Consider the following 54483-nt stretch of genomic DNA (forward strand, 5'->3'; position numbering starts at 1 on the left):
CGAACGCGGTCGGCGCGGTCGCCAGCGCGCCGGCGCCCAGGGCCGTGACGGCGAGGACCGCGGTGATGGACGTGGCGAGACGCGTACCGGTGGAACGGAACTGCAAGGTGAACCCCCACGAGAAGATCGGACACGGCGATGCCGTGCCCGATCAGACCCATGATCGATTCGAATGGTTGTACGCGATCTTCGGCGGACCCTCGGACCCTCAGGAGGCCCACCGCACGAAAAAGCCCCCTTCCCGCCGGAATCCGGCAGGGAGGGGGCTCCTTCGTGCGTGGGCTACTTCTTGCCCTGGTTCTTGACCGCCTCGATCGCCGCGGCCGCCGCCTCCGGGTCGAGGTACGTGCCGCCCGGCTTCAGGGGCTTGAAGTTCTCGTCCAGCTCGTAGACCAGCGGGATGCCCGTCGGGATGTTCAGGCCCGCGATGGCCTCGTCCGAGATGCCGTCCAGGTGCTTGACCAGGGCGCGGAGGCTGTTGCCGTGGGCCGCGACCAGGACCGTGTGGCCGTCCAGGAGGTCCGGGACGATGCCGTCGTACCAGTACGGGAGCATCCGGTCGACGACGTCCTTCAGGCACTCCGTGCGGGGGCGGAGCTCCGGCGGGATCGTCGCGTAGCGCGGGTCCGCGGACTGGGAGAACTCCGTGCCGTCCTCGAGCGCCGGCGGCGGGGTGTCGTACGAGCGGCGCCAGAGCATGAACTGCTCCTCGCCGAACTCCGCGAGCGTCTGCGCCTTGTCCTTGCCCTGGAGCGCACCATAGTGCCGCTCGTTCAGGCGCCAGGAGCGGTGGACCGGGATCCAGTGGCGGTCGGCGGACTCCAGCGCCAGCTGCGCCGTGCGGATGGCGCGCTTCTGGAGGGAGGTGTGCAGTACGTCGGGCAGCAGGCCGGCGTCCTTGAGCAGCTCACCGCCGCGGACCGCCTCCTTCTCGCCCTTCTCGGTGAGGTTGACGTCCACCCAGCCGGTGAACAGGTTCTTCGCGTTCCACTCGCTCTCGCCGTGGCGGAGGAGGATCAGCTTGTACGGTGCGTCGGCCATGCGTCCGAGCCTAAACGACGGCAGGGGCCCCACGCGCACCGTGGACAGTCCGTGGACGGTTGACGGTCGCCGTCAATTCACTGGCGTCCGGGAAGGCCCGACTCGTAAGTTACGTGTCTGCACAGCGACACTTACAGGCACGGGGAGCCCGCCACACATGTCCTTCGACTCGTTCCGACGATCAGCCCGCGCCACCGTCTCCGGTCTCCCGCGCGGTTTCTGGTGGCTCTGGCTCTCCACCCTCGTCAACCGGACCGGCGCCTTCGTCCTGACCTTCCTGTCGCTGTACCTGACCCAGGAACTCGGCCACTCCGCCTGGTTCGCCGGGCTCGTCGTCGCCCTGCACGGCCTCGGCGGCGTCGCCGGTTCGCCGCTCGGCGGCACCCTCACCGACAAGTGGGGCCGCCGGCCCACGATGGTCACCATGCACCTGGTGACGGCCACCTGCGCCGCCGCCCTCGCCCTGGTCACCACCGCCTGGGGCGTCGCCGCCGTCGTCCTGCTCATGGGCATCTCCATGCAGGCCGTCCGGCCGTCCATCCAGGCGACCATCACCGACATGGTCCCCGAGCACGACCGCCGCCGGGCCTTCGCCCTCAACTACTGGGCCCTCAACCTCGGCTTCGCCGTCGCCGCCTTCGGCGGTGGCGCCGCGATCTTCCTCGGCTACCGCACCCTCTTCGTCATCGAGGCCGTCGCGGTCACCCTCTGCGCCCTGATCGTCTTCCTGCGCCTCCCCGAGACCCGCCCCGAGGCCCGCCGCAACCCGGCCGGCGAGCTCGTCGAGAAGGACCGCGTCAGCGTCCTCGACGTCCTGCGCGACGCCCCGTTCCGTACGCTCGTCCTCCTCAACCTCCTCATCTGCCTCGTCTTCACCGCCCCCTGGGTCGGCCTGCCGCTCTCCATGGCGGCCACGGGGCTCGAACCCTCCGCGTACGGCGCCGTCATCGCCGTCAACGGAGTCGTGATCGTCGCCTTCCAGCTGCTCGTCAACAAGGTGACCGACAAGCGCTCCCCGGCGATGCTGCTCACCGTCTCCTCGCTGCTCTTCGCCGTCGGTACGGGCGCCACCGCCCTGGCCGGCACCCCGCTCGTCTTCGCCGTCACGGTCGTCGTGTGGACCATCGGCGAGATGGTCCACGTCCCGACGAACGCCGCCGCCACCGCCAAGCTCGCCCCCGAACACGCCCGCGGCCGCTACCAGGGCGTCATGGGCATGTCCTGGGCGCTGTCCGGCTTCCTCGCGCCGATCCTCGCCGGCTGGGTCGTCGACGGGCCGGGACCGGACTTCCTCTGGATGGGTACGGGCGTCATCGGAACCCTCGCCGCGATCGGGTACATGACCCGGCTCCGCAAGGTCCTCGACGAGGACGACGCACCGGTCGCGGTCGCGGCCGACAGTCCGGCAGACAGTCCGGCCGACCACACTGCCGACGGTCCGGCCGGCAACACCGCCGGCAGTCCGGTCGACGCTCTGGCCGAAGTGAAGACCAGTACCGTCTCCCCCTCCGTCAGCGCCTGAGCTCCCGCTGCGCCTCGTACAGGTTCCGGGGGCGGACCGTCCCCGGAGTCCCGTACGCCTCCACGCGCGCGTGGAGCTCCCCCGTGAAGTCCGGTACGTCGATCTGGTCGAACTCCGTGACCTCGCTGATCCCCACCGTCGCGCTGTACGGCGCGATCGTGTCGATCCTGACCAGGCCCGCCCGGCCGTTGGTCACCGTCACGTTCCAGTGCGTGAACCGGGCGCCGTACAGCGGGCCCGCCGAGGCGTCGCCGCCGTGCCGGCCGTTGTTCTCGACCGTGATCTCCGTCCGTACGTTGGCGAACGGCATGCCCCGGTGCGTGTCGAAGGTGCCCATCTCCATCACCCCGCGCGACCAGACGTTGTAGCTGGAGAGCCCCTCCACGTTGATGCCGTGGAGCTGCGTCCCCGCCGGCGCCGGGACCGTACGGGCCGCGATGCGGAAGTCCTCGATCAGGTTGTCGTGCGCGCCCTCGCGGCAGAAGTACGGGTGGTGGGAGCCGCGCCCCTCGACCCGGGTGCGGCGCAGGGTGCAGGCGGAGGCGGCGACGAGACCGAAGCCGTTGTCCACGTGCCGTACGACGATGTCGTCGGCCCAGCAGTCGTACGCGCACTGGAAAGTGACGCCGTTGTAGCCCTTGTCCAGGAGGTGCGCCGACTGCGGGGTCTCGACCGCCTCCAGGGTGAGGCCCTCGACGCCCGATCCGGTCAGGGGTTCCGCGAGCGTCGTCAGGCGCGGGTCCCACTCCGGGCGCACGTCGAGCGGGAGCGGGCGCTCCAGGGTGACCTTGCGGCCCCGTACGGAGACCACGCGGACGGGCCACTCGTGCGGCACGTACGAGGTCAGCTTGGTCTTGTCGTCCCAGTGGTACGACTCGGGGCCTGCGCCGCCGCCCGCCATGTGCTCCAGGAGCGTGTGGCCGGCGTCGTCGGCGAGGCGGAGGAGAACGACCTGGCCCCGGCGTACGGCTGACGGGTCGTCGACGGTGATCGTCCAGTCGCCGCGCCGTGCCGGGCGCACGGTCGTCAGGGTCTCCCACTCGTCGCGCTTGTTGCCGGTCCAGCCCTCGAAGGGCCAGGCCTTGGCGCGGATCGCCGCGACGAGGGAGGCGTGCCGGGCGTGCGGGGCGAGCCAGATCAGGCCACCGGCCCAGGACCAGGACGACTTGTCGCCTCCGTAGCGCGAACCGTACGGACCGATCAGCTCGGTCAGGTTCTTCGTCGCGAGGAGCTTCGTCCGGCCCGAGCCGGCGCCGCGCAGGACCACGTCGCTGTGGCCGATGTGGAGGAAGTCGTCGATGCGGTACGTCCCCGGTGGGATCAGCACCGTGCCGCCCCCGCGCTCGCCCACCTCGGTGAGCGCCCGGTTGATGGCGGCGGCCGAGTCGGCGGAGCCGTCGGGGACGGCCCCGTAGGTGAGGGCGTTCGCGACGACCGGCGGCCGGCCGAGTCGGGTGGCGCCCCTGCGGGCGCCCGCGCGGCCCACGTAGGGGATCTGGGGGTGGGTGTAGGGGGCGTCGGCGTACTCGCGCCAGAGGGCGGCGGGGCGTGCGGGGGCGGGGCGTACGACGGCGGCGGGGCGCGACGGGGTGAATCCCGTCGTCGTCGCGGCCACCCCGACGGCCACGGCGCCGCCCACGAACTGTCTCCTGCTGATTCCCATGAGCCCACCCTCACGATTCATGTATCTGAACAATGTTCAGATCTGCGTTGGCGGTGAGCATGGCACGGCCCGGGGTGGGTACGGAAGGGGTCGTGCGGGCCCTGGGCTAGCCCTGGGCCACTCAGGACTTCTTGGTCAGGTGGGTGAACGCGTCGAGGTTCCGGGTCGACTCGCCGCGCGAGACCCGCCACTCGTACTCACGCCGGATCGCGCTCGCGAAACCCAGCTCCAGAAGGGTGTTGAAGGAGCCGTCCGCCGCTTCGAGGACCGAGCCGAGCAGCCGGTCCAGCTCCTCCGGGGTGACGGCGGCCAGCGGCAGCTTGCCGGTCAGATAGATGTCGCCGAGGCCGTCGACCGCGTAACTCACGCCGTACAGCTTGAGGTTCCGCTCCAGGAGCCAGCGGTGGACGGCCGGCTCGTTCTCGTCGGGGTGACGGATGACGAAGGCGTTCAGCGAGAGGGAGTGCTGGCCCACCCGGAGGGAGAGCGTCGTGAAGAGCTTGCGCGTGCCGGGGAGTTTGACGACGTACGAGCCCGGCTCGGGCGACTCCCACTCCAGCTCCGCGTCCTTGAACGTGTCCTCGATGACCCGTCGTGCGCCCTCGCCCTGCTCAGCCCGCTCAGCCATGGTGCGAGCGTACGCGACGGCGGTGATCGTGCATCGCCGCCGTGTACACGTCCGCCGTGCCCGAGGCCGCCGTGTCCCAGCCGAAGGACTCGGCGTGCCGGGCGGCCGCCGCGCCCATCCGGTCGGTCAGCGCCGGGTCGGCGAGGAAGCGGCCGAGCGCGCGGGCGTAGTCGGCCGGGTCGTGGCCCTGGACCAGGAAGCCGGTGACGTCGTCCCGTACGGCGACCGGAAGGCCGCCGACCGCCGCCGCGACGACCGGGGTCCCGGCCGCCTGCGCCTCGATGGCCACCAGGCCGAAGGACTCGCTGTACGAGGGCATGACCAGCACCGACGCCGCCCGGAACCAGTCCGCGAGGCGGTCCTGGCCGACCGGCGGGTGGAAGCGGACGACGTCCGCGATGCCGAGCCGGGCGGCGAGCTTCTGCAGCCCCTCCGGCTTGGCGAGGCCGCTGCCGCTGGGCCCGCCGACGATCGGCACGACCATGCGCGAGCGCAGCGAGGGATCGCGGTCCAGGAGCCGGGCCGCGGCCCGCAGCAGGATGTCGGGGGCCTTCAGGGGCTGGATCCGGCCCGCGAACACCGGGATGAAGGCGTCGGGGGGCAGCCCGAGGCGGGCGCGGGCGGCGGCCCGGCCGTCCGCCGGGCGGAAGTGGTCCAGGTTCACGCCGGGGTGGACGACGGCGACCTTCGCCGGGTCCGCGTCGTAGAAGCGGACGAGCTCGTCGGCCTCCTCGGCGGTGTTGGCGATCAGCCGGTCGGCGGCGTCGACGATCTGCGTCTCGCCGATCACCCGGGCCGAGGGCTCGGGCGTGTCGCCCTCCGCGAGCGCCGCGTTCTTGACCTTGGCCATGGTGTGCATGGCGTGGACGAGCGGGACGCCCCAGCGCTCGGCGGCGAGCCAGCCGACGTGGCCGGAGAGCCAGTAGTGGGAGTGGACCAGGTCGTAGTGGCCGGGGCGGTGGCCCGCCCAGGCCTGCATGACGCCGTGCGTGAAGGCGCAGAGCTGGGCCGGCAGCTCCTCCTTGGCGAGGCCCTCGTACGGCCCCGCGTCCACATGGCGTACGAGAACACCCGGCGCGAGCTCGACGACCGGGGCGAGGCCGCCGGTGGTGGCCCGGGTGAAGATCTCGACCTCGATGTTGATCGCGGCGAGGCGCCTGGCCAGCTCCACGATGTACACGTTCATACCACCGGCGTCGCCGGTGCCCGGCTGGTGGAGGGGCGAGGTGTGGACGCTGAGCATGGCCACCCGGCGGGGGCTCCGGTGACGTCCGGGGAGCCGGAGCCGGGGCGGCGTCGCCAGGGAGCCGGCGAGCCGGGACACGTACTGGCTCACGTCGACGGTCCTTCCACTGAGTGGGCACGACAAGGGGGGCGCGCGCGGCACCTTCCACGGGCGACAACGCCGGAATCACGCCATCCATTTCCTCTTTGCCAATTCATTGCCCTGCCGGACGGCGTGGCACCGCCGCGGTGCCGTCCTCGCGGGCTCGCCCGCCACCGGCCCGCGTGGCACCCCCGCCCGCCACCGGCCTCGTGGCACCGCCCCCGGGCACCGGCCCGCGTGGCACCCCCGCCCTCCACCGGCCCGCGTGGCACCCCCGCCCAGCACCGGGCCCGTACTCTCGTTCCATGGCCCCGCGCACCACCCGCCCCGCCGCAGCCCGCCCCGTCGGCACGGCCACCCGCGGGACCACCAACCCGAACCGGCTGCGCCGCATGGACCGCTGGATCGCCGCCACACACGGCCCGGCCCTGCGCCGCTCCGCCGAGCCCCCCGTCGCCGTCGACCTGGGATACGGGGCCGCCCCCTGGACCGCCGTGGAGCTCCTGGCGCGGCTGCGGACGGCCGATCCGCGGACCGAGGTCGTCGGCATCGAGATCGAGCCGGCCCGGGTCGCCGCCGCCCAGCCGTACGAGCGCCCGGGCCTCACCTTCCTGCACGGCGGCTTCGAGGTCCCGGTGCCGGGCGAGGTCGCGCTGATCCGGGCCGCGAACGTGCTGCGGCAGTACGACGAGGACGAGGTCGCCGCGGTGTGGGCGCGGCTGTGCGCGCGGCTCGCGCCCGGCGGGCTGCTCGTCGAGGGGACCTGCGACGAGATCGGGCGCCGTCATGTGTGGGTGGCGCTCGACCGGTCCGGGCCGAGGACGGTCACCTTCGCGACCCGGCTCGGCTCGCTCGACCGCCCCTCGGACCTCGCGGAACGGCTGCCGAAGGCGCTGATCCACCGGAACGTGCCGGGCGAGCCGGTCCACGCGTTCCTGCGGGACTTCGACCGGGCGTGGGCGGCCGCCGCCCCGTACGCCTCGCTGGGCGCGCGGCAGCGCTGGATCCGGGCCGCGCGCGACCTGGCGGCGGACTGGCCCCTGACCGACGGGCACCGGCGGTGGCGCCAGGGCGAGGTGACGGTCCGCTGGGAGGCACTGGCGCCCCGCTGAAGGACCAATTGCCGGTGAATTCCTGGTCGATCGGGAACGCAACTCCCTTCCCACCCGTCCCGTCTGGGGGAGAGTGACCCGACAGGGCCCGGTATCCCCTGTCGCTTTGAGGTCACGCGTGGCACTATCGCCAAGGTCGCCACCAAGTTACTGACGGTAAATCAGATACCGGCTGCGCGATGTACGACATACGAGTTACGGGTGCGGGCCGTACGAGGGGGAGCTTGTGAACCGACGCCGCTGTGTGAACGCCGCGATCACCGTGGTCTGCACCCTGACGGTGCTCGTCTCACCCGCGCTGACGGTCGGAGCCTCGGCGGCTCCGCTGCCTCCAGGAACGCCCACCGCGCCCGCCGCGCCGAAGAAGACCCTCGAAGAGGTGCGCAAGGAGATCGAGGGCCTGTACCGGCAGGCGGCCGCCGCCACCGACGCGTACAACCTCGCCGAGGAGCAGACCAAGGAACAGTCCGCCGAGATCGTGCGGCTGGCCCAGATGATCGTGGCCGGCAACGAGAAGGTCGACGCGCTCAAGGCCCAGGCGGGCGCCGCGGCCCGCGCCCAGTACCGCAACGGCGGTCTGCCCGACGGCGCCCAGTTCGTCCTCACCGACGACCCGCAGCTCTTCCTGGACAACGCCGGCCGGTTCAAGGAGGGCCAGAAGGCCACCAAGGACCTGCTGGCCGAAATGGTCCGGACCCAGGCCCAGTTGACCGTGTACGCCAAGGACGCGGGCACCAACTGGACCAAGCTGGAGGCCAACCGCGTCAAGCAGGCGGCGGCCAAGAAGGACATCAACGACAAAATAGCCGCGGCGAAGAAGCTGGAGTCCACGCTGGCGGCCGAGGAGCTGGAACGGCTGCGGCGCCTGGAGGAGCAGGAGCAGTACCGCCAGCAGACCGCGTGGGTGAACACCGGCGTCCTCAAGGGCCTGAACACCACGGCGACACCACAGGGCAAGCGGGCGGTGGAGTTCGCGACGTCGCAGATCGGCAAGCCGTACGTCTGGGGGGCCGAGGGCCCGGACTCGTACGACTGCTCGGGCCTGACCCAGCGCGCCTGGGGCACGGCCGGCCGGAACATTCCGCGCACTTCGCAGGAGCAGTGGCGGTTGCTGCCCAAGGTGGACATCAAGGACATGCGCCCCGGTGACCTGATCGTCTACTTCAAGGACGCCAGCCACATCGGCATGTACGTCGGAAACGGCGCGATGGTGCACGCCCCGCGCCCGGGCCGGGACGTCACACTCGCGGGCGCGGGCTCGATGGAGATCCTGGGCGTGGTCCGGCCGGAGTGAGGCGCTCGGGGTGACGGGCGCTCGGGGTGACGGGCGCTCGGGGTGACGGGCGCGAAGTCACCCGCCCGGAGTGCCGCGCTCCGAGTGACCGCGCTCACCTCGGTGGCGTGATGTTCGTCATGACCCGGAGGGCAACATCCTCCCCATGCGCGGCATATGCCAACGGCTCTTCGGCGCTCGTACCCTGATCACCATTCCGCTCCCCCGTGCGCTACCGCTATGGTCCCCGTCTGGCGGGACGTCGTTCGTCGCCCCGCCGCGCCCTCGGGGGGAGGGAAGGAAACCGCGACCGATGCCCGTACCCGTACCGCGCCAGAGAAACGTCTCTGCGGCGGCGCCCGGCGCTGTTGCCACCGCTGCGACCACGGCGACCGGCACCGGCTCCGGCACCGATCTCACCCTGCTGGTCGTCGAGGACGACCCGGCGGGCGCCCTCGCCGTGCCCGAGATGCTCGACGACCGGGACGGGACCCGCGTCCGCATCCGTACCGCCCGCAACCTGACCGAGGCCGAGCGGCTGCTCACCGACGACGTCCACTGCGTCCTGGTCGACCTGGCCCTGCCCGGCCCCCGTGCTTCCGGTGACGACCCGCTCGCACCCCTGCGCCAGATCCTGCGGCTCGCCCCGCGCCACGCCGTCCTGGCCCTCGCGGCCTCGGCCGACGCGGAGCTGGCGGCGGAGGCGGTACGGGTCGGGGCGCAGGACCACCTCTTCCGTGAGGAGCTCGACGGCCGGCTGCTGAGCCGGGCGATCCGGTACGCGGTCGAGCGCAAGCGCGCCGACGCGGTCCAGGTGAAGCTGACCGAGTCGCGGCTGCGGGCCCAGGAGAACGCCCGCCTGGAGCGCGGGCTGCTGCCCACCCCGCTCCTGGAGGGCTCCGACCTGCGCTTCGCCGCACGCTACCGGCCCGGCCGCTCCCGCGCCCTGCTCGGCGGCGACTTCTACGACACCGTCCGTACGCCGGACGGCACGGTCCACGCGATGATCGGCGACGTCTGCGGGCACGGCCCGGACGAGGCCGCGCTCGGCGTGGAGCTGCGCATCGCGTGGCGGGCGCTGACGTTCGCGGGGCTGTGCGGGGACGAGCTGCTCTCGACGCTTCAGCAGGTCCTGGAGCACGAGCGGGAGAACGAGGAGATCTTCGCGACGCTCTGCACGGTCGACATCGCCCCGGACGGCCGCCGGGCGGGCCTCTGCCTGGCCGGCCACCCCGCGCCGCTGATCGCCCGCAGGGGCCGCCCGGCGCGGCTGCTGCCGTACGAGGACGGCGGCCCGGCGCTCGGCCTGCTGCCGCGCGCCCGCTGGCCGCGCCGCCAGGTGGAGCTGGGCGGGGCGTGGAGCCTGCTGATGTACACGGACGGCCTGATCGAGGGCCGCTCGGCGGGCCCGGGCTCGCCGCGCCTCGGGCAGGACGGGATGGTCGAGATGATCAACCGGCAGCTGGCGGAGGGCCTGCGGGGCGAGGACCTGCTGGAGGCGGCGGTGACCGAGGTGCGGTCGCTGAACGGCGGCGAGCTGACGGACGACGTGGCGGTCCTGGCACTGGAAAGGGCCCGGGGATAACCCCGGACCCTTTGGTTCCGCTTGACTCGGCGTTCCGTTCCTGACTGCTACCGGCCGCCGTTGTACGGCCCGTAGGGCCCGTCACTGCTGGACCCGCCACGGCGTCCGCCGCCTCCACCGGAGACCTGCTTGAGGGCCGGCCGGACGTCGACCATGAAGACGATCGCGGCGATGACACCGGCGATCTGAAGGAAGAGCATGTCCAGAACCAGGTTCAGGACCAGGTTGATGCCGAGGATGATCAGCCAGAACTTCTTGGTCTGCTTGTCGGCCGCGCGGTAGGCGTCCTCGCGTGCCATCGCGGCGAAGACGAAGGTGACGACGGCGAAGACGAGGAAGAACAGCCCGACCACCAGCGTGATACCCAGGTCGAATCCGTCGCGCAACATATCTGAACCGCCTCGTCAGTGGATGAACCGCCTCGCGGCCAAGGTACCCGGTACAACGCACCGGACACCTTGTTTGGTGCCCCGGCCTACTTCTCCGTGGCGCCGGCGGTCTTCTTGGCGGCCGGCTTGCGGACGGAGGTCTTCCGGGCGGGGGCCTTCTTGGCGGCGGCGTCCTGGGCCGGCACCTCGGCCTTCGTCTCCGGCTCGGCCTTCGTCTCGGCCTTCGTCTCGGGCTCGGGCTCGACGACGACGGCGATCTCGGTGATCTCCTCGGCCACCTCACCGCGCCAGGCCTTGACGGCCTCCTCGCCGTGCTCGGCGATCTCCTCGTACTTCTCGCGCGCCTTGACCGCGTACTCGGCGGCGACGCCGACGCCCCGCAGGGCGAGGTCCTGGGCGGTCTCGCCGAGCTTCTTCAGGTCGGTGTCGAGGTTGCCGACGACCTCGGCGAACTTCGACTGGACGGTGGCCTGGGCCTCCTTGGCCCGGTCGGTCACCTTCTCCTGCACGACCTTGGGGTCGGTGTTGCGCACCGCGTCGATGCGAGCGGGCGCCTCGGCGGCGATCTGCTCGATCAGGCCGGGGACCTTCTTGGCCTGCTGGACGGCGAGGTCGGCGGTGCCGGCGGCGAAGTAGAGGGGGGTACGCAGTTCTTCGATGATGGCCATGGTGGGTGGTCCTCCGGAATGTGTACGTACTAACTCGCGGTGGGTTTGGCATCGGCACCGGCGTCGGAACCGGCGTCACCCCCTGAGGCCACCTGGTCGGCGACCGCCTGATCGGTGGCCGCCTCCGCGGCCTCCGCCGCCTCTGCGGCGTTCTCCTTGCGGAAGGAGTCGTAGATCTGGAGCAGCACCTGCTTCTGCCGCTCGTTGATCGAGGGATCGGCCAGGATGACGGCGCGCGTCTCCAGCTCGTCCCGCTCCTTCTCGTCGAGGATCCCGGCCCGCACGTACAGCGTCTCGGCGGAGATCCGCAGCGCCTTGGCGACCTGCTGCAACACCTCGGCGCTCGGCTTGCGCAGGCCGCGCTCGATCTGGCTCAGATAGGGATTGGACACCCCGGCGGCCTCCGCGAGCTGCCGCAACGACAGCTGCGCGGTGCGCCGCTGCTCACGGAGGTACTCGCCAAGATTGCCGACGTTGAGTGATGCCATGCTGCGAAGATGCCACCCCGCGCTAACTATTGCAAGCACCCGCTTGCAATAGTGTCGCGCTTCATACGCCCCCGTCGGGCTCGACGAGGGACGCGTCGGAGGCCAAGGCGCGGGCCGCGGTGGCGAAGTACTGTTCGTCCGCGCCGGCGGCGAGGCCGAGGAGGACGCCCTGACTGAGGCCGACGAACAGGGCCCTGAGGGCGGTGGCCAGGAGGTGGGCCTGGCGGGGCGTCACGACGCCGCCGTTGTGCGGGCGCCCGGCGAACAGTGCGGCCAGGTGGCTCTCCTGAGCGCGGACGGACGTGGCGAGTTGTGCGCCCAGGTCCGGGTCGTGCAGGGCCATGTCCAGCAGGGTGATCTGCAGTGACAGGCGAGGCAGCGCGTCGGGGGCGTCACAGCCGCGCCGGTAGTGCCGGGCGAAGGCGTCGACCGCTTCGAGCAGGTCCGCTTCCGCCGGGACCAGCTGCTCGATCTCTTCGTAGTACGGCCCCAGGTGGTCGGCCACCAGGGCGACCACCAGGCCGTTCTTGCTCCCGAAGAGGGAGTAGACGGCACCCGTGGTCAGGCCCGCGCGTTCGACGATCTCTTCGAGTTTGGCCCGGTAGCCGTCCCGCGAAACGACCTGGAAGGCAGCGTCCAGCAGGGCGCGGCGGTTGCGTTCCCTGGTCTCCGCTCTCGTCATTCTCATAATTTGATTATTACCGTAATCTCGTTACGGAATCAGTCGGACGAGCGCGCTTCAGGGAGGACACTCATGACCCAGGCCCTGGCACCAGCAGTGACCCGCAGCATGGCAGGCGTCATCGCCGACGGCGTCTTCAAGGTGGTGCTCGCCGTCGCCTTCCTCGCCGGCGCCGCCCCGCTCGGCCGGCTGCTCGGCGCGTCCACGTGGCTGATGGTGGCCGCCGGTGTCGCCCTGCTGATCGGCGGGGGCATCGAGATCGCGTACATGCGTAGACGATCCATGCGCACTTACACCCGGCTGATGGTCGCCTACGACAGCGGTTGGGTCCTCGCGGCCCTCGTCGGCGTTCTGATCGCGTGGCAGGGCGGGAGCGGCGGGGGCGAGGTCTGGGTCGGGTACCAGGCGGCCGCACCCGTCGCGTTCGCCGCCCTGCTGGTCGCGGCCGGTCCGGGCCGGGTAGCCGTCTCGGACTGAGCGAGACGGCGCCCCGGCCGCCGGGTAGCCGTCAGCCGGTGCTCTCCGCGCCGAACCAGCGGTGCAGGGCCGCCCGGAGGTCCTCCGGGTTGTCGCCCGCCCAGGCCACGTGGCCGTCCGGGCGGAGGAGGACCGCGGGGGCGGTCAACTCCTCGCCGGTGTCCACGACGTGGTCGACGCGGTCCGTCCAGCCGGTCGCCGAGAGGGTGCCGGTCTGGTCGAGGAGCAGGCCGCGGCCGGTGCGGGTGAGTTCGTACAGGCGGCCGTTCTTCAGCTGGAGGTCGCGCAGGCGGCTGCCCAGCAGCTCGTGGCCCTCGCCGAAGTCGTAACGGACGCCGAGGGCGGTGATCTTCTCGATCAGGTGCCGGTTGACCTCCTCGATGTCCATCAGCTCCGCGAGCAGCCGCCGCACCGACTGGGGGCCCGGCTCCACGCGCATCAGCTCCATCTGCGCGCGGGTGTTGTCCAGGACGTCGGCGGCGACCGGGTGCCGCTCGGCCTCGTAGCTGTCGAGGAGGCCCTCCGGCGCCCAGCCGTTGATGTCGGCCGCCAGCTTCCAGCCGAGGTTGAAGGCGTCCTGGACACCGAGGTTGAGCCCCTGCCCGCCGGTCGGCGGGTGGATGTGCGCCGCGTCGCCCGCGAGGAACACGCGGCCGACCCGGTACCGCTCGGCCTGCCGGGTCGCGTCGCCGAAGCGGGAGAGCCAGCGCGGCGAGTGCACGCCGAAGTCGGTGCCGGCCACCGCCCGCAGCCGCTCCTTGAACTCCTCGAAGGTCGGCGGGACCGTACGGTCCTCGCGCACCCCGTCGGCGGGCACGATGACACGGTAGAGCCCCTCCCCCAGCGGCCCGGCGCCGAACCGCTTCTGCGTCCGGCGGACCTCGGCCATCACCGCGGCCACCTCGTCCGGGTCCGCGGTCAGCTCCATCTCGCCGAGCAGCGTGTCGACCCGGCTGGGCTCGCCGGGGAACCCGACGCCGATCAGCTTGCGTACGGTGCTGCGACCGCCGTCGCAGCCGACGAGGTGGCGCGCGCGCAGCCGGGTGCCTCCCCCGCCGGCTACGCCCCCATGGGCGGGGGCGCCCCCACTGGCCAGCTCGGCGGTCACCCCCTCCTCGTCCTGGTCCAGCGCCACCAGCAGCGAGCCGCGCCGGATGTCCGCGCCCAGTTCGACGGCGCGCTCGGCGAGGAGGCGGTCGACGACGGGCTGCGGGATGCCGAGGACGTACGGGTGGGCCGTGTCGAGGCGCGGCGCGGGCTTGGTGATACCGGCGAAGAACCCGCCGCCGACCGGGTACTGCTTGCCGAGCGGGAGGAACCGTTCCAGCAGGCCGCGCTGGTCCATCACCTCGACGCTTCGCGCGTGCAGGCCGAGCGCGCGGACCACCTTGGTCGGCTCCGCGTCCCGTTCGAGCACGACCACCCGCACATCCTGCAGGCGCAACTCGGCGGCGAGCATCAGACCGGTCGGTCCGCCACCGACCACGATCACGTCAACGTCGTACATGGGTCCCCCAGAGTGCTGTCGAACAGAGCAGGAAATACGGACAATTAGGAATCTTCCTGCTCAGGTCGACGATTCTGCACCACACCGGGGGCCTTGCCGCAAGGCCCCCGGTGCGCTATATCTTGAGAGTGGCAAGGGGCTGGTCCTCCTTGCCTTTTCTGTTTTCCGGGGGCTTTCAGTCGCTCCCGTACGCACCTCCCCCACGTAGCCACTTTTTTGTGGGTACTTGGCGACGAGCGGCCGGGCGGCGAACCTGGTGAGGCCGACGGAGAGGAGGTGGCGGTGCGAAGAGGTCAGGACGCGGCCGGGCGGATCCCGGCGGACCGGGCGTGCTCCGTGAGCTTCTCCAGGCGGCGGTGGCCCCAGTCGGAGAGGGGCGCGAGCGCCGTCGCCAGCTCCGCCCCGAACTCCGTCAGCGAGTACTCGGTCTTCAGCGGAAGCGTGTCGTACACCTGCCGGTGCACCAGCCCGTCGGTCTCCATCTCGCGGAGCGACTGAGTCAGCACCTTCTCGCTGAGGCCGGGCAGGAGGCGGCGCAGCTCGCCCGGGCGGCGCGGACCCGACTCCAGCAGCCACAGCAGGGTCGTCTTCCACTTGCCGTCGATGACCGCGATCGCCGCGGTCACTCCACAGACGTCCGTGTCCTGGGCCCGACCGCGCGTCACCCTCGCCCCCTTTGTCACTGATCACCACTGTACGTACGGGAGTTGAAGCATGCCCTCAGCCATCGAGCAGTCCGCCAACACCGCCACCGTCACCGTACTCGGCCTCGGGCCGATGGGCCGGGCCCTCGCGGGCGCCTTCCTGGACGCCGGGGTACGCACCACCGTCTGGAACCGGACACCGGGCCGCGAGCGGGAGCTGGTCGCGCGGGGCGCGAGCGGCGCCGGCTCCGTCGAGGAAGCGGTCGCGGCGAGTGAGCTGACCGTGGTCTGCGTCGTGAACTACGACGCGGTGGACGCCATCCTGCGGCCCGGGGCGGTCACCGGCGCGCTCAAGGGGCGGACGGTGGTCAACCTGACCGCCGACACCCCGGACCGGGCCCGGTCCACCGCCGCCTGGGCGGCCGAGCACGGCATCCGCTACCTGGACGGCGCGATCATGACCCCGACGTCCACCATCGGGACCCCTGACGCGGTGTTCCTGCACAGCGGCCCGGCGGAGCTGTACCGCGCACACCGTCCCGTACTGGACACCCTCGGTGGCACCCACACCCATCTCGGCGAGGAGCCCGGCCGGGCGGCGGCGTACGACATCGCGCTGCTCGACATCTTCTGGACCGCCATGGCCGGGTACGCCCACGCCCTCGCGGTCGCGCGGGCGGAGGGGATCAGCGCGCGGGACCTGGCGCCGTTCGCGAAGGGCATCGGCACGATCCTCCCGCCGATCTTCGAGGAGAGCGCCGAGGAGGTGGACGGCGGGATCTTCTCGGGCGCGGACAACCCGCTCACCTCGGCGGCCTCGTCCATGACCCACATCGTGCACGCGTCGGAGGCGCACGGCATCGACGCCGGCGTGATGCGCGCGGCCGAGGGCCTCGCCCGGCGCGCCATCGCGGAGGGCCACGGCGGCGACGGCTTCCTCCGGATCAGCGAGCTCCTGAGCCGAGGCCAGGGCGAAAGCCGAGGGTCCGCCTCGTCCGCTTCCTGATAATCCACGACGGATCGACTTCACCTACCCTGGCTGACATGACAGCCATGGCACCCACCCGCACCGAGCCCGATCTCTCCTTCCTCCTCGACCACACCAGCCACGTCCTGCGGACGCGGATGAGCGCCGAGCTCGGGGAGATCGGGCTCACCCCGCGCATGCACTGCGTCCTCGTGCACGCCCTGGAGCAGGAGCGCACGCAGGCGCAGCTGGCCGAGATCGGGGACATGGACAAGACCACGATGGTCGTCACCGTCGACGCCCTGGAGGCGGCCGGGCTCGCCGAGCGCCGGCCGTCGAGCACCGACCGGCGGGCCCGCATCATCGCGGTCACCGAGGCGGGGGCGAAGGTCGCCGCGAAGAGCCAGAAGATCGTCGACGGGGTCCACGAGAACGCCCTGGCCTCGCTCCCCGACGAGGAGCGCGAGGCGCTGGTGCGCGCCCTGAACCGCCTGGTCACAGGGCATCTGGAGACCCCCGTGGAGAGCGCGCGACCGGCCCGGCGCGCTCGCCAGAAGGGCTGAGAGCCACCGATCACCCGAACCCTCGATCCGTAAAAGATAGTCTGCAACGGAACTATCTGTTACGGTCTTTCTTGTTGCCCTCCCTCGCACAGGAGAGACCCCATGACCGCCGTTGCCACCCGCCCCCGCTCCCACTCCCTCGCCCTCGGCGTCCTCGCCACCGGCATGCTGATGACCGTCCTCGACGGAAGCATCGTCACCGTCGCCATGCCCGCCATCCAGAGCGACCTCGGCTTCACCCCGGCCGGCCTCAGCTGGGTCGTCAACGCCTACCTGATCGCGTTCGGCTCACTGCTCCTCCTCGCCGGCCGCCTCGGCGATCTGATCGGCCGCAGACGGATGTTCCTCGCGGGTACGGGCGTGTTCACCGCCGCCTCCCTGCTCGCCGGTGTCGCCGCCTCCCCGGAGGTCCTGATCGCCGCCCGCTTCCTCCAGGGCGTCGGCAGCGCGATGGCCTCCGCCGTGAGCCTCGGCATCCTCGTCACGCTCTTCACCGAACCCCGCGAACGCGCCCGAGCCATCGCCGTGTTCAGCTTCACCGGCGCGGCAGGCGCCTCCATCGGACAGGTCCTCGGCGGGATCCTGACCGACGCGCTCACCTGGAACTGGATCTTCTTCATCAACCTCCCCATCGGCGCCGCGACCCTCCTCGTCGCCCTCCGCGCCCTGCCCGGCGACCCGGGCCGCAGCCGCGGCGGCGTGGACCTTCTCGGCGCACCGCTCATCACCGCCGGCCTGATGACCGGCATCTACGCGGTCGTCACGATCGAGGAGTACGGCGCGACCTCCGCCCACACCCTCGGCCTCGGCGCGCTCTCCCTCGCCCTGCTCGCCGGCTTCGTCCTCCGCCAGGCCCGCGCGGCCGACCCGCTCATGCCGCTGCGGATCCTCCGCTCGCGCAGCGTCTCGGGCGCCAACCTCGTCCAGATGCTGATGGTCGCCGCGCTCTTCTCCTTCCAGGTCCTCGTCGCGCTCCACCTGCAGAAGGTCCTCGGGTACGGCGCCGCCGAGACCGGTCTCGCGATGCTGCCGGCCGCCGCGATCATCGGCGCGGTGTCCCTGGGCGTCTCGGCCCGCCTCATCGCCCGCTTCGGCGAGCGCTCCGTCCTCCTCACCGGGCTCGGGCTGCTCGTGGTCATGCTCGGCCTGCTCACCCGGGTCCCCGTGCACGCCTCGTACGTCACCGATCTGCTGCCCGTCATGCTGCTGGCCGCCGGTTTCGGCCTCGCGCTGCCCGCCCTCACCTCGCTGGGCATGTCCGGCGCGAAGGAGGAGGACGCGGGCCTCGCCTCGGGGCTCTTCAACACCACCCAGCAGATCGGCATGGCCCTCGGCATCGCGGTCCTCTCCACCCTGGCCGCCGCCCGCACCGAGGCCCTGACCGAGGCGGGCCGCCCCGTCGCCGAGGCCCTGACGGGCGGCTACCACCTGGCCTTCGGCGTAGGCGCCGGTCTCCTCGTCGCCGCCTTCGCGGTCGCCCTCACGGTCCTGCGACAGCCGAAGAACGGTCGGCGGGCCGAGGAGGCAGCGGAGGCGCGGGTCGCCGCCCCCGTCGCGTAAGCGCCACCCCGGCCAGGACGACCGCCATCCCCGCCACCACCCGTACCGTCAACGGCTCGTCGAGCACGAGGGCCCCGAGCGCCACCGACACCACCGGCAGCAGATAGCCGACGGTCGCGGCGCTCGTCGGGCCCTCCTCGGCGATCATGCGGTAGTTGAGGTGGAAGGTGAGCCCGGTCGCGAAGACCCCGAGGACGACGACCGCCCCGACCCCCGCCCAGGTCACGGTCCCCGTGCCCCCGGCGGCAACGGCCAGCGGCGCCGGTGCGCTCAGGGCCGTCGCCGCGAGCAGCTGCGCCGCCGACAGCGCCATCGGCGCGGTGCCCCCGCCGGCCAACTTGCGGGCCATGTACGCGAAGGCCACCGCGTAACTCGCCGAAGCGCCGAGCAGTGCGAGCGCTCCGACGCCCATCAGGCCCGAATCCTCGCTCCAGGGCGCGAAGATCAGCAGAATGCCCGCGAAGCCGAGGACCAGTCCTGCGACCTTCGCCGCCCCGAAGCCACGCTCCGTGCCCAGTGCCACGCCGATGAGCAGGGACCAGAGCGGGGTGGTGGCGTTCAGGACGCCCGCGACACCGCTGTCGACGGTCTGCTGCCCGATGCCGAAGAGCAGGAACGGCAGGGCGTTGCAGAAGAAGGCCGCGACGGCCAACCGCCCCCAGGTGCGCCGGTCCCGGGGCAGCCGCTGCCCGGCCGCGTACGCGAGAGCGAGCAGCACGCCCGCCCCGAGCAGGCACCGCACGAAGGTGATCCACCCCGGGGTGAGGCCGTGGTCGAGAGCCAGCTCGATCCAGAGGAAGGCCGAGCCCCAGAGCAGGGCCAGCACACCCATACGTACGCCCATACGTACGCCCATGCGTCCGCCCATACGTCCGCCCGTAGTTACGCCCGTACGCGTCGCCGAAGTCATGGGCTCCACGGTCCCCGCCCCCACTCGACAGGACAAGCGAAGAATCATGCATCCAGCGTTAAGCTGTACTACATGCTCGATGTGAGACGCATGCAGGTGCTCCGGGCCGTCGTCACCAGCGGTTCCGTCACCGCCGCCGCCGCGAACCTCGGCTACACCCCCTCCGCCGTGAGCCAGCAGATCGGTGTCCTGGAGAAGGAGGCCGGCATCGCGCTGCTCGAACGGTTCGGCCGGGGCGTCCGACCCACCGCCGCCGGGCTCCTGCTCACCGAGCACGCGGACGTGATCGGCCGCCAGGTCGCCGAGGCCGAGACCGCCCTCGCCGATCTGCGGGCCGGGCGCACCGGCCAGGTCGCCGTGCGGTACTTCGCCACGGCGGGCGCCGACCTCGTCGCCCCGGCGCTCGCCCGCTTCCGCCGCGAACATCCGGGCGTACGGGTGGACTTGAGGATCGCCGAAGGCGCCGGGCCCGACCCGGAGGCGGACGTCACCCTGGTCGTACGCCCCCGAGACGCGCACCGGGACGGCGCGGGCACCGAGGGCGGCCTCCGTCTCGTCCACCTCGCCGACGACCCGTACCGCGCCGTGCTCCCCAAGGGCCACCGGTTCGCCGACCGCCGCGTCGTCGACCTGGCCGAACTCGCCGACGAGCCGTGGGTCGGCAGCGAGCGCGCCGGCCCCTGCCTCGACGCCGTCCTCGAGGCGTGCGCGGCGGCCGGGTTCACGCCGGACATCGCGGTGGAGTGCGAGGAGTACGCGACCGCCCAGGGCTTCGTCGCGGCGGGGCTCGGGATCAGCCTGGTCCCGCTGATGGGCCTGGGCAGTCGCCACCCGAACGTGGTCGTCCGCCGGCTCCGGGGGCCGGAGCCGGTCCGCTCGATCCACGCGGCGGTACGGGAGTCCTCGCTCGCCCTGCCCGCCGTACGAGGCCTCCTGACGGCGCTTCAGGAGGCCTGGTCGCCCACGGCTACGCGGCGCCCTGCCCCGGCTCGCGCCACATCGCCCACAGCGTAGGCCCGCCCCCGGGAAGCTCCAGCTCCTTCCGCACGGTGAAGCCGAAGTGCTGGTAGAAGGCCAGGTTGTCGGGCTTGGAGGACTCCAGGTAGGCGGGCATCCCCGCCGCGTCGGCCTTGGCCAGGCCCGAGCGGAGCAGGGCCGCGCCGTGCCCCTGGCCCTGGGCGGCCGGGTCGGCGCCGATGAGCGCGAGGTACCAGTGCGGCTCCTGGGGCGTGTGCTTCCCGGCCTCCTGGACGGCCGCCCCGAAGGCCGGCGCGCGGTCGCCGAGGATGCCGGTGAGTTCCTGGATGGTCTCCTCGTCCGGAACGGCCTTGGCCGCCGCCTCCGGCGGCACCCAGAACGAGGCCGCCGCGCCGGTGCGTTCGCACACCGCGTGACGGACGTACTGCCGGGTGAAGAGCGTGGTGAAGTAGCGGCCGAGCGAGTCCTCGCGCGAGGCGTCGTCGGGGAAGAACCAGCGCATCATCGGGTCGTCGTCGAAGGCGCGGGTGAGGGTGCGACCGATCAGCGGTGCGTCGTCGATCGTCGCCGTTCGGGGGGTGTTCGTTATCGACATACGGGTCATTCTGCACCTTGATGATCTTGAGACTCGGGCGGGGTCCGATCAACCCAAAAGCCCCGTCCTCTCAGGCGGCCTGAGTGCCCGTCAGGCAGCCAGGCGGTTATGCAGTCAGGCAGGCCGGCAGTGGCTCGCCGTGGACGACATCGAGGCGCGAGACGGCCCGGGTCAGGACGACGTACAGCCGGTGCAGGCCGCGCGGCTCGGCCGCCACGATCGCGGCGGGCTCGGCGACGACGACATGGTCGTACTCCAGACCCTTGGCCATCCGCGAAGGCAGCACCGTCAACCGATCACCCACGCCTCCCGGACCGCTCACGAACCCGGACGCGTCCAGCGCCGCCGTCAGCGCCCCGACGTGCTCCTCCGCCGCGATCACCCCCACCGAACCCTCCCGGGTCAGCGCCGCCCGGACCGCCTCGACGACACCGGCCACGACGTCCGCGACCCGGCCGACCTTCACCTCGCCGTCCCGGCGCAGCGAGACCCCCGCCGGCACGTCCGCGCCGAGGCCGAGCTCCGGCAGCAGCCGGTTGGCGAGGTCGACGATCGCCGCCGGGACCCGGTAGCCGGTCGTCAGGGGCACGATCTCCGCCTCCGGCTTTCCCAGGTGGGCCAGTTGCTCGCGCCAGTCGCGCGCCGCCCACGGGGTGGTCCCCTGCGCCAGGTCGCCGAGGACGGTCAGGGCGCCGAAGTCCGCGCGCCGGGAGATGGCACGGCACTGCATGGGCGACAGGTCCTGGGCCTCGTCCACGACGACATGGCCGTAGCCCTCGGGGCGTTCGATCAGCCCGGCCAGCTCGTCGAGGAGCACGAGGTCGGCCGCGCTCCACTTCGCCGAGCGGAAGGAACGGGGCGGCTTCGCCCACCGGATCGCCGCCCGTTCGGCCACCGTGAGCGCCGGGTCGCGCGGGTCGGTGAGGACGGCGGCGAGCACCTCCTCGGGGGTCGTGCGCGGCCAGCACGCGTCCACGAACGCCGAGACCGGACGCGCCCGTTCGACCCGGCGCACCCACGTGTTGCCCAGGGGTCCGGCGCGCCGCTCGGCGCGGAGCTGGAGTTCGCGGACGACCCGGGCGCGGACGCGTTCGCGGCCCGTGGCGTAGGGCGGCGCCTCCTCCCGTACCGCCGCGACGATCCGGGCGAGCGCCTCCGCCGGGATCCGCAGCCGCAGCGAGCCGTCGGCGAGGGCCAACTCCCCCTCCGGCAGGGCCACGCGCGCGTGGAGCGCCCGCCGCAGCACCTCCGCCATCCGTACGTCGTGCTTGACCGTCGCCGCCGCCTCGCCGTCGACAGCCCGCACCTCGTGCCGGGCGATCTCCTCGTCGAGGGTCGACTGCCGGATCCCGGTCTCGCCGAGCGCGGGCAGGACCTCGGAGATGTACGACAGGAAGGTGCGGTTGGGGCCGAGGACGAGGAGCCCGGAGCGGCGGACGCGCTGCGGGTGGGTGTAGAGGAGGTACGCGGCCCGGTGCAGGCCCACGGCGGTCTTGCCGGTGCCGGGGGCGCCCTGCACGCACACGGAGGTGCCGGGCCCGGATCGTACGAGGTCGTCCTGCTCGGGCTGGATGGTGGCGGCGATGTCCCGCATCGGGCCGACGCGCGGGCGCTCGATCTCCCCGGCGACGATCGCGCTCGCCGTCTCCTCCTCGCCGGCGGCGAGCCGCTCGTCCTCCAGGCCGGTCAGATCGGCCGAGTCGCCCGCGCCGTACGGAGCCCAGCCGAAGCGGCGCCGCCGGACCACGCCCTGCGGGTCGTGCGCGCCGGCCTGGTAGTAGGCGCGGGAGACGGGGGCCCGCCAGTCGACGACCAGCGGCGGGGCGGCCGGGTGCTCGGCGATCCGGCGGCGGCCGATGTGGTGGATCTGGCCGTCCTCGCGGTCGAGGCGGCCGAAGAACAGCGGCCCTGGCGGCTGCTCGCCGAACTCCTTGGCGCGACTGCGCAGGTGGTGGCCGAGCACCTCGGCGTCGGCCCCGGAGGCGGCGACGTCCTCGCCGATGACGACCTGATCGGCGACGTCCTCGGCCATCCGGGCCAGGGCGGCACGGCACGCGTCGTGGTGGGCGCGTTCGCGACGGAGTTCGTGACGGAGTCCGATGTCGGAGTCGGGGGTGGGGTCGGTTGACGTCGTCATGCGCCCAGGATAGACGAATAGCGTTACCAGGTAACATTTATTACTGAGTACCCCCGCCGGGGCGCCCACCGGGCGGATCGCATGCCGCCCTAGTACCCCAGCCCCTCCCGCAGCCCCCCGAACGCCCGCTCCACCGCCTCCACCGCCGTCCCGTACAGCGCGTCCGCGCTCTCCCCCGCGCCGATCCGGCGCACGTTCTCCTCCGCCAGGATCCGCAGGACGGCGGCGATCTGGCCGGCCGCGACCTTCGCGTCCAGGGCGTCGCCGCCGCGCATCTCCCCGCGCGCCTCCCCGAGCGCCTGCGCGAGGGCGGCCTCGGACCGGCCCTGGTACGCGTACATCCGGGCGACGAGCGCGGGGGTGCCGTACAGCAGCCGCTGGAAGGCGAGGACGGTCGGGTGGTCGCAGAGTCCGGTGACCGGGTCGCGCCGCTCCAGGCCGTCGAGGACGTGGGCGCGCAGCGCGTCGAGCGGCGAGACGCCGGCCGGGCGGCCCGCGACCACGCGCGCGGCCTCGTCCTCGTGGTCGGCGAAGCGGTGGAGGGCCAGGTCCTCCTTGGCGGGGAAGTACCGGAAGAGCGTCGGCTTGGAGACGTCCGCCGCGTCCGCGATCTCCGCGACCGAGACGGCGTCGAAGCCCCGCTCCAGGAAGAGGGCGATGGCGGCGTCCGACAGGGCCTGCCGGGTCTGCTCCTTCTTCCGCTCGCGCAGCCCGCTCACCGGGAGCCCTGCCCGTCCACGAGGAGCGCGACCCCGTCGAGGATGCGCGCGAGGCCGAAGCGGAACTCGTAGTCGGGCTCGTCCGCCTCCTCCATCACGCCGGAGTCCAGCATCCGCGCGACCGCCGGATAGCGCTCGGGGTCGGCGAGGCGCCGGAGGGTGTGGCCGTACCGGGTGAGCGCCTCTTCGGGGCCCTCTCCGCTCGCCCCGATGACGGCCGCGATGTCGGCCATCATCAGCGCCTCGTTCCGGACGAACCCGGAGACCAGCATGACCACGGAGACCTTGGTCCCCTCGTCGAGGCCGGTGCCGTCCAGGGCGACCATGACCCGCTCCCACCAGGCGACCGAGTTCGGGGTCGCGGGCGGTCCGGTGAGCGGCATGCGGAGCATCCAGAGGTTCTGGTGGTAGATCTCGCGCAGCTCACGGGCCCAGTGCTCGACCCCCTCGCGCCAGCCCGTCCCCGCCGGGAGCGGGGCGGGCGGCGGGCCGGTGGCGACGTCCTGCATGAGGACGTACAGCTCGCTCTTCGCGCCGACGTAGCGGTACAGGGACATGGTCGAGACGCCGAGTTCCTTGGCGATGCGGCCCATGGAGAGGGCGTCGATCCCCTCCGTCGAGGCGACCGTCACGGCGGTCGCCACGATCCGGTCGAGGGTGAGACCGGGCTTCGGGCCCTTGGAGGGGCGCTCCCGCAGCCCCCAGGCGGCCTCGATGCTCGCCGGCAGAAAGCTTCCGCCGCCGTCGCCCGGCACGCCCGCGCCCGGAGCGCTCTCGCCCGCAGCGCCCGCACCCTTCCCGTCCGCCACCACAACCGCCCGCCCTTCCTCGCTTGACGACCATCCTAGTAATGCGTAACCCTTACACAGTAACGCGTAAGGCATACGCAGTACCGAATCCCAGGGGGACCCTCATGCCATCCGCCATCGAAGCCAGGGGCCTGCGCAAGGCCTACGGCACCGTCCCCGTCCTCGCATCCCTCGACCTACGGGTCGAGGAGGGCACGATCTTCGCCCTGCTCGGACCCAACGGCGCCGGCAAGACCACCACCGTCCGCATCCTGACCACGCTCACCGAGCCGGACGCCGGCCACGCGCGCGTGGCCGGGTACGACATCGCCGCCGAGCGGTCCCGGGTGCGCCGCGCGATCAGCCTCACCGGCCAGTTCGCCGCCGTCGACGAGATGCAGACCGGCGCCGAGAACCTGCGCATGATGGCCCGGCTCTCCGGGCTCTCCCGCCGGGCCGCCGACCGGCGCGCCGCCGAACTCCTGGAGCGCTTCGGCCTCACCGACGCGGGCCGCCGCCTCGCCAAGACGTACTCCGGCGGCATGCGCCGCCGCCTCGACCTCGCCGCCGGCCTGGTCCGCGACCCCGGCGAGACCTCGGTGATCTTCCTCGACGAGCCGACGACCGGCCTCGACCCGCGCAGCCGCAAGGAGCTCTGGGAGGTCGTCCGCGCCCTCTCCGACAGCGGTACGACGGTCTTCCTCACCACCCAGTACCTGGAGGAGGCCGACCTGCTCGCCGACCGCATCGCCGTCATGAACGCCGGCCGCGTCGTCGCCGAGGGCACCGCGCAGGCCCTGAAGGCCCGCCTGGCCGACCACCGCCTCGACCTCGTCCTGCGCGACCGGGAGACCTACCTCCGGCTCGCCGACCGGGCCGTCCACCACGAGCCCGAGGCCCTCACCCTCGGCGTCGCCACCGACGGCAGCGCCGCCCACGTCCGCGAGCTCCTCGACACCCTCGACCCGGACCGCACCGACGTCGTCCGCTTCACGCTGCGCGGCGCGACCCTCGACGACGTGTTCCTGGCGCTCACGGAGAAGCAGGCCGAAAGGCCCACCGAAGCGCCCATCGCGCAGTCCGCCACCGACCCCGCCGCCAACCCGACCGAGAAGGAGTCCGCCCATGTCGACGCCCGTATCTGACGCCCTGACGATGACCGGCCGCGGGCTCCGCCTCGGCCGCCGGAACGTCGACGCCGTCATCACCTCGATGATGCTGCCGATCATCCTGATGCTGGTCTTCGTCTACTTCTTCGGCGGAGCCATCGACACCGGCACGCGCTACGTGACGTACGTCGTCCCCGGCGTCCTCATCCTCTGCTCCGGCTTCGGCTCCGCCGGCACGGGCGTCTCCGTCAGCGAGGACATGAAGGGCGGGATCATCGACCGGTTCCGCTCGCTCGACATCGGCGGTACGCCGATCCTCGCCGGTCATGTCGGCGCCAGCGTCGCCCGCAACCTGGTCGCCACCGTGCTCGTCTTCGGCGTGGCCTTCGCCATCGGCTTCCGGCCCTCCGCGACCCCGCTCGGCTGGCTCGCCGCGCTCGGGCTGCTCGTCGCCTTCATCACCGCGATCTCCTGGTTCGCGGCGGCGGCCGGGCTGCTCGCCCGCACGCCAGAGGCGGCGGGCGGGATCACCTTCTTCATGATGTTCCTGCCCTATCCGAGCAGCGCGTTCGTCCCCGTCGAGACCATGCCGAGCTGGCTCCACGGCTTCGCCGAGCACCAGCCCGTCACCCCGCTCATCGAGTCGATGCGCGGGCTACTGCTCGACCAGCCGGTGGGCAACACGCCCTGGATCGCGCTCGCGTGGTGCGCCGGCATCCTGGCGGTGTCGGTCGCCGCGTCCGGGGCGCTGTTCCGCCACCGTACGAAGTGAAGCGCTGAGGGCGGCTCAGAACCCGACCCACCGCGGGGCGGCTCAGAATATGTCGGGGCACCACGGGCGGCGCGCGGCCCGCAGCAGGACGTCCGCCCGGACGGCCGCGCCCGCCGCGAGCTCCTCGACCCGGCCCAGCTCCGCAAGCCGTACGACCGACTCGTCACCGAGCGAGAGCGTGCCCAACTCGGCGACGTCCAGGGCGAGATCGGCGGACGCGCTGGTACGGGAGACCTCCGCGCCGTCCGGGGAGGCGTCGAGCCGGTAGCGCCCGCCCGCGAGCCCGGCGGCGTCCCGCACCTCCAGGACGAGGCTGCCGGAACTCGCGTACGTACGCCCCTCGAAGACCTTGGCGACGTCCAGGACCCTGAGCCACAGCATGTCGGCGTGGCTGACCACCCTCGCGGCGCGCGGGTCGGGCAGGAGCAGCGGGAGGACGTCGTCGGGGGCGCGCAGGCCGGAGCGGACCTTGGTGACCCAGTCCAGGGAGCACATGTACCGCCAGAGCGCCCGCTCGGCGGCCGGGGTGCAGCCGATCAGGTCCCGGACGGTGGCGGTGTTGACCGGCTGCTTGCCGTCGTCCCACTTGTCGTCGGAGCGGTAGGCGACATAGCCCTCCACCTCGCCGGACGCGGAGCGGTAGACGGCGTAGAAGGGCTCGATCCACGGCTCGCCCTGGAAGCCGAGGCCGGTGCCGCGCTCCCAGCCCTGGGTGTCGCGGTTCGGGACACCGGCCCGGACACGGGCCAGGCGGCGGTGCACCTCGGGGGCGACCTTGCGGACCTCGGCGCCGTCGGAGATCTCGATCGTGCCGCCGTCCTCGGGCTGCCCGGTGCGGCGCGGGTCGAGCCCGGCGCGGGGGACGTCGACGGACCACTCGGTGGTCCAGGCGGCCGGGCCGAAGCCGTACCGCCCGTAGATCGGGTACTCGGCGGCGATGAGCGACGCGACGGCGTCACCCCGCTCCTTCGCGGCCGCCAGGTCCGCCGTCATCACCCGGCTCAGCACACCGCGCCTGCGGTGGGACGGCGAGACGGTCACCTGACTGACGGCGTCGGCGACGAGCGAACCGCCACCGACGGTGGACAGCTCCTGCGTGAACGTACGGAAGGTGGCGACGATCCGGCCCCGGTCGAAGACCCCCAGCGTCCGGGACAGGTCGAACTGCGGGCGCCGCTGCTCGACCTCCTCGTCCGTGACGAGGGGTGGCCGGAGGAACCCGGTCTTGAGCGCACGCAGCCAATCACCCAACTCGGACTCGCCCACGGGGCGCACCTCAAGACTCATACCAGCGAGGCTATGGCGCCCACCCGACCGCCCGCACCCCGGTTTTTCACCGGGCGAGGACGGTCGGAGACAGTCGGCTCAGGCCAGCAGGTCGTCGACCTGCGCCTCACCCTCGCGGTAGCGGCGGGTGATCTCGGCGCTGCAGTCGTCGGCCGTCCCCTGGAGCTCGCGCCGCCGCCGCGAGATCTGCTGCTCGCACCCCGCGAGCCGGCCCATCGCCGCGTGCAGCTCGTCGTCGCTCCGCGCCCCGAGGTCGGACAGCTCGACCTCCGAGAGCATCTCCTCGACCAGCTGCCGGTACTCCTCGCTCCGCGGCGTCGACAGCGTCAGGTGCCGCGCCGAGGCCGCCCGCCGCGAGGGCACGTCCGCCAGGATCTCCGAGAGCCGGTCGAGCACCGGTGACTCCGGATCCGTCCGCCGGGCCAGCTCGGCCCGCAGGATGTCGATACGGCCCTGCAGCATCCGCCGTACGTAGCTGAGGTCGGCCTCCTCGCCCTGCGCGTCACGGCGCAGCGCGCGCAGCTCCGGCAGTCGCAGCGCGGCCATGTCCGGCAGCGAGGCCGCCGCCGGCAGCGCGGGCTCGGCCGTCCGCTGCACGGGCGGACGTACGCCCACTCCGGAACCGAATCGGGCCGGCGTCTGCCCGGCGCCAGATGCACTCATGTGAATCGTCCCCTCGACCGGCGCGGAACCGCACCGCCTGACACGCATGGTGCCACTCCCGCACATGCACGTGCAGGCGCTCTGCACCCGTTCAGCCCCTATGCGTCGGTCTGTAGGTTGGTCTGTATGCGTGCAGTGGTACAGAGGGTGGACGGCGCGAGCGTCGTCGTCGCAGGCGAGACGGTCGGCGAGATCGTCGGCGAAGGGCTGTGTGTGCTGGTGGGAGTCACCCACGAGGACACACCGGAGAAGGCGGCGCAACTTGCCCGAAAGCTCTGGTCCGTCCGGATTCTGGAGGGTGAGAAATCCTGTTCGGACACCAATGCGCCCTTGTTGGTGATTTCTCAGTTCACCCTCTACGGGGACGCCCGCAAGGGCCGCAGGCCCACCTGGAACGCGGCCGCGCCCGGCCCGGTCGCCGAGCCGCTCGTCGACGAGGTGGTCGCACGGCTGCGGGAGCTGGGGGCGCACGTGGAGACGGGCCGGTTCGGAGCGGACATGCGCGTCTCGCTCACGAATCACGGCCCGTTCACGGTGCTCGTAGAAGTCTGATCCCTACGGCTCGACGACCGTCTCCTGGGCGGCGGCGGTCTCCCCCGCCATCAGCTCGGCGTCCACGGGCACGTTCCGCTTCACCATCGCGAGCGCGATCGGACCGAGCTCGTGGTGGCGGCCGGAGGTGGTGATGAAGCCGAGCTGGCGCCCCTCGGCGCCGTCCGCCGCGAGCCGGATCGGGGTGCCGTGGCCCGGCAGGTGGACCTCGCTGCCGTCCAGGTGCAGGAAGACCAGGCGGCGCGGCGGCTTCCCCAGGTTGTGGACACGGGCGACGGTCTCCTGCCCGCGGTAGCAGCCCTTCTGCAGGTGCACCGCGCTGCCGATCCAGCCCAGCTCGTGGGGGATGGTCCGGTGGTCGGTCTCGAAGCCGAGCCGCGGCCGGTGCGCCTCGATCCGCAGCGCCTCGTACGCGAGGATCCCGGCGGCCGGCCCGTGCGTACCGGCGAAGGCCTCGAGCTCGTCCCGGGGCAGGAACAGATCCCGCCCGTGCGGAGTCTCCCGTACGACGACCCCCTCCGGGACCTCGGCGATGGAGCCGGCCGGGAGGTGGACGACGGCGACGTCGGCCGTACGGTCGGCGACCTCGACCCGGTAGAAGAACTTCATCGACTCCAGATAGGCGATGAGCTCGTCCTGCGTACCGGGCTCCACATGCGCCCAGACCGTCGTGCCGTCGTCGACGAGATACAGGGCGTGCTCGATGTGACCGTTCGCGGAGAGGATCAGCGCCTCGGTGGCCGTGCCCACCGGCAGCTCGCTCACGTGCTGGGTGAGCAGCAGGTGCAGCCAGCTCAGCCGGTCGTCGCCGGAGACGGCGACGACACCGCGGTGCGAGAGGTCGACGAAACCGTCACCGGCGGCGAGGGCGCGCTGCTCACGGAACAGATCGCCGTAGTGCGAGGCGACGCCTTCGTCACGGCCTTCGGCGGGAACGGCGCCGGGCAGGGACAGCAGAGGGCTCTTCACCACAGGGCTCTTCATGGGGCAAGCCTACGACTGCGTACCGGCGTCCTTCTTCGTACAGTCCTGACACCGGCCGAAGATCGCGAAATGCTTCATGTCCGTCTCGAAACCGAAGGTCTCCTTCAGCTTCGAGGTGAACCCGGCGGCGACCTCGACATCCGCCTCGATGACGTTCGTACAGTCCCGGCAGACCAGGTGCAGATGGTGGTGCCGGTCGGCGAGGTGGTACGTCGGCGCCCCGTGCCCGAGGTGGGCGTGGGAGACCAGCCCCAGCTCCTCCAGGAGCTCCAGGGTCCGGTAGACGGTGGAGATGTTCACCCCGGAGGCCGTCTTGCGGACCTCGCCCAGGATGTCGTCGGGCGTCGCGTGCTCCAGCGTGTCCACGGCCTCCAGGACAAGCTGGCGCTGCGGCGTCAGCCGATAGCCGCGCTGCCGCAGGTCGCTCTTCCAGTCGGTGCTCACCACGCCCCCCAGTGTAGGAGGGCGTGGCGGAATACCGGCTCTTCGTGCCGGGCCTACTTGAAGAAGGCGATGCCGTCGTCCGGCAGATCGCCGAGGTTGCGCGCCATCTCGGCGACCTCCTCGGGCGTGACGACCTTCTTCAGGTGCGCAGACATGTACGGGCGGAGCGGGACCTCGGGGGTCGCCTTCTCGCCGACCCACATCAGGTCGCCCTTGACGTACCCGTACAGCCGCTTGCCACCGCTGTACGGGCCGGAGGCCGCGGTACGGGCCACGGCGTCCGTGACCAGGTCGATCTGCGGCTTCTTGTCGGCCAGCTCGCCGTACCAGATCTCGACGATGCCCTGGTCACGGACCATGACGGTCTCGACCTTGCGGTCCTTGTCGATCCGCCAGTAGCCGCTCTCGCTCTCCAGCGGGCGGACCTGCTTGCCGTCGTTGTCGAGCACCCAGGAATGCGAGTGGTACTCGATGAAGTCCCGGCCGTCGTGGCTGAAGGTCACGGACTGCCCGAAGTTGCACTTCTCGGCACCGGGGAAGTCGGCCACGCCCGCGCCTTCCCACGTTCCGAGGAGGAACGCGAGGGGGACGAGGCCCGGGTTGAGGTCGGACGGGATCTCGATCATGAGCAGCTCTGTCGTTCCGTAGACGTCGAGTTTTTTCGAGTTTTTCGAGGTGCTTAGCGCTGGCCCTGGTACAGCTTCTTCACGGCCAGACCGGTGAACGCGAGCACGGCGACACAGACCAGGGCCAGGAGAACTTCGAAGAAGATGATCACGGGTGCTCCTCGGATGAGCGTGAAGGCAGAACGGGCCGGACCCCACTTTAGTCTGCGGGGGCCCGGCCCTCTCTGTGAGGTACGTCCGGCGCTGTCCTGAGCCGTACGGTCAGCCCAGGAGCTGGTTCTGCAGGGCGACGGTCTGCTGGAACGGGACGGTGAGCGCCTCGCCCTTGCGGGTCTGGGTGATCAGCGCCAGGGTGTCGCCGGCCTGGATGTAGACCCAGCGGGTCTGGTCGGCGTTGTGCGGGAGTTCCACGTAGGCGTACGGCACGGTGTACGCCACCCGGATGTCGCTCGGGAAGGTGCCGTCGAACTCGACCCCCTCGACCCCGTCGAGAAGCGGACCGTCGACGGTGCCGGCCTCGAGCGCGTCGTCCTTGAAAGCCTCCGCGAAGGCCACCGAGTTGAACCGGAGCAGGTGGATCCGGGTCATGGTGCCGTCCGGCATGGTCCAGCCCCGGGCGGCGATGTGCCGCAGTGCGGACTCGGCGAGCGGCGTGGACAGCTTGGCCCGGTCGTCCTTGCGGTACTGGGACAGGAACTGGTCCACGGTGACCCAGCCACCGTTGAGCTTCGGGTCGGGCGTCGCTCCGGCCGGGGCGGGCAGCAGGAGCTTGCGCAGGTCGGCGTGGTGGATCTCGCCGTCGTTGCCCTTGGTGTAGGGCCTCGGCACACCGACCGGGAGGGCGGGCAGGCTGAGTTCCGGGTACTCCCAGCGGCCGTCGCTCTCGGTCGCGAGACCGGGCACCTCGGTGCGCTCCATGGAGGTGATGCCGAGCGCTGTCCCGGTTCCGACGCCACCGAAGACGAGCACGGCAGCGGTCCAGCGGGCGAGGGCCAGGAAGAGCGGCTTACGGGAGGGCTTGGCGAGCTGGGGCCGCTCGGCGGCCTCGGGCTGCTCGGCGGCCTCGGGCTGCTCGGGCAGGGATTCGGCGGCCGTGTCAGGAGCGGTGTCGGCCGCCTCGGCCGGCACCTCCGCCTTCGCCTCGGCCTCCCTCTCTGCCTCCTGCTCCGTCTGCTGCTCGGTCGTCATACGTACTCCCCCGGGGACTTGATGTGGTCCAGCTGCTTCTTGACCAGGTCGGCGACCTCGGACTTGTCGAACGGCTTGGCGCCGGCGACGGTGACCGTGACCGTGACCTCGGAGTCGTACGCCATGCAGGTCATCTCCTCCAGCTGCTTGTCCTTCTCGTCCTTGTCCAGGTCCTCGTCCGGCGGAAGCATGAAGCAGGCGGAGTTCTTGTGGCCGCTGATCTTCGGCCCCTTGGGGAACTCGAAGAGTTCGAAGAGGCGCTTGCCGACCGTGAACGCGTCGCGAAGCTGCTTCTTGTCCTTCATCTGCGTGATGCGGACGTACACGACCGTGTTGCCGTCCTGCGCCGCGAAGGAGCGGATCGCGATGCCCTTGAGACCGAGCTTGTCGACCTCCTTCTCGTACTCGCGGCGCTTCTTGCCCGCGAGCCCCTTGCCCTCCTGCTTCAGCAGCGCGCGGGCCTCCTGCTCGTTCAGCTCGTCGTCGTTGCCGTACGACTCGACGTCGGGGCCGAGCTCGTACCCCTCGGGCACGGGCAGGAGCAGCTTGCTCATCGGCGTCGATGCCTTGCCGCGCGTCACACTCAGGGCGGCCGGGTCCTCCTCGTCCGCCGTCATCTCCGGCGCTGCCCAGGTGATCGTCTCCGCGCTGCGGTCGGCGGAGTCGACGGTGACGGCGGTGTACGTGACGCCCCCGCCGATCGCCCCGAGGACGAGGACGGCGGGAAGGACGACGGTCAGCAGCTTGCGCCCACGGCGTGCCTTCGTCGGCTCCGCGGCCGACTCGGTCACGGGCTCGGTCACGGTGTCCAGTTCCTCACTCACAGGCGCCCCAGCTGCTTCTCGGCCACCGAACTGATGTCCTTCGCGGAGATCTTCTTGGTGTCGAACATGAAGATCGCGACCATGATGTCGCCGCGGTGGAAGTACGCCCTGGCCTGGAACATGTCCAGGTACCCCGCCTTGCGCTTCACCGGGAACAGGTAGTAGCGGCCGTTGGCGGAGCCCTTGATCGGCTCGCCCTCGGACCGGGCGTAATCCTCGTCGGACATGTAGTCCATCTGGTCCTCGGCGTGGTCCCGCGCCCCGTCGAAATCGCTGGAGCGGTACTGGACCAAGGCGATGTCGGTCGTGCGGTACTTGCCGGTCTGCCAGGACGTGGTCGCGATGCGCCGCACGTCGTTGCCCAGCTGATGGTTGAGCGCGCTGCCGGGGTTCTTGAAGTCCCTGGCGTACGCGGGCACCGTCATCCACGCGTCGTGGCCACCGAACAATTTGTCCTTCGCGCCCGCCGGCCTCGGCACCAGCAGCTTGCGCAGGTCGCCGTCCGTCTTGACCTTGCGGTCCTCGGAGGCCGGCAGCGCCGCGGGCTTCTGGCCCTGGGGCAGGGGCTTGGGGTAGGCGAGACCGGGCTGGTTCAGGGCGGGCAGCGGTGTCGGCTCACGATCGGCCTGGATGCCGTAGCCCACGGCGGTACCGCCGACGAGGCCGAGAACGGCGGCGACGGCGATCAGGCCGATCGTCCGCCCGGTGCGACGCCGGCGCGGCGGGGCCGCGACGGCGCTTACTTCCATGGCTTCCAAAGGGTCCCCCCACGAGACCTGAATGACGGATTCCGTTATCCGTGCACATCGCTGACACGTGAGGGGTGCATGGGGTTGCAGAGGTCCGCATTACAGTTCGGTATATGGCGAAGAAGCTCGTGATCAAGGTGACCGCCGGGGCCGACGCCCCCGAACGCTGCTCCCAGGCCTTCACGGTGGCCGCCGTGGCCGTGGCGAGCGGGGTCGAGGTCTCGCTCTGGCTGACGGGCGAGTCCTCGTGGTTCGCGCTCCCGGGCCGAGCGGCCGAGTTCGACCTCCCGCACGCGGCACCGCTCCCGGACCTCATCGACTCGATCCTGGCGGCCGGCCGCATCACCCTCTGCACCCAGTGCGCGGCCCGCCGCGAGATCACGGAGAAGGACGTCCTGCAGGGCATCCGCATCGCGGGCGCCCAGGTCTTCGTCCAAGAGGCCATGACGGACGAAACCCAGGCTCTCGTCTATTGATCTCAACGCGCCCCTCGCGCTGCTCGGCCCCGGGGGGCCTCACAGGCTTCGAGGCGCTGCGCCGGACTCCGTCCGTCGGGTCGTCGGGCCGCGCCGCCAGTCAGCGCTCCCGGCGCTTCTTCCCGTCGAGTTCGTCCCACCACTCGTCCGACTGCGGATCCCCGGACGGATCGTCCCACCAGCGATCCTCCGGCCCCCGCCGGTTCGCGATCATCGCGGCGACCGGCGGCATGACCATGGCGACGACGCACATGCCGATGGCCACGGGCATCGAAAACAGCCGCACGACGGCCCAGGCACCGACGAAGAGCACCAGGCAGATGCCCATCATCCAGAAGTAGACATGCCGCCGACGCGCGTACATACCTCAAGCGTAGGCCCGGCAGGACCATCCGGGCAGACCGAAGGGCCGTGCCTCGAGTCCCGGATGGCGTCCAACCGTCCCTCATCGCCCAACGCAAGCGGATCCTGAACCCAGGCCCCCACGCCGACGGGCCGCTCCGAACGGTGCTGAGCAGCCTGAACCGCAGACGCCGTCCGTTGGCGAGGCGCATCACGTGCGCCGTCCTCCGGACGATCGACGGTCCTCGATACGCGGACAGGGCCCGGTCTGCTGCTTGATCGTTCGACCCGCGGGTGATCGTGCCCGCCCAACGCGATGACGTAAGCGCCGTCAATTCACGCTTACGTCGGGCGAAGTCGGCCGCCGTGTGCCGCGTTCCGAGTGCCACGCGCGCGGCCAGATCACGGGCCGCGAGTCGTGACAAGTACTCCGCCGGCTCGCGAAGGACCAGCGCGTCGCGGTCCGAGAGACGGAGGCGCGTCCGCACGGTGATCGCCCCGCTCGGGGAGACCAACCGAGGCGGAGCAAGCACGCGCAGCCCCGATGGCGAACGTTCGACCATGCCCCACCCCCGATCACCAGCCCGTCGAACATGTCGACGATGCAGGCAAGCGAAGGTCACACAACCGGCCGAATCTTCATACGGAAGAAGACAGACCGAAGGGCCGCACCTCGGGCCTGTAGGCGTCCAACCCCCAGGAGGCACGGCCCTTCGGCCGGTTCAGCGGTGCGGTGGCGTCAGACCGCGATGGCGACCTCCGCGAGGCCACCCTGCTGGGCCACGACCTGGCGGTCGGCGGTGCCGCCGGGGACCAGGGCGCGGACGGTCCAGGTGCCCTCGGCCGCGTAGAAGCGGAACTGGCCGGTCGCGGAGGTGGGGACCTCGGCGGTGAACTCGCCGGTCGAGTCCAGGAGGCGGACGTAACCGGTGACGGGCTCGCCGTCCTTGGTCACGAAGCCCTGGATGGTGGTCTCACCGGGCTTGATCGTCGAGGCGTCGGGGCCGCCGGGCTGCGCTCCACACATGTTTCTGTCCTTACGGTCGGGAGGTCCGGGAGAGGGGTCCGGAGAGGCTTACTTGTTGGCGCCGAGCTCGATCGGCACGCCCACGAGGGAGCCGTACTCGGTCCACGAGCCGTCGTAGTTCTTGACGTTCGAGACCTCGAGCAGCTCGTGCAGGACGAACCACGTGAGCGCGGAGCGCTCGCCGATGCGGCAGTAGGCGATGGTGTCCTTCGCCAGGTCGACCTGCTCGTCCTCGTAGAGGGCCTTGAGCTCGTCGTCGGACTTGAAGGTGCCGTCGTCGTTGGCGTTCTTCGACCACGGGATGTTGCGGGCGCTCGGCACGTGGCCGGGGCGCTGCGACTGCTCCTGCGGGAGGTGCGCCGGCGCGAGCAGCTTGCCGGAGAACTCGTCGGGCGAACGGACGTCGACCAGGTTCTGCGCGCCGATCGCGGCGACGACGTCGTCACGGAAGGCACGGATGGAGGTGTCCTGCGCCTTGGCCTTGTACTCGGTGGCCGGGCGGGACGGGACCTCGGCTACGAGGTCGCGGGAGTCGAGCTCCCACTTCTTGCGGCCGCCGTCGAGGAGCTTCACGTCCTGGTGGCCGTAGAGCTTGAAGTACCAGTAGGCGTAGGAGGCGAACCAGTTGTTGTTGCCGCCGTAGAGGACGACCGTGGTGTCGTTCCCGATGCCCTTCGCCGACAGGAGCTTCTCGAAGCCCTCCTGGTCGATGAAGTCGCGGCGGACCGGGTCCTGCAGGTCCTTGGTCCAGTCGATCCGGATCGCGTTGCGGATGTGGTTCTTCTCGTACGCGGAGGTGTCCTCGTCGACCTCGACGACGGCAACCTGCGGGTTGTCGAGGTTCGCCTCGACCCAGTCGGCGTCTACCAGGACGTCGCTGCGGCTCATGCTGTTTCTCCTCCGGGGCAGTGTTCGGCGGTGTGTTGCGTGTGGTGCGGGTACGCGTCAGTGCGGGCGTACGGCTACGCGAGGTGCGGCCCCGACCGGAGGTCGAAGGGCCCGAGGAATACGGGACGCGGGGTCCCGCTCAGAGAGAGCGACAGAGCATGGCGGCGATGCGGCACAGGTCTACTGCCCGCCGCTTCGTGAGATCCGCCTGTCGCTTCATGCCCACGATCGTAGGGACGGACAGGCCGCCGTGTCACCGGTGTGTCGTATTTTGAGACGCGATCGTCCGAGATGTGGGACGTGATCGCGGAGAAAGGCTCTCCGGAGCCGAATCGGGCGAGGTCCCGGAGGGGAGTTTCTACGGGGCGGACTGGCCCGTCTCAGTATGTGGCCGAACCCCCGAACGAGCGCGGCCGCACCCCTCAGCCCGCCAGCGTCACGTCCGTGCCCGTCACGGCGATCGCCACGCCGTCCGGCCGTGCCTCGATCTTGGTCAGCTTCAGGCCCGCCGGGAGGCCGCCGATCTCGCGGTCGAAGTCGGTCCGCTGGCGGATCAGGGACTCCAGGCCCGGGATGCCCTCGCCCGGCACCGCGTCCGCGCGCACCCGGATCGTGTCGCCGTTGACCAGCGTGACCGAGGAGATGACGCTGCGCGTGACCGTGCGGCCGAGGACCTTGACGCCGCCGGTGACCTTCAGCTTGCCGTTGTCGCCGTAGGCGACCTTCACGTCGCGGTCGGCGGCCGCGGTCAGGTCCGCGTACGAGATCAGTGCCGTGCCGGTCGCGCTGCGCGCGCGGGCGCTCGTGAAGGCGTCGTTCACCGTCACGTCGCGCAGGGCGGCGTTCATCTCGGTGATCCGGATCTTCCGGTCGCCGGCCGTGGCCTCGACGCCGGTCAGCTTCACGTCGACCTCGTCGAGGCGCTTGCCCATGACCTGGGTCAGGAAGGGGAAGCCCTTGATGTCGACCTCGGTCGAGGCGGCGCGCGCGGGGCCGAGGCGCACCTTGCCCGCCGCCTCCGACTCGGCGTACGAGACCGCGAGACGGTCGACGCCCACGAAGATCCCGCCGAGGACCACGGCCACGATCAGCAATACGCGCAACGCTCGCACGGTCTGTTCGCCCCCACCCTAGAAATAACGACTCCGGCCCCCGACACGAAGATCGACGTGTCGTGGGGCCGGTTGGTTCCCGAACGCTTGACTGGGCGGCTCAGGCGAGCGCCCGTCCGAGCAGGTACACGGCCGGGGCCGCCAGGGTCAGCGGGAGGGCGACTCCGGCGGTCATGTGGACGAACCGCGACGGGTAGTCGTAGCTCGCGGCCCGCAGGCCGACGAGCGCGCCCACTCCGGCCCCGAGGCCGAGCAGGGCCCCGGAGGAGCCCAGGTCGGTGAGGGTGCCGGCCGCGATCCCGGCGCCCGCGGCGGCGAGCAGCGCCACGACGACGGAGACCGCGCCGGGCAGCGGCAGGGCGCGGGCGACGACGGCCGCGGCGACCGCGAGGCCGCCGACGACGACGGCGTCGGGCGCGGCGCCGAGGTGGCCCGCGGCGACGATCGTGAGCGCGGCCGAGGCGACCGTGGCCATCAGGCCGTACATCCGCTCGTCGGGGTCCGCGTGGCTGCGCAGCTGGAGCACGAGGGTGAGCAGCACCCAGACGCCGAGGGTGCCGATGATGGCGGCGGGCGCGTTCTCCCGGCCGGCGGCGAGCAGGACGACGTCTGCGGTCAGGCCGCCGGCGAAGGCGAGGGCGATGCCCTGCCGGGCCGGCCACATGCCGTTGAGCCGGAACCAGCCGGCGGCGGTGACGGCCTGGAGCAGGACGAGCGGGACGAGCAGCGCGTACGAGCCGAGGGCCGCGCCGACGGCGAGCAGGACGCCGAGTCCGGCGGTGAGCACGGCCGGCTGGATCCCGGGCGGGATGATCGGCGACCGGCCCTCGGCCCGCGCGCGCTGGGCGTCGGTGAGACGGGTGTGTCCGGAGACGGTGGGCGAGGACCACTCGGGCCCGGCCTCGGGCGCGGCGGACACCTCGGCGGCCACATCGGCGGCCACCGGAGTCTCCTGCGGCAGCGGGTACGCGGCGGCCTGCGGGGTCTGCGGGGGCGGGTACGAGGTGTCGGCGGCGAACGGCTGCGGCGCAGGCGTCTGTCCCGGCGTCTGCCCCGGCGTCTGCTGGACCACCGGCTGGTACTGCGTGTCCCAGGTCTGGCCCTCCCACGTCTGCGTGACGTGCGGGTCCTGGTACCCGTACTGCTGCTGGCCGTGCTGCTGCTGCCCGTACTGCTGCTCTCCGTAGTACGGGTCGTACGGCTGCTGCTGATCGCTGCTCATGGTGTGCGGTTCACCCTCCTGCGAACGGCGGGAGCACCTCGACCGTGCCGCCCTCGGCAAGGCGTACGGTCTCATGCGCGCGGGTCCCGACGGGGTCACCGTCGATGAGGAACGAACACCGCTGGAGTACGCGGACCAGCTCGCCCGGGTGCTTCGCGCGGGCGGCGTCCAGTGCCTCGGCCAGGTTCTCGGCGGTGTACGGCTCCTCGGCGACACCGGCGGCGGCCTTGGCCGCGGCCCAGTAGCGGATGGTTCCCGCTGCCATAGCGGCGCTCCCTTCGTTCGTGTGCGCGCCGCTCTCCATGATGGGCTATCCGCGGGTGAGCCAGTCCCCGAGTCGGCGCAGCAGCTCCTCGTCCGCCGCGTTCTCCGCGTGCCCCATGCCGCGCTCCAGCCACAGCTCGCACCCGGCGGCCTCGGCAAGGGTCCGGGGGTGGTCGACGGGGAAGTACGGGTCACGGTCGCCGTGCACGATCAGGAGCGGCGTCGGGGCGATCATGGGGGCCGCCTCGATCGGGGAGAGCGGTACGGGGTTCCAGTCGCGGTGGTCGATGCGGGTCCGCAGGCCGTAGCGGCCGACGAGCCGGCCCATGGGGCGGGTGATCACCCAGTGGACGCGGCGCATCGAGGGCGTACCCCGGTAGTACCAGCGCGCCGGCGCGCTGACGGCCGCGACGGCGTCCGCGTGGCCGCCGGTGTCCCGCTCCAGGGCCGCGTGGCGCAGGACGATCGAGCCGCCCATGGAGAAGCCGAGGGTCGCCACGCGCGCGTGGCCGAGCTCACGGGCCCAGCGCACCGCGGCGGCGAGGTCGAGGACCTCCCGGTCGCCGACGGTGGAGCGGCCACCCGATCGGCCGTGTCCCCGGAAGGAGAAGGTGACGACGGCGGCGTGCTCCGCGAGGGCCCGGGCGGCGCGGCGGACGGCCGGGCGGTCGGCCGACCCGGTGAACCCGTGTGCCAGGACGAGGGCCGTATCGGTGACCCCGCGCGTACACGGTTCGTAAAGGGCCTCGATACGGACACCGTCCTCGGTGAGCAAAGTGGCACGCTGGGATCCGGATGTGGTCGAGAAGACATCCACGATATGAAATCGACCCTCTGCCTCGGAACTCATGTGGGCTATTCTGCTTGCCAGAGGATCCGGGCGACGCAGCCCCCGGGTCCTTTTGCGTTTTCCGTCCGTTGTTACGGGTGGGTGAACAAAAGCTCTCAGGGCGCGAGAGCCAGCAGTGTTGCAAGTGCCGCAGTAGTCCTCGCAGGGACCGAGGAGGAACCGACGTCATGGACGAGCGAACCGAGCACGACCGACCGACAGCCCAGCCGACCGCACAGGCACAGGCACGGGTAGGTGGGATGCGATGAGTTCTCTGCTGCTCCTCACCAACGCCCTCCAGCCGTCGACCGAGGTGCTTCCCGCCCTCGGCCTGCTGCTGCACAACGTGCGGGTGGCCCCCGCCGAGGGCCCCGCCCTGGTGGACACCCCCGGAGCGGACGTCATCCTGGTCGACGGCCGGCGCGACCTCCCGCAGGTCCGCAGCCTCTGTCAGCTGCTCCGCTCCACCGGGCCCGGCTGCCCGCTGATCCTCGTCGTCACGGAGGGCGGCCTCGCGGCCGTCACCGCCGACTGGGGCATCGACGACGTGCTGCTCGACACCGCGGGCCCGGCCGAGGTCGAGGCGCGGCTGCGGCTTGCGATGGGGCGGCAGCAGATCGTCTCCGACGACTCCCCTATGGAGATCCGCAACGGCGATCTCTCGGTGGACGAGGCGACGTACAGCGCGAAGCTCAAGGGCCGGGTCCTGGACCTGACCTTCAAGGAGTTCGAGCTGCTCAAGTACCTCGCGCAGCACCCGGGCCGGGTCTTCACCCGCGCCCAGCTCCTCCAGGAGGTCTGGGGGTACGACTACTTCGGCGGCACCCGTACGGTCGACGTCCACGTGCGGCGACTTCGCGCCAAGCTCGGACCGGAGCACGAGTCGCTGATCGGCACCGTCCGTAACGTCGGCTACCGCTTCGTGACGCCGGAGAAGGTGGAGCGGGCGGCCGAGGAGGCGCGGGCGAAGGAAGAGGCCCGGGTCAAGGCCACCGCGCGGGATGTCACCCCCTCGGGGGACAGGAACGTGGCAGAGGCCACAGCGCGACCTGCCGGTAGGTAGGTCACCCCGCGTAGACTGCCGCGCGTGGCCAAGGTGACGCGGGATGACGTAGCGCGACTGGCGGGTACTTCGACCGCGGTCGTGAGTTACGTCATCAACAACGGACCAAGGCCGGTCGCCCCGGCCACGCGCGAGCGTGTACTCGCCGCCATCAAGGAGCTGGGCTACCGCCCGGACCGGGTGGCGCAGGCCATGGCGTCCCGGCGCACGGACCTCATAGGCATGATCGTCCCGGACGCGCGCCAGCCGTTCTTCGGCGAGATGGCGCACGCGGTCGAACAGGCGGCCGCCGAGCGCGGCAAGATGGTCCTCGTCGGCAATTCGGACTACCGCGACGAGCGCGAGGTCCACTACCTCCGCGCCTTCCTCGGGATGCGGGTCTCCGGTCTGATCCTGGTCAGCCAGGGCATGAGCGAGCGGGCCGCGAGCGAGATCGAGGCCTGGGACGCGCGCGTGGTGCTGCTGCACGAGCGGCCCGAGGCGCTTGACGACGTCGCCGTCGTCACGGACGACATCGGCGGCGCGCAGCTCGCCACCCGGCACCTCCTTGAGCACGGGCACGAGTACGTGGCGTGTCTGGGCGGCGTGCCGAACACCCCGGCGGTCGGCGACCCGGTCGCGGACCACGAGGAGGGCTGGCGGCGCGCGATGCTGGAGTCCGGCCGGTCGATCGAGGGCCGGCTCTTCCAGGCTCCGTACAACCGCTACGACGCGTACCAGGTGGCACTGAAGCTGCTCTCGGGCCCGGACCGGCCGCCGGCGATCTTCTGCTCCACCGACGACCAGGCCTTCGGTGTGCTGCGGGCGGCGCGGGAGCTGCGGATCGACGTGCCGACGGAGCTGGCGGTGGCGGGCTTCGACGACGTGAAGGAGGCGGCGCTGACGGATCCGCCGCTGACGACGATCTCCTCGGACCGCCCGGCGATGGCCCGGGCCGCGGTCGACCTCGTCCTCGACGACGGGCTGCGGGTCGCGGGGTCGAAGCGCGAGCGGGTGAAGCTGTTCCCGTCGGCGCTGGTGGTCCGCCGCTCCTGCGGCTGCGACGGCGGCTGACCGCTGCCTGAAGGCCCCCGGGGCCTCCTGCCCGGGGTCTTTGGACCCGGTGGACCCCGGGACTTTATATAGGGCATACAGGGTTCTGTCGGGCTTCTCAGGTCGTCCTCAGAGTGCTCTCATGTACGGCTCCGAGAGTCATTGCCATGACGGACTTCCAGCAGCCGCAGCAGCAGCCGTACTACCCGCCGCAGCCCCCGAGGCCTCCGTACGACCCCACGCAGCCGGTCACGACCGAGCCGGGTACGACGATCTGGCCGTCCGGCGGCCACACGCCCCCGGCGGCTCCTCCGTCGCACGCCGCGCCGCCGCCGGCCCCGCGCCGGCGGGCCAAGCGGGGTGTGGGTCTCCTCGCCGCCGTCGCGATCGCCGCGGCGGCGGTCGGCGGCGGCACGGCCACCCTCGTGCAGCAGCTGACCGCGGACGGCACCCCCACCGCGAGCGGCGTCAACGGCACGACCGTCTCCGCGAGCAGCAAGGGCACGGTCGCCGGGGTCGCCGAGGCGGTCTCCCCGTCGATCGTGGAGATCTCCGCGAGCTCGACCGGCGGCAAGTCCACCGGCTCCGGCGTGATCATCACCGGCGACGGCGAGATCGTCACCAACAACCACGTGATCTCCGGCGCCTCCGAGATCAGCGTGCGGCTTTCGAACGGCAAGACGTACACCGCGAAGGTCGTCGGCACGGATCCCGACAAGGACCTCGCGCTGATCAAGCTGGAGGGCGCGTCCGGGCTCACGGCGGCCACGCTCGGGAACTCCGACAACGTGAAGGTCGGCGACGAGGTCGTCGCGATCGGCTCTCCCGAGGGCCTGACCGGCACGGTCACCAGCGGCATCGTCTCCGCGCTCGACCGCGACGTGACCGTCGCCAAGGACGAGGGCCAGGACCAGCAGCAGCGCCAGCAGTACGACCCGCGCCAGGGCTGGCCCTTCGAGTTCGGCGGCAAGGAGTTCAACGGCGACACGGGTACGTCGAAGACGACGTACAAGGCGATCCAGACGGACGCCTCGCTCAACCCGGGGAATTCCGGCGGCGCGCTGATCAATATGAACGGCGAGATCATCGGGATCAATTCGGCCATGTATGCGCCGAGTTCTTCGAACGGCTCTTCGGCCGGCAGCGTCGGCCTCGGATTCGCGATCCCCGTGAACACCCTCAAGGCCGACCTCGACAGCCTCCGCGACGGCGGTTCGAACTGAACGCGTGCGACGCTGACACCATGACTGGCGTGACAGGCGTGAACGGCGTGACCGGCCCGGAGAACGCGGGCGACCGCATCCTCATCGTCGACGACGAGCCCGCCGTACGGGAGGCGCTGCGCCGCAGCCTCGCGTTCGAGGGGTACGGGACGCAGGAGGCCGTCGACGGGGTCGACGCGCTCGCCCGCATGGAGTCGTACGCCCCCGATCTCGTCGTGCTCGACGTGCAGATGCCCCGGATGGACGGGCTGACGGCGGCGCGGCGGATCCGGGCGTCCGGCTCGACCGTGCCGATCCTGATGCTGACCGCGCGGGACACCGTCGGCGACCGGGTGACAGGGCTCGACGCGGGCGCCGACGACTACCTGGTGAAGCCCTTCGAGCTGGACGAGCTGTTCGCCCGCATCCGGGCGCTGCTGCGGCGCAGCTCGTACGCGAGCGCCGCCGAGGCCCCGGCCGACGGCGGCGACGTGCTGAGTTTCGGGGACCTGCGGATGGACCTGGCGACCCGCGAGGTGACGCGGGCCGGGCGCCCGGTGGAGCTGACGCGGACGGAGTTCACGCTCCTGGAGATGTTCCTGGCGCATCCGCGTCAGGTGCTGACCCGCGAGCAGATCCTGAAGGCGGTCTGGGGCTTCGACTTCGAGCCGTCCTCGAACTCCCTCGACGTGTACGTGATGTACCTGCGCCGGAAGACGGAGGCGGGCGGCGAGCCGCGCCTCGTGCACACGGTGCGCGGTGTCGGCTATGTGCTGCGCGGCGGAGGCCCGGAGTGAGCGGTCCCGTGTCGTGGTTCCGGTCGCGCCCGCTGCGGTCGCGGCTCGCGCTCCTGACGGCGACGGCGGTCGCCGTGGCCGTGGCCGCCGTCTCGCTGGCCTGCTGGTTCGTGACGCGGGCGCAGCTGGAGGCGGAGCTGGACTCCTCGCTGCGCAGCCTCAAGCTGGAGGGGCGTACGGTGACCACCCTGGCCCTCGCCTGCGCGCGCGGCGAGGAGTCGTCCGCGGAGCTCACCGGTCCCTACACCGCCACGGTCCAGATCGTGCTGAGCAGCGGCAAGGCCTGTACGTACGGCCCCTCGCCGATCCCCGTCGAGGCGGGTGACCTGGCGGTGGCGCGCGGGCAGTTGCCGGACGCGCTGCACACGACGACCGACGAAGACGGCACCGACATGCGCGTCTACACGTACGGGCAGCCCGCCTTCCAGGACGTGGTCGGCGTCTCCGTCGCCCGGCCGCTGTCCGAGATCGACAACTCGATGGCCACGCTGCGCTGGGTGCTGCTCCTGGTCTCCGGGATCGGCGTCGTCGGCGCCGGGGCGGCCGGGCTGTGGGTGGCCAGGACCGGGCTCGAACCGGTGAACCGGCTGACGGGCGCGGTCGAGCACGTCGCCGCGACGGAGGACCTGACGGTCCGCATCCCGGCCGAGGGCGAGGACGAGATCGCCCGGCTCTCGCGCTCCTTCAACGCGATGACGGCCGCGCTCGCGGTCTCCCGCGACCGGCAGGCCCAGCTGATCGCGGACGCGGGCCACGAACTGCGGACGCCGCTGACCTCGCTCCGTACCAACATCGAGCTGCTCGCCCGCAGCGACGAGACCGGCCGCGCCCTGCCGCCGGAGGACCGGCGGGCGCTGATGGCGTCGGTGAAGGCGCAGATGACGGAGCTGGCGGCGCTCATCGGCGACCTCCAGGAGCTGGCCCGCCCGGACGCGGCGCAGCCGGGACCGCTGGAGGTCGTACCGCTGCACACGATCCTGCGCTCGGCCCTGGACCGGGCGCGGCTGCGCGGCCCCGAGCTGACCTTCGTCACGGACCTGGCGCCCTGGTACGTGCGGGCGGAGCCGGCGACTCTGGAGCGGGCGCTGGTGAACGTCCTGGACAACGCGGTGAAGTTCTCGCCGGCCCGGGGGACGGTCGAGGTGCGGCTGATGCGCGGGGAGCTGACGGTCCGCGACCACGGCCCGGGCATCGAGCCCGACGAACTCCCGCACGTCTTCGACCGCTTCTGGCGCTCCCCGTCGGCGCGCAGCCTGCCCGGCTCGGGGCTCGGCCTGTCGATCGTGGCCCGTACGGTCCAGCAGACGGGCGGCACGGTGGAGCTGACGGCGGCCGAGGGCGGCGGCACGACGGCGGTCCTGCGACTGCCGGGCGCGCCGACGCCCCCGCCGTCAGTTGTGGCGGATGAGGGACTCGACCAGGCCTGAGCGGGTGTTCGGGTAGTCCATGACGACGATGCCGAGGCCCTTCCAGCTGTTCGCCGTACCGTCGAGGAAGCCGTGGACGCGCGGGTTGAGGTTGTCGGAGTTCCAGCGCGGCGGCAGCGAGGCGGACGTGGACACGAAGTTGATGTACAGCTTGCCGGGCTGGGCGACGGCGCTGCGGAAGTGGGCCTCGATCTTCGGGTACTTGGCGTTCGGCAGGGCGTTCCAGTCGTCCTGGATCGCGATCGCGCCGCCGTCCCACCACTTGAGGCCGGGCAGTCCGCCGTTGTCCGCGATGAGGACGACCTTGCCGCGGGCCTCGCCGAGGGTGGGGACGGTGTTGCCGATACGGAAGAGGGAGCGCCAGCCCCGGTTGTCGAGGTAGTCGGTGAAGACCGCGCCGAAGGTGGCGTCGGAGTCCGAGGAGTACTCCTGCTTGACCCGCATGAGGACGGTCTCGGAGGGGTGGGCGGCGAGGAAGTCGCGGCAGGCGATGAGGACGTCGCCGAACATCATGTTCTGGTACGAGGCGCCGTGGTGGATGGCGAAGGAGCCGCCGGTGACCCGGCAGCGTACGTCCAGGAAGCGGATGCCGGCGGCGAGCTGCTGCGCGATCGTCGTGTTCTGGCACTCGGACCAGGGGCCGCCGAAGCGGGCGCCGGAGTCGTGGGTGCCGGGAAGAGTGAGCTTCTGGAGCGGGGTGGGGTCGCCGTGGCCGGCCATCCAGTCCTGGGTGGTGAGCGCCCGCGCGGGCGGGGCTCCCACCAGGAGGACGGCACCGGCTGCTGCGGCTCCCGCGAGAAAGCGTCGTCGGTCCATGCGCGGAGTATGACGCGTACGCGTCAACGAGCGCCAGGGTGTGGCGTACGCGAAAGGGGCGGCGGACCGAAGAATCGATCCACCGCCCCTGAGGCGTCGCGGAGTTACTTGACGACGGTTACTTGACGACCGTGATCCGGCCCGTGGCCGGCGGGGCCAGCGGGGCGCTCGCCGAGGAGTGGGCGCCGAGGTAGGCGGTGAACAGGTCCAGGTCGGAGGCGCCGACCAGCTTGTTCTTGTGCTCCTTCAGGACGGCGAAGCCGTCACCGCCACCGGCCAGGAACTCGTTCATCGCGACCCGGTAGGTCTTCGACGGGTCGATCGCCTCGCCGTTCAGCTTCACCGAGGAGACCACGATCCGGTCGGCGCCGGTCTTCGTCAGGTCCAGGGTGTACGTGAAGCCCTTCGACACCTGGAGGATCTTCGGGGCCGCCTGGTTCGGGCCGCTGACCTGCTGCTGGAGCGCGGTGATGAGCTGGGCGCCGGTCAGGTCGACCGCGGTCATCATGTTGGTGAACGGCTGGACGGTGTACGCCTCGCCGTAGGTCACCACACCGTCGCCCTCACCGGCCGACGCCTTGTGCACCAGCGGCGCGCGCACGCCGCCCGGGTTCATCAGCGCCAGCTGGGCACCGCCCTTGTCGGCCGGGGCCATGCCCTCGAGCTGCGCGTCGGCGATCAGGTTGCCCAGCGACTTCTCGGGCGCGTCGAAGGGGTTGTCGACGTCACCGGAGATGTAGCCGACGGGACGGCTCGCGATCGGCGCGGCCAGCGTCTTCCAGCGGTCGATCAGCCGGGTCATGTCCTCGGCCTTGGCCACGTCACGGGTGACGACGTGGTTCGCGGAGGAGACGGCGGTGCGGACGATGTCCTTCGTACGACGGTCGTAGGTGAGCGTCGTGTCCGTGTACAGCTTGCCGAAGGAGGCCGCCGAGGTGACCGTGCGCGGCTTGCCCGACGGGTCCGGGACGGTGCATGCGTACGCCTGGTGCGTGTGGCCGGTCACCAGCGCGTCGACCTGCGGGCTGACCTTCTTCGCGATGTCCACGATCGGGCCCGAGATGCCGTCACCGGGGCCGGGGCTGTCGCAGTTGTAGTTGTACGAGCCCGAGGCCGGCGCGCCGCCCTCGTGCAGCAGCGCGACGATGGACTTGACGCCCTTGCGCTCCAGGATCTTCGTGTACTTGTTGATCGTCTCGATCTCGTCGCCGAACTTCAGGCCCTTGATGCCCTCGGCGGAGACGATGTCGGCGGTGCCCTCCAGGGTCACGCCGATGAAGCCGACCTTGACCCCGTTGCGCTCCCAGACGAAGTACGGGTCGAGGACCGGGCGACCGGTCTTCTCGTTGGTCACGTTGGCCGCGAGGTACGGGAACTTCGCGCCCTTGAACCGCTTGCCCTCCTCGAAACAGCCTTCGGTCGGGTGGCACCCGCCGTTCTGCATCCGGGCCAGCTCGCGCGCGCCCTCGTCGAACTCGTGGTTGCCGACCGAGCTGACGTCGAGCTTCAGGCGGTTCAGCGCCTCGATGGTCGGCTCGTCGTGGAAGAGCCCGGAGACCAGCGGAGAGGCGCCGATCATGTCGCCGGCGGCGGCGGTGACGGAGTACGGGTTGCCCTTGCGGGCCTCACGCAGGTGCGTGGCCAGGTACTCGACGCCACCGACACCGTCGATGGTCTTCGTCGTCCCGTCGGGCTGGATCTGGGTGACCCGGCCGGCCGAGCCCGTCGGCGGCTCCAGGTTCCCGTGCAGGTCGTTGAAGGAGAGCAGCTGGACGTCGACGTAGCGCCCGTAGCCGTAGCCCTGGCCCTTGCCACCCCGGTCGTCCTTCGTCCCCGAGGCGCCCGCGGGCAGCGCGGCCACAAGCGCGCCGACGGTCGCGAGCCCCGCGCCGACGGCGAGTATCCGCCCCGCTGTCCTCTTCTTCTTCGGTGTCGCTGCCATCGCTCCCCTTGTCCCCGCGCCCCGATGTGCGGCGCCACTCGACTGCTCATTCGACTGCTGACGTGCCAGCGCAGCCTAGAGTCAACGCGCGTAGCGCAACAGGGGGTACCGGGTTACAACTAGGTTGATTCCGTAGGCTCAAGGCATGACTCCTGACGCGGCACCGGCCCTCGAACCCGGCCGGCAGATCCACACTCTCGACGAGCTCTCGCCCGAGCAGGTGAGCGACGTCCTCGACCTGCTGGAGGCGGCCGACCGCGCGGACGGCGTCCATGCCGTGTCCGAGCAGGGGCGGCTCTATCTGCGGCACGGCCGGCGCGAGGGCGTGCGGCACTTCCTGCTCACGGTCGGCTCGAACCTCTACGGCTACGCGCAGCTGGAGGACACCGACCCCGTGGAGGCCCCGGCCGCCGAGCTCGTCGTCCACCCGACGCACCGGGGCCGGGGGCACGGGCGGGCGCTCGGGACCGCGCTGCTCGCGGCCTCGGGCAAGCGGCTGCGGGTGTGGGCGCACGGCGGGAAGTCGGCGGCCCGGCACCTCGCACAGGTCCTCGGCCTGACCCTGTTCCGCGAACTGCGCCAGCTGCGCCGTGCCTTGGTCCCGCTCGACATCCCCGAACCGGTGCTGCCCGAGGGCGTCACGATCCGCACCTTCGTGCCGGGCCAGGACGACGCGGCCTGGCTGGCCGTCAACGCGGCGGCCTTCGCCCACCACCCGGAGCAGGGCTCGCTCACCCAGCGGGACCTCGACGACCGGACGGCCGAGCCGTGGTTCGACCCGAAGGGCTTCTTCCTCGCGGAGAAGGACGGCCGGCTGATCGGCTTCCACTGGACGAAGACCCACGCGGAGGACCAGCTCGGCGAGGTGTACGTGGTCGGCATCCTGCCCGACGCCCAGGGCGGCGGCCTCGGCAAGGCGCTGACGGCGATCGGCCTGCGGCACCTGGCGGCACAGGGGCTGCCGACGGCGATGCTGTACGTGGACGCGGACAACACGGCGGCCGTGACGGTGTACGAGCGGCTCGGGTTCGTGACGCACGAGGTGGACCTGATGTACCGCACGGAGTCGTGAACCGGTAACCGGGTTTGAGCAGGGGGCGGTTGACACCGCCCCCTCCTTTCCACCACCCTTTCACTACTTGATTAGTGAAAGGGTGGTGGAAGGACATGCTCGAGTACCGGATCGACCGACGCAGCGGGGTCGCCACCTACCTCCAGATCGTCCAGCAGACCGAACAGGCCCTCCGGATGGGCCTCTTGGAGCCGGGCGACCAGCTGCCCACCGCGCGCGAGGTCGTCGAGGCGACGGCCATCAATCCGAACACGGTCCTCAAGGCCTACCGCGAGCTGGAGCGCGCCGGCCTCGTCGAGGCCCGCCGGGGCCTGGGCACCTTCGTCCGGGCGACGCTCGGAGCCGCCCCCGCCGGGTCGCCGCTGCGCGGCGAACTCGCCGACTGGGCGCGCCGGGCCCGCGCGGAGGGCCTGGAGCGTGAGGACGTGGCCGCGCTCTTCACTTCCGTACTGAAGGAATTCTTCGAGGGGAACGCATGACAGGGGGACGCATGACCAGTGGTACGGCCCTGAGCACCGAGGGCCTCGGCAAGCGGTACGGAGGACGGGGCGGGGGCGGAGGCGGCCGCTGGGCCCTGAAGGACTGCTCCTTCGCCCTGCCCACCGGCCGGGTGTGCGCGCTCGTCGGGCCGAACGGCGCGGGCAAGTCCACGCTCCTGGCCCTCGCGGCGGGCCTGCTCCGCCCCACCGAGGGCACGCTCCGGGCCCCCGCCCGCGAGCAGCTCGCGTACGTCGCCCAGGACAAGCCGCTCTACCCGCAGCTCACGGTCGCCGAGACGCTCAGGATGGGCCGCGAGCTGAACCCGGACCGCTGGGACGGGGCGATCGCGGACCGCGTCGTCGCCGCGGGCCCCCTGGACCCCGGGGCCCGGATCCGTACCCTCTCGGGCGGCCAGCGCACCCGCGTGGCCCTCGCCCTGGCCCTCGGCAAGCGCCCCGAACTCCTGCTCCTGGACGAGCCGATGGCCGACCTCGACCCGCTGGCCCGCCACGAGCTGATGGGCGTCCTGATGGCCGACGCGGCCGAGCGCGGCACGACCGTCGTCATGTCCTCGCACATCCTCACCGAGCTGGAGGGCGCCTGCGACCACCTGCTCCTCGTGGACGACGGCCGCGTCCGCCTGGACGGCGCGATCGACGACCTCCTCGCCGCGCACGTGCTCCTGCGCGGCCCGGTCGCCGACCTGGCCCCGCACACGGTCGTCGACTCCCGCACGACGGGCCGTCAACTCACGGCCCTGGTCCGCCGCGAGGGCCGCGTGGAGGGCCCCTGGGAGACCACGCAACCCACCCTGGAGGACCTCCTCCTCGCTCACCTCCGCGCCTCGAAGACCCCCGAGACGACCCCGACGACCCCCGCGACGACCCCCGAAGGAGCCTCCGCATGAGCAGCCTGACGCTGAAGGGCCCGTACTGGGTGACGGCCCGCCAGCACCGGAGAGCCCTTGTCCTCGCGGGCGCCGCCGTGGCGCTGAGCCTCGTGACCATGGCCTGGCTTCGCTACTGGGACTCCCGTACCGTCGGCTTCGACGAGGACCACGGCCGCTGGCTGATGCGCGGCGCCATGGACCTGGCCGCCACCGGATTCCCCTTCGTCCCCCTGCTCGTCGCCGCGTTCGTCGCGGGCCCGCTGCTCGCCCGCGAGCTGGAATCGGGGACGTACAAGCTGGCCCTGACCCAGTCCGTGACGCCATCCCGCTGGCTGGCGTCGAAGCTGCTGATCGCGGGCGCGGTGACGCTCGCCGGCACGCTCCTGCTGGTCGGCACGTTCCGGATCGGCTGGGGCAACGTCACCGGCACGTACCGGTTCCAGTGGTACGACCAGGGCGTCTTCGAGTCCTCGGGGCCCGTCCTCGTCGCGTACGGTCTGCTCGCCGTGGCCGTCGGCGCGGTGCTCGGCCAGCTGATCCGCCGTACCGTCGTCGCCATGGCCGCGGCCGGCTTCGTCACCGGTCTCGTGCTGCTCGCCCTGAACGGCCTCCGCTGGGAGTGGCTGCCCGCGCGCACCGCGACCGCGCCGTTCGCACCGGGCGGCCCGGTCGTGGCCCCCGTTCCGGAGGACGCGCGGCTCGCCGACTCCGGACTGCTCACCCCCACCGGCGAACGCCTGGACGGCTGGTACTGCGCCGAGCCCTTCGACCCCGCCGCCATGTGCCGGAACGACGTGCACGTGACCGCCCACTTCTCGGACTACTACCCGGCCTCGTACTACTGGCCCCTCCAGCTCATCGAGACCGGCCTCGTCCTGGTCCTCGCCGCCCTGGCGCTCTTCGCCGCCTTCCGCATCCTGCGCACCCGCCACGGCTAACCGCCCCACGGGCCATGTACGCCCGCGCCCCGACCCCGTACCGTACGAATCAGGCCATGGAAAATCGGCCGGTGGGGCCCTCCAGGGGCCCCACCCCCGATTCCCGTACGACATGTCCTCGTTACCAGCCATTCAGACGCGCTTGCGACGCTCACGCAATGAAGCCCGCCGTGCCTCCTCCCGCCCAGGCGCTCCCGAAAGGGAGACTGCCCGCGCCCACGGCCCGCTCCGACGCGCCCGACCAGCCGTTCGCGCGGAAGAATGGGGCCATGAGCAAGCAGCCCGCCGAGGTCCCGGTCCAGCCGTCCCCCACCCCTTCCGCCCCGACGTCCGAGACACCCTCCGCGACGCCGGCCGCGAAGAACGCCAAGGCGTCCGCCAGGACGTCCGGGAGGAAGCCCGCGACCAGCGACAGGAAGGGCGAACCGGCCGCGCAGCCGACCGTGGGCTCGATAGCCGCGCACCGCCCCAGCACCGTCGCCGGCGCCCGTGGCTCCGACCTCGACCCCGATCTGGACGCCGACCTCGACGGCTACGAGGACGACGAGACCTCGGGCGAGCTGCCCCAGGGCCGCTTCCTCGACCGCGAGCGCAGCTGGCTCGCGTTCAACGAGCGCGTCCTCGAACTCGCCGAGGACCCCACCACGCCCGTCCTCGAACGGGCGAACTTCCTCGCCATCTTCGCGTCGAACCTCGACGAGTTCTTCATGGTCCGCGTGGCCGGTCTCAAGCGCCGCATCGCCACCGGTGTCGCCAACCGCTCCGCCTCCGGCCTGCAGCCCCGCGAGGTCCTGGAGCTGATCTGGACCCGCTCGCGCGAGCTCATGGCCCGGCACGCCGCCTGCTACCAGCAGGACGTCGCCCCCGCCCTGGCCGACGAGGGCATCCACCTCATCCGCTGGCCCGAGCTGACCGAGAAGGAGCAGGCGCGCCTCTTCACCCTGTTCCGCCAGCAGATCTTCCCGGTCCTCACCCCGCTGGCCGTGGACCCCGCGCACCCCTTCCCGTACATCTCCGGCCTCTCCCTCAACCTGGCCGTCGTCGTACGCAACCCGGTCAGCGGCCACCGCCACTTCGCCCGCGTCAAGGTGCCGCCGCTGCTCTCCCGCTTCCTGGAGGCCTCCCCGCAGCGCTACGTCCCGCTGGAGGACGTCATCGCCGCGCACCTGGAGGAGCTCTTCCCCGGCATGGAGGTGCTGGCGCACCACATGTTCCGGGTGACCCGGAACGAGGACCTGGAGGTCGAGGAGGACGACGCCGAGAACCTGCTCCAGGCCCTGGAGAAGGAGCTCCTGCGCCGCCGCTTCGGCCCGCCCGTCCGCCTGGAGGTCGAGGAGTCCATCGACCCGTACGTCCTCGACCTGCTCGTCCGCGAGCTGAAGATCTCCGACGCCGAGGTCTACCCGCTGCCCGGCCCGCTCGACCTCACCGGCCTCTTCGGGATCGCCTCCCTCGACCGGCCCGAGCTGAAGTACCCGAAGTTCGTCGCCGGCACCCACCGGGACCTGGCCGAGGTCGAGTCGGCCTCCGCGCCCGACATCTTCATGGCGCTGCGCGAGCGGGACGTGCTGCTTCACCACCCGTACGACTCCTTCTCCACCTCCGTCCAGGCCTTCCTGGAGCAGGCGGCCGCCGACCCGGACGTCCTCGCGATCAAGCAGACGCTGTACCGGACCTCCGGCAAGTCGCCGATAGTCGACGCGCTGATCGACGCCGCCGAGAGCGGCAAGCAGGTCCTCGTCCTCGTCGAGCTCAAGGCCCGCTTCGACGAGCAGGCCAACATCAAGTGGGCGCGGAAGCTGGAGGAGGCCGGCTGCCACGTCGTCTACGGCCTCGTCGGGCTGAAGACGCACTGCAAGCTGTCGCTCGTGGTCCGCCAGGAGGGCGACGTCCTGCGCCGTTACTCGCACGTCGGCACCGGCAACTACCACCCGAAGACGGCTCGGCTCTACGAGGACCTCGGTCTGCTCACCGCCGACCCGCAGGTCGGCGCCGACCTCTCGGACCTGTTCAACCGGCTCTCCGGCTACTCCCGCCGCGAGACCTACCGCCGGCTGCTCACCGCGCCGAAGTCGCTGCGCGACGGGCTCGTCTCCCGGATCCACAAGGAGATCGCCCACCACCGCGCGGGCCGCCCGGCGTACGTCCGGATCAAGGTCAACTCGATGGTCGACGAGGCCATCATCGACGCCTGCTACCGGGCCTCGCAGGCGGGCGTCCCCGTCGACATCTGGGTCCGCGGCATCTGCGCGATCCGCCCCGGCGTCGCCGGCCTCTCCGAGAACATCCGGGTCCGCTCGATCCTCGGCCGCTTCCTGGAGCACTCCCGGATCTTCGCCTTCGGCAACGGCGGCGAGCCCGAGGTCTGGCTCGGCAGCGCCGACATGATGCACCGGAACCTCGACCGGCGCATCGAGGCCCTGGTCCGGGTCGCCGACCCGGCCCACCGGGCGGCCCTGACCCGGCTCCTGGAGACCGGAATGTCCGACACCACCTCCTCCTGGCACCTCGGCCCGGACGGGAACTGGACGCGGCACGCGACCGACCCCGAAGGCCAGCCGCTGCGGCACGTCCAGGAGATGCTCATCGACGCGCGGAGGCGCCGGCGTGCACAACCCTGACCACCTCGCGGCCACCGCGGACGTCGCCTCGGGCTCCACAGGCGTCACAGGCGTCACCACAGGCGCCCCTGCCACCACAGGCGTCTCGGCGGGCGAGGTCCTCTCCCCCTATCTCCAGGCGCGCGCCGGTGACTTCCTGCGCGCCCTGCGCCTGCACACGGAGGCCGGGGCGGACACGACCGGTGCGGAGGAGGCCGCACGCGCACTACGGGCGGCCGCCCGGCGCATCGGCGGAACGCTGCACACCTTCCGGCCGCTCCTGGACGCCTCCTGGGCCGACCAGCTGCGCACGGAGCTGGCCTGGCTCTCCGGGACGCTCGCCCTGGAGCACGCCTGCACCGCCCGGCTCGTCCGCCTGGTGGACGCGCTGTCCCGCCTGTCGAGCGGCGGCAACGGCGGGCACGGAGGCGGTCACGGCATCGGCGGCCCGGTGCCGGCCGCGCGCGGCGCCGAGAGCTCCGGCCTGACCGTCGGCGCCGCCCGCGCCGGCGCCCTCCTCGAACGCCAGCTCACCCTGGCCCGTACGCGCGCCCACTCGGCCGCGCTCCAGGCGCTCGGCTCCTCCCGCTTCCACGCGGTCGCGGACGCCGTCGCGCTCCTGGCCTCCGAGGTACCGCTGGGCC

The 54483-nt window shown here is 71.7% G+C and carries 57 protein-coding genes (2 of these 57 only partly in view); 24 read left to right on the plus strand and 33 right to left on the minus strand.

Translation table 11 applies throughout. The features are described from left to right. Together AB0F56_RS12905 and AB0F56_RS12910 are read right to left on the minus strand one after the other, a co-directional pair. Positions 1 to 106: the start of a VCBS repeat-containing protein gene (locus AB0F56_RS12905; protein WP_362007652.1), read on the minus strand. Its footprint begins 2123 nt before the window's first position; 106 of the gene's 2229 nt are visible here — the first part of the coding sequence; the start codon lies at positions 104 to 106; its stop codon lies beyond the left edge, outside the window. Positions 107 to 282: 176 nt separating this feature from the next. Continuing rightward, positions 283 to 1041: a phosphoglyceromutase gene (locus tag AB0F56_RS12910; RefSeq protein ID WP_362007654.1), complete on the minus strand. Its 759-nt coding sequence runs from the start codon at positions 1039 to 1041 to the stop codon at positions 283 to 285. Positions 1042 to 1198: 157 nt separating this feature from the next. Between AB0F56_RS12910 and AB0F56_RS12915 the strand changes: the two genes are divergently transcribed. Then, positions 1199 to 2563 carry an MFS transporter gene (locus AB0F56_RS12915; protein ID WP_362007655.1) on the plus strand — a complete coding sequence of 455 codons (1365 nt, stop codon included), beginning with the start codon at positions 1199 to 1201 and terminating at the stop codon, positions 2561 to 2563. On the opposite strand, the gene AB0F56_RS12920 is transcribed toward AB0F56_RS12915, so the two are convergent. The 3 genes from AB0F56_RS12920 to mshA all read right to left on the minus strand — a co-directional run bounded on the left by AB0F56_RS12920 (position 2553) and on the right by mshA (position 6190). Next, positions 2553 to 4226, minus strand: a complete 1674-nt coding sequence (locus AB0F56_RS12920; protein ID WP_362007657.1) for a glycosyl hydrolase family 28-related protein — start codon at positions 4224 to 4226, stop codon at positions 2553 to 2555. The genes AB0F56_RS12915 and AB0F56_RS12920 overlap by 11 nt on opposite strands. A gap of 121 nt (positions 4227 to 4347) precedes the next feature. Continuing rightward, the gene (locus AB0F56_RS12925; RefSeq protein WP_362007660.1) at positions 4348 to 4854 is read right to left on the minus strand and encodes a YbjN domain-containing protein; all 507 of its coding nucleotides are present in this window, start codon (positions 4852 to 4854) and stop codon (positions 4348 to 4350) included. Further along, on the minus strand, positions 4847 to 6190 hold the full coding sequence (gene mshA / locus AB0F56_RS12930; protein ID WP_362007663.1) for a D-inositol-3-phosphate glycosyltransferase: 1344 nt from the start codon (positions 6188 to 6190) through the stop codon (positions 4847 to 4849). The genes AB0F56_RS12925 and mshA overlap by 8 nt, the downstream gene beginning before the upstream one ends. Before the next feature lie 296 nt (positions 6191 to 6486). Between mshA and AB0F56_RS12935 the strand changes: the two genes are divergently transcribed. The 3 genes from AB0F56_RS12935 (at position 6487) to AB0F56_RS12945 (ending at position 10151) form a co-directional block, all read left to right on the plus strand. Next, positions 6487 to 7293 carry a class I SAM-dependent methyltransferase gene (locus AB0F56_RS12935; RefSeq protein ID WP_362007665.1) on the plus strand — a complete coding sequence of 269 codons (807 nt, stop codon included), beginning with the start codon at positions 6487 to 6489 and terminating at the stop codon, positions 7291 to 7293. A 226-nt stretch (positions 7294 to 7519) separates the two neighbouring features. Further along, positions 7520 to 8587 (plus strand): C40 family peptidase, encoded by a 1068-nt coding sequence (locus AB0F56_RS12940; RefSeq protein WP_362007668.1) that lies wholly within the window; start codon positions 7520 to 7522, stop codon positions 8585 to 8587. A gap of 292 nt (positions 8588 to 8879) precedes the next feature. Beyond that, entirely contained in the window at positions 8880 to 10151 is a 1272-nt protein-coding gene (locus tag AB0F56_RS12945) for a fused response regulator/phosphatase (RefSeq protein ID WP_362007670.1), read from the plus strand. A gap of 47 nt (positions 10152 to 10198) precedes the next feature. Here AB0F56_RS12945 and AB0F56_RS12950 read toward each other — a convergent pair whose 3' ends face one another. The 4 genes from AB0F56_RS12950 to AB0F56_RS12965 form a co-directional block, all read right to left on the minus strand. Beyond that, positions 10199 to 10540: a DUF2516 family protein gene (locus AB0F56_RS12950; RefSeq protein WP_362007673.1), complete on the minus strand. Its 342-nt coding sequence runs from the start codon at positions 10538 to 10540 to the stop codon at positions 10199 to 10201. Between the two features lie 86 nt (positions 10541 to 10626). Continuing rightward, a complete protein-coding gene (locus AB0F56_RS12955; RefSeq protein ID WP_362007676.1) occupies positions 10627 to 11208 on the minus strand; it encodes a hypothetical protein in 582 nt (193 codons plus the stop codon). Positions 11209 to 11237: 29 nt separating this feature from the next. After that, the gene (locus AB0F56_RS12960) at positions 11238 to 11696 is read right to left on the minus strand and encodes a helix-turn-helix transcriptional regulator (RefSeq protein WP_362007678.1); all 459 of its coding nucleotides are present in this window, start codon (positions 11694 to 11696) and stop codon (positions 11238 to 11240) included. A gap of 61 nt (positions 11697 to 11757) precedes the next feature. Then, positions 11758 to 12378: a TetR/AcrR family transcriptional regulator gene (locus AB0F56_RS12965; protein ID WP_362007681.1), complete on the minus strand. Its 621-nt coding sequence runs from the start codon at positions 12376 to 12378 to the stop codon at positions 11758 to 11760. A 72-nt stretch (positions 12379 to 12450) separates the two neighbouring features. Between AB0F56_RS12965 and AB0F56_RS12970 the strand changes: the two genes are divergently transcribed. After that, complete coding sequence (locus AB0F56_RS12970; protein ID WP_362007684.1) at positions 12451 to 12855, plus strand: hypothetical protein; 405 nt, start codon at positions 12451 to 12453, stop codon at positions 12853 to 12855. A gap of 31 nt (positions 12856 to 12886) precedes the next feature. On the opposite strand, the gene rox is transcribed toward AB0F56_RS12970, so the two are convergent. Both rox and AB0F56_RS12980 read right to left on the minus strand, forming a co-directional pair. Further along, positions 12887 to 14362: a rifampin monooxygenase gene (gene rox, locus AB0F56_RS12975; RefSeq protein WP_362007686.1), complete on the minus strand. Its 1476-nt coding sequence runs from the start codon at positions 14360 to 14362 to the stop codon at positions 12887 to 12889. Positions 14363 to 14655: 293 nt separating this feature from the next. Beyond that, positions 14656 to 15027 carry a helix-turn-helix domain-containing protein gene (locus AB0F56_RS12980; protein ID WP_362007689.1) on the minus strand — a complete coding sequence of 124 codons (372 nt, stop codon included), beginning with the start codon at positions 15025 to 15027 and terminating at the stop codon, positions 14656 to 14658. A gap of 49 nt (positions 15028 to 15076) precedes the next feature. On the opposite strand from AB0F56_RS12980, the gene AB0F56_RS12985 reads away from it, so the two are divergent. From AB0F56_RS12985 to AB0F56_RS12995, 3 genes are all read left to right on the plus strand, one after another. Then, positions 15077 to 16012 (plus strand): NAD(P)-binding domain-containing protein, encoded by a 936-nt coding sequence (locus AB0F56_RS12985; protein WP_362007692.1) that lies wholly within the window; start codon positions 15077 to 15079, stop codon positions 16010 to 16012. Between the two features lie 38 nt (positions 16013 to 16050). After that, positions 16051 to 16536 (plus strand): MarR family winged helix-turn-helix transcriptional regulator, encoded by a 486-nt coding sequence (locus AB0F56_RS12990; RefSeq protein ID WP_362007695.1) that lies wholly within the window; start codon positions 16051 to 16053, stop codon positions 16534 to 16536. A gap of 102 nt (positions 16537 to 16638) precedes the next feature. After that, a complete protein-coding gene (locus AB0F56_RS12995; RefSeq protein WP_362007698.1) occupies positions 16639 to 18096 on the plus strand; it encodes an MFS transporter in 1458 nt (485 codons plus the stop codon). Here AB0F56_RS12995 and AB0F56_RS13000 read toward each other — a convergent pair. Next, complete coding sequence (locus AB0F56_RS13000) at positions 18017 to 18940, minus strand: DMT family transporter (RefSeq protein WP_362007700.1); 924 nt, start codon at positions 18938 to 18940, stop codon at positions 18017 to 18019. The genes AB0F56_RS12995 and AB0F56_RS13000 overlap by 80 nt on opposite strands. 138 nt (positions 18941 to 19078) lie before the next feature. Between AB0F56_RS13000 and AB0F56_RS13005 the strand changes: the two genes are divergently transcribed. Further along, the gene (locus tag AB0F56_RS13005) at positions 19079 to 20020 is read left to right on the plus strand and encodes a LysR substrate-binding domain-containing protein (protein ID WP_362007702.1); all 942 of its coding nucleotides are present in this window, start codon (positions 19079 to 19081) and stop codon (positions 20018 to 20020) included. Here AB0F56_RS13005 and AB0F56_RS13010 read toward each other — a convergent pair. From AB0F56_RS13010 to AB0F56_RS13025, 4 genes are all read right to left on the minus strand, one after another. Next, the gene (locus tag AB0F56_RS13010; protein ID WP_362007705.1) at positions 19974 to 20588 is read right to left on the minus strand and encodes a GNAT family N-acetyltransferase; all 615 of its coding nucleotides are present in this window, start codon (positions 20586 to 20588) and stop codon (positions 19974 to 19976) included. The two genes, AB0F56_RS13005 and AB0F56_RS13010, sit on opposite strands and share 47 nt — an antisense overlap. Positions 20589 to 20685: 97 nt before the next feature. Continuing rightward, positions 20686 to 22716, minus strand: coding sequence for an AAA family ATPase (locus tag AB0F56_RS13015; RefSeq protein ID WP_362007708.1), 2031 nt, complete (start codon positions 22714 to 22716; stop codon positions 20686 to 20688). A gap of 89 nt (positions 22717 to 22805) precedes the next feature. After that, entirely contained in the window at positions 22806 to 23435 is a 630-nt protein-coding gene (locus AB0F56_RS13020; RefSeq protein WP_362007709.1) for a TetR family transcriptional regulator, read from the minus strand. Continuing rightward, positions 23432 to 24190 carry a TetR/AcrR family transcriptional regulator gene (locus AB0F56_RS13025; RefSeq protein WP_362007899.1) on the minus strand — a complete coding sequence of 253 codons (759 nt, stop codon included), beginning with the start codon at positions 24188 to 24190 and terminating at the stop codon, positions 23432 to 23434. The genes AB0F56_RS13020 and AB0F56_RS13025 overlap by 4 nt, the downstream gene beginning before the upstream one ends. A gap of 158 nt (positions 24191 to 24348) precedes the next feature. Here AB0F56_RS13025 and AB0F56_RS13030 point away from each other — a divergent pair, with 158 nt between their 5' ends. Together AB0F56_RS13030 and AB0F56_RS13035 are read left to right on the plus strand one after the other, a co-directional pair. Continuing rightward, a complete protein-coding gene (locus AB0F56_RS13030) occupies positions 24349 to 25368 on the plus strand; it encodes an ATP-binding cassette domain-containing protein (RefSeq protein ID WP_362007711.1) in 1020 nt (339 codons plus the stop codon). Then, entirely contained in the window at positions 25349 to 26104 is a 756-nt protein-coding gene (locus AB0F56_RS13035; RefSeq protein WP_362007713.1) for an ABC transporter permease, read from the plus strand. The genes AB0F56_RS13030 and AB0F56_RS13035 overlap by 20 nt, the downstream gene beginning before the upstream one ends. A 42-nt stretch (positions 26105 to 26146) precedes the next feature. Here the strand turns inward: AB0F56_RS13035 and AB0F56_RS13040 are convergent, their stop codons facing one another. Both AB0F56_RS13040 and AB0F56_RS13045 read right to left on the minus strand, forming a co-directional pair. Continuing rightward, complete coding sequence (locus AB0F56_RS13040) at positions 26147 to 27391, minus strand: GNAT family N-acetyltransferase (RefSeq protein WP_362007716.1); 1245 nt, start codon at positions 27389 to 27391, stop codon at positions 26147 to 26149. Between the two features lie 78 nt (positions 27392 to 27469). After that, positions 27470 to 28054: an ABC transporter substrate-binding protein gene (locus tag AB0F56_RS13045; RefSeq protein ID WP_362007718.1), complete on the minus strand. Its 585-nt coding sequence runs from the start codon at positions 28052 to 28054 to the stop codon at positions 27470 to 27472. Positions 28055 to 28180: 126 nt separating this feature from the next. Here AB0F56_RS13045 and dtd point away from each other — a divergent pair, with 126 nt between their 5' ends. After that, positions 28181 to 28606 carry a D-aminoacyl-tRNA deacylase gene (dtd, locus tag AB0F56_RS13050; RefSeq protein WP_362007721.1) on the plus strand — a complete coding sequence of 142 codons (426 nt, stop codon included), beginning with the start codon at positions 28181 to 28183 and terminating at the stop codon, positions 28604 to 28606. A 3-nt stretch (positions 28607 to 28609) separates the two neighbouring features. Here the strand turns inward: dtd and AB0F56_RS13055 are convergent, their stop codons facing one another. The 6 genes from AB0F56_RS13055 to AB0F56_RS13080 all read right to left on the minus strand — a co-directional run bounded on the left by AB0F56_RS13055 (position 28610) and on the right by AB0F56_RS13080 (position 33421). After that, on the minus strand, positions 28610 to 29575 hold the full coding sequence (locus AB0F56_RS13055; protein ID WP_362007902.1) for a folate-binding protein: 966 nt from the start codon (positions 29573 to 29575) through the stop codon (positions 28610 to 28612). A 24-nt stretch (positions 29576 to 29599) separates the two neighbouring features. Then, positions 29600 to 30037, minus strand: coding sequence for a transcriptional repressor (locus tag AB0F56_RS13060; protein ID WP_362007724.1), 438 nt, complete (start codon positions 30035 to 30037; stop codon positions 29600 to 29602). A gap of 50 nt (positions 30038 to 30087) precedes the next feature. Then, positions 30088 to 30660, minus strand: coding sequence for an FABP family protein (locus AB0F56_RS13065; protein ID WP_362007727.1), 573 nt, complete (start codon positions 30658 to 30660; stop codon positions 30088 to 30090). Positions 30661 to 30921: 261 nt separating this feature from the next. Further along, positions 30922 to 31848 carry a hypothetical protein gene (locus AB0F56_RS13070; RefSeq protein WP_362007730.1) on the minus strand — a complete coding sequence of 309 codons (927 nt, stop codon included), beginning with the start codon at positions 31846 to 31848 and terminating at the stop codon, positions 30922 to 30924. After that, entirely contained in the window at positions 31845 to 32651 is an 807-nt protein-coding gene (locus tag AB0F56_RS13075; RefSeq protein ID WP_362007733.1) for a hypothetical protein, read from the minus strand. The genes AB0F56_RS13070 and AB0F56_RS13075 overlap by 4 nt, the downstream gene beginning before the upstream one ends. Before the next feature lie 17 nt (positions 32652 to 32668). Beyond that, positions 32669 to 33421, minus strand: a complete 753-nt coding sequence (locus AB0F56_RS13080) for a hypothetical protein (protein WP_362007737.1) — start codon at positions 33419 to 33421, stop codon at positions 32669 to 32671. A 113-nt stretch (positions 33422 to 33534) separates the two neighbouring features. Between AB0F56_RS13080 and AB0F56_RS13085 the strand changes: the two genes are divergently transcribed. Beyond that, entirely contained in the window at positions 33535 to 33897 is a 363-nt protein-coding gene (locus AB0F56_RS13085; RefSeq protein ID WP_362007740.1) for a DsrE family protein, read from the plus strand. Between the two features lie 100 nt (positions 33898 to 33997). Here the strand turns inward: AB0F56_RS13085 and AB0F56_RS13090 are convergent, their stop codons facing one another. From AB0F56_RS13090 to AB0F56_RS13120, 7 genes are all read right to left on the minus strand, one after another. Further along, on the minus strand, positions 33998 to 34261 hold the full coding sequence (locus tag AB0F56_RS13090) for a DUF3099 domain-containing protein (RefSeq protein ID WP_362007742.1): 264 nt from the start codon (positions 34259 to 34261) through the stop codon (positions 33998 to 34000). A gap of 717 nt (positions 34262 to 34978) precedes the next feature. Further along, complete coding sequence (locus AB0F56_RS13095; RefSeq protein WP_356607213.1) at positions 34979 to 35266, minus strand: DUF1416 domain-containing protein; 288 nt, start codon at positions 35264 to 35266, stop codon at positions 34979 to 34981. Positions 35267 to 35314: 48 nt separating this feature from the next. Next, positions 35315 to 36154, minus strand: a complete 840-nt coding sequence (locus tag AB0F56_RS13100; RefSeq protein ID WP_362007744.1) for a sulfurtransferase — start codon at positions 36152 to 36154, stop codon at positions 35315 to 35317. 422 nt (positions 36155 to 36576) lie between these two features. Beyond that, positions 36577 to 37266 carry a DUF2993 domain-containing protein gene (locus tag AB0F56_RS13105; protein WP_362007747.1) on the minus strand — a complete coding sequence of 230 codons (690 nt, stop codon included), beginning with the start codon at positions 37264 to 37266 and terminating at the stop codon, positions 36577 to 36579. 100 nt (positions 37267 to 37366) lie between these two features. Then, positions 37367 to 38488 (minus strand): hypothetical protein, encoded by a 1122-nt coding sequence (locus tag AB0F56_RS13110; RefSeq protein ID WP_362007750.1) that lies wholly within the window; start codon positions 38486 to 38488, stop codon positions 37367 to 37369. A gap of 10 nt (positions 38489 to 38498) precedes the next feature. Beyond that, complete coding sequence (locus AB0F56_RS13115; protein ID WP_315896192.1) at positions 38499 to 38753, minus strand: MoaD/ThiS family protein; 255 nt, start codon at positions 38751 to 38753, stop codon at positions 38499 to 38501. A gap of 45 nt (positions 38754 to 38798) precedes the next feature. Then, positions 38799 to 39602: an alpha/beta fold hydrolase gene (locus AB0F56_RS13120; protein WP_362007753.1), complete on the minus strand. Its 804-nt coding sequence runs from the start codon at positions 39600 to 39602 to the stop codon at positions 38799 to 38801. Between the two features lie 244 nt (positions 39603 to 39846). Here AB0F56_RS13120 and AB0F56_RS13125 point away from each other — a divergent pair, with 244 nt between their 5' ends. From AB0F56_RS13125 to AB0F56_RS13145, 5 genes are all read left to right on the plus strand, one after another. Then, on the plus strand, positions 39847 to 40644 hold the full coding sequence (locus tag AB0F56_RS13125) for a response regulator transcription factor (RefSeq protein WP_362007756.1): 798 nt from the start codon (positions 39847 to 39849) through the stop codon (positions 40642 to 40644). Positions 40645 to 40668: 24 nt separating this feature from the next. Further along, positions 40669 to 41697: a LacI family DNA-binding transcriptional regulator gene (locus tag AB0F56_RS13130; RefSeq protein WP_362007758.1), complete on the plus strand. Its 1029-nt coding sequence runs from the start codon at positions 40669 to 40671 to the stop codon at positions 41695 to 41697. A gap of 146 nt (positions 41698 to 41843) precedes the next feature. Then, on the plus strand, positions 41844 to 42899 hold the full coding sequence (locus tag AB0F56_RS13135) for a trypsin-like peptidase domain-containing protein (RefSeq protein WP_362007761.1): 1056 nt from the start codon (positions 41844 to 41846) through the stop codon (positions 42897 to 42899). A 20-nt stretch (positions 42900 to 42919) separates the two neighbouring features. After that, entirely contained in the window at positions 42920 to 43675 is a 756-nt protein-coding gene (locus AB0F56_RS13140; protein WP_362007763.1) for a response regulator transcription factor, read from the plus strand. Next, a complete protein-coding gene (locus tag AB0F56_RS13145; RefSeq protein ID WP_362007765.1) occupies positions 43672 to 45102 on the plus strand; it encodes a HAMP domain-containing sensor histidine kinase in 1431 nt (476 codons plus the stop codon). Before AB0F56_RS13140 ends, AB0F56_RS13145 begins: the two co-directional genes overlap by 4 nt. On the opposite strand, the gene AB0F56_RS13150 is transcribed toward AB0F56_RS13145, so the two are convergent. Together AB0F56_RS13150 and AB0F56_RS13155 are read right to left on the minus strand one after the other, a co-directional pair. Next, on the minus strand, positions 45067 to 45918 hold the full coding sequence (locus tag AB0F56_RS13150; RefSeq protein WP_362007768.1) for a phosphatidylinositol-specific phospholipase C: 852 nt from the start codon (positions 45916 to 45918) through the stop codon (positions 45067 to 45069). The two genes, AB0F56_RS13145 and AB0F56_RS13150, sit on opposite strands and share 36 nt — an antisense overlap. 118 nt (positions 45919 to 46036) lie before the next feature. Beyond that, positions 46037 to 47860, minus strand: coding sequence for a bifunctional metallophosphatase/5'-nucleotidase (locus AB0F56_RS13155; protein ID WP_362007771.1), 1824 nt, complete (start codon positions 47858 to 47860; stop codon positions 46037 to 46039). 145 nt (positions 47861 to 48005) lie between these two features. Here AB0F56_RS13155 and mshD point away from each other — a divergent pair, with 145 nt between their 5' ends. The 6 genes from mshD to AB0F56_RS13185 form a co-directional block, all read left to right on the plus strand. After that, positions 48006 to 48932, plus strand: coding sequence for a mycothiol synthase (mshD, locus tag AB0F56_RS13160; RefSeq protein ID WP_362007774.1), 927 nt, complete (start codon positions 48006 to 48008; stop codon positions 48930 to 48932). Positions 48933 to 49027: 95 nt separating this feature from the next. Continuing rightward, entirely contained in the window at positions 49028 to 49411 is a 384-nt protein-coding gene (locus tag AB0F56_RS13165; protein ID WP_362007777.1) for a GntR family transcriptional regulator, read from the plus strand. Positions 49412 to 49422: 11 nt separating this feature from the next. Then, complete coding sequence (locus AB0F56_RS13170) at positions 49423 to 50319, plus strand: ABC transporter ATP-binding protein (RefSeq protein ID WP_362007780.1); 897 nt, start codon at positions 49423 to 49425, stop codon at positions 50317 to 50319. Next, positions 50316 to 51239: an ABC transporter permease subunit gene (locus tag AB0F56_RS13175; protein ID WP_362007783.1), complete on the plus strand. Its 924-nt coding sequence runs from the start codon at positions 50316 to 50318 to the stop codon at positions 51237 to 51239. Before AB0F56_RS13170 ends, AB0F56_RS13175 begins: the two co-directional genes overlap by 4 nt. 269 nt (positions 51240 to 51508) lie before the next feature. Next, the gene (locus tag AB0F56_RS13180) at positions 51509 to 53860 is read left to right on the plus strand and encodes an RNA degradosome polyphosphate kinase (protein ID WP_362007786.1); all 2352 of its coding nucleotides are present in this window, start codon (positions 51509 to 51511) and stop codon (positions 53858 to 53860) included. Then, positions 53847 to 54483: the 5' portion of a CHAD domain-containing protein gene (locus AB0F56_RS13185; protein WP_362007789.1), read on the plus strand. The gene runs 449 nt beyond the window's last position; only the first 637 of its 1086 coding nucleotides appear in the window; its start codon is at positions 53847 to 53849; its stop codon lies off the right edge, out of view. The genes AB0F56_RS13180 and AB0F56_RS13185 overlap by 14 nt, the downstream gene beginning before the upstream one ends.

It is taken from the genome of Streptomyces sp. NPDC026092 (genome assembly GCF_040638605.1).
Classification (GTDB): domain Bacteria; phylum Actinomycetota; class Actinomycetes; order Streptomycetales; family Streptomycetaceae; genus Streptomyces.

Bases quoted from the DNA above. Each gene is read 5' to 3' on its own strand.
- AB0F56_RS13100 (WP_362007744.1), bottom strand. From the start codon at position 36,154: ATGAGCCGCAGCGACGTCCTGGTAGACGCCGACTGGGTCGAGGCGAAC.
- AB0F56_RS13015 (WP_362007708.1), bottom strand. From the start codon at position 22,716: ATGACGACGTCAACCGACCCCACCCCCGACTCCGACATCGGACTCCGT.
- AB0F56_RS13180 (WP_362007786.1), top strand. From the start codon at position 51,509: ATGAGCAAGCAGCCCGCCGAGGTCCCGGTCCAGCCGTCCCCCACCCCT.
- AB0F56_RS12985 (WP_362007692.1), top strand. From the start codon at position 15,077: ATGCCCTCAGCCATCGAGCAGTCCGCCAACACCGCCACCGTCACCGTA.
- AB0F56_RS13070 (WP_362007730.1), bottom strand. From the start codon at position 31,848: ATGACGACCGAGCAGCAGACGGAGCAGGAGGCAGAGAGGGAGGCCGAG.
- AB0F56_RS12945 (WP_362007670.1), top strand. From the start codon at position 8,880: ATGCCCGTACCCGTACCGCGCCAGAGAAACGTCTCTGCGGCGGCGCCC.
- AB0F56_RS12950 (WP_362007673.1), bottom strand. From the start codon at position 10,540: ATGTTGCGCGACGGATTCGACCTGGGTATCACGCTGGTGGTCGGGCTG.
- AB0F56_RS13000 (WP_362007700.1), bottom strand. From the start codon at position 18,940: ATGGGCGTACGTATGGGTGTGCTGGCCCTGCTCTGGGGCTCGGCCTTC.
- AB0F56_RS13085 (WP_362007740.1), top strand. From the start codon at position 33,535: ATGGCGAAGAAGCTCGTGATCAAGGTGACCGCCGGGGCCGACGCCCCC.
- dtd (WP_362007721.1), top strand. From the start codon at position 28,181: ATGCGTGCAGTGGTACAGAGGGTGGACGGCGCGAGCGTCGTCGTCGCA.
- mshD (WP_362007774.1), top strand. From the start codon at position 48,006: ATGACTCCTGACGCGGCACCGGCCCTCGAACCCGGCCGGCAGATCCAC.
- AB0F56_RS13095 (WP_356607213.1), bottom strand. From the start codon at position 35,266: ATGTGTGGAGCGCAGCCCGGCGGCCCCGACGCCTCGACGATCAAGCCC.
- AB0F56_RS13115 (WP_315896192.1), bottom strand. From the start codon at position 38,753: ATGGCAGCGGGAACCATCCGCTACTGGGCCGCGGCCAAGGCCGCCGCC.
- AB0F56_RS13030 (WP_362007711.1), top strand. From the start codon at position 24,349: ATGCCATCCGCCATCGAAGCCAGGGGCCTGCGCAAGGCCTACGGCACC.
- AB0F56_RS13010 (WP_362007705.1), bottom strand. From the start codon at position 20,588: ATGACCCGTATGTCGATAACGAACACCCCCCGAACGGCGACGATCGAC.
- AB0F56_RS12990 (WP_362007695.1), top strand. From the start codon at position 16,051: ATGACAGCCATGGCACCCACCCGCACCGAGCCCGATCTCTCCTTCCTC.
- AB0F56_RS12955 (WP_362007676.1), bottom strand. From the start codon at position 11,208: ATGGCCATCATCGAAGAACTGCGTACCCCCCTCTACTTCGCCGCCGGC.
- AB0F56_RS12925 (WP_362007660.1), bottom strand. From the start codon at position 4,854: ATGGCTGAGCGGGCTGAGCAGGGCGAGGGCGCACGACGGGTCATCGAG.
- AB0F56_RS13005 (WP_362007702.1), top strand. From the start codon at position 19,079: ATGCTCGATGTGAGACGCATGCAGGTGCTCCGGGCCGTCGTCACCAGC.
- AB0F56_RS13150 (WP_362007768.1), bottom strand. From the start codon at position 45,918: ATGGACCGACGACGCTTTCTCGCGGGAGCCGCAGCAGCCGGTGCCGTC.
- AB0F56_RS13140 (WP_362007763.1), top strand. From the start codon at position 42,920: ATGACTGGCGTGACAGGCGTGAACGGCGTGACCGGCCCGGAGAACGCG.
- AB0F56_RS13165 (WP_362007777.1), top strand. From the start codon at position 49,028: ATGCTCGAGTACCGGATCGACCGACGCAGCGGGGTCGCCACCTACCTC.
- AB0F56_RS13125 (WP_362007756.1), top strand. From the start codon at position 39,847: ATGAGTTCTCTGCTGCTCCTCACCAACGCCCTCCAGCCGTCGACCGAG.
- rox (WP_362007686.1), bottom strand. From the start codon at position 14,362: ATGTACGACGTTGACGTGATCGTGGTCGGTGGCGGACCGACCGGTCTG.
- AB0F56_RS12915 (WP_362007655.1), top strand. From the start codon at position 1,199: ATGTCCTTCGACTCGTTCCGACGATCAGCCCGCGCCACCGTCTCCGGT.
- AB0F56_RS13120 (WP_362007753.1), bottom strand. From the start codon at position 39,602: ATGAGTTCCGAGGCAGAGGGTCGATTTCATATCGTGGATGTCTTCTCG.
- AB0F56_RS13170 (WP_362007780.1), top strand. From the start codon at position 49,423: ATGACCAGTGGTACGGCCCTGAGCACCGAGGGCCTCGGCAAGCGGTAC.
- AB0F56_RS12965 (WP_362007681.1), bottom strand. From the start codon at position 12,378: ATGACGAGAGCGGAGACCAGGGAACGCAACCGCCGCGCCCTGCTGGAC.
- AB0F56_RS13090 (WP_362007742.1), bottom strand. From the start codon at position 34,261: ATGTACGCGCGTCGGCGGCATGTCTACTTCTGGATGATGGGCATCTGC.
- AB0F56_RS13065 (WP_362007727.1), bottom strand. From the start codon at position 30,660: ATGATCGAGATCCCGTCCGACCTCAACCCGGGCCTCGTCCCCCTCGCG.
- AB0F56_RS12935 (WP_362007665.1), top strand. From the start codon at position 6,487: ATGGCCCCGCGCACCACCCGCCCCGCCGCAGCCCGCCCCGTCGGCACG.
- AB0F56_RS13035 (WP_362007713.1), top strand. From the start codon at position 25,349: ATGTCGACGCCCGTATCTGACGCCCTGACGATGACCGGCCGCGGGCTC.
- AB0F56_RS12920 (WP_362007657.1), bottom strand. From the start codon at position 4,226: ATGGGAATCAGCAGGAGACAGTTCGTGGGCGGCGCCGTGGCCGTCGGG.
- AB0F56_RS13040 (WP_362007716.1), bottom strand. From the start codon at position 27,391: ATGAGTCTTGAGGTGCGCCCCGTGGGCGAGTCCGAGTTGGGTGATTGG.
- AB0F56_RS13045 (WP_362007718.1), bottom strand. From the start codon at position 28,054: ATGAGTGCATCTGGCGCCGGGCAGACGCCGGCCCGATTCGGTTCCGGA.
- AB0F56_RS13110 (WP_362007750.1), bottom strand. From the start codon at position 38,488: ATGAGCAGCGATCAGCAGCAGCCGTACGACCCGTACTACGGAGAGCAG.
- AB0F56_RS13175 (WP_362007783.1), top strand. From the start codon at position 50,316: ATGAGCAGCCTGACGCTGAAGGGCCCGTACTGGGTGACGGCCCGCCAG.
- AB0F56_RS12960 (WP_362007678.1), bottom strand. From the start codon at position 11,696: ATGGCATCACTCAACGTCGGCAATCTTGGCGAGTACCTCCGTGAGCAG.
- AB0F56_RS13155 (WP_362007771.1), bottom strand. From the start codon at position 47,860: ATGGCAGCGACACCGAAGAAGAAGAGGACAGCGGGGCGGATACTCGCC.
- AB0F56_RS13135 (WP_362007761.1), top strand. From the start codon at position 41,844: ATGACGGACTTCCAGCAGCCGCAGCAGCAGCCGTACTACCCGCCGCAG.
- AB0F56_RS13080 (WP_362007737.1), bottom strand. From the start codon at position 33,421: ATGGAAGTAAGCGCCGTCGCGGCCCCGCCGCGCCGGCGTCGCACCGGG.
- AB0F56_RS12910 (WP_362007654.1), bottom strand. From the start codon at position 1,041: ATGGCCGACGCACCGTACAAGCTGATCCTCCTCCGCCACGGCGAGAGC.
- AB0F56_RS12970 (WP_362007684.1), top strand. From the start codon at position 12,451: ATGACCCAGGCCCTGGCACCAGCAGTGACCCGCAGCATGGCAGGCGTC.
- AB0F56_RS12995 (WP_362007698.1), top strand. From the start codon at position 16,639: ATGACCGCCGTTGCCACCCGCCCCCGCTCCCACTCCCTCGCCCTCGGC.